The sequence below is a fragment of the Bradyrhizobium manausense genome (assembly GCF_001440035.1).
Lineage (GTDB): Bacteria > Pseudomonadota > Alphaproteobacteria > Rhizobiales > Xanthobacteraceae > Bradyrhizobium > Bradyrhizobium manausense.
The window spans coordinates 179,925-222,143 of the sequence record NZ_LJYG01000112.1; the positions used below are offsets into that span (position 1 = coordinate 179,925).

At 64.0% G+C, this 42,219-nt stretch carries 47 protein-coding genes and 5 pseudogenes; 21 read left to right on the plus strand and 31 right to left on the minus strand.

Features of this window, described 5'->3' with window-relative positions:
• The 7 genes and pseudogenes from AOQ71_RS49255 to AOQ71_RS37400 form a co-directional block, all read right to left on the minus strand.
• Positions 1–538, minus strand: a pseudogene (locus tag AOQ71_RS49255) (inorganic phosphate transporter); the annotation flags it as partial.
• 99 nt (positions 539–637) lie between these two features.
• Positions 638–1,282: a DUF47 domain-containing protein gene (locus AOQ71_RS37375; protein ID WP_057758037.1), complete on the minus strand. Its 645-nt coding sequence runs from the start codon at positions 1,280–1,282 to the stop codon at positions 638–640.
• Positions 1,283–1,439: 157 nt separating this feature from the next.
• The gene (locus AOQ71_RS37380; protein ID WP_057758039.1) at positions 1,440–2,408 is read right to left on the minus strand and encodes a branched-chain amino acid ABC transporter permease; all 969 of its coding nucleotides are present in this window, start codon (positions 2,406–2,408) and stop codon (positions 1,440–1,442) included.
• Position 2,409: 1 nt separating this feature from the next.
• Positions 2,410–3,273 (minus strand): branched-chain amino acid ABC transporter permease, encoded by an 864-nt coding sequence (locus AOQ71_RS37385; protein WP_057758041.1) that lies wholly within the window; start codon positions 3,271–3,273, stop codon positions 2,410–2,412.
• Between the two features lie 72 nt (positions 3,274–3,345).
• Positions 3,346–4,569 (minus strand): ABC transporter substrate-binding protein, encoded by a 1,224-nt coding sequence (locus AOQ71_RS37390; protein ID WP_057758043.1) that lies wholly within the window; start codon positions 4,567–4,569, stop codon positions 3,346–3,348.
• Positions 4,570–4,657: 88 nt separating this feature from the next.
• Entirely contained in the window at positions 4,658–5,404 is a 747-nt protein-coding gene (locus AOQ71_RS37395) for an ABC transporter ATP-binding protein (RefSeq protein ID WP_057758045.1), read from the minus strand.
• The gene (locus tag AOQ71_RS37400; protein WP_057758047.1) at positions 5,397–6,152 is read right to left on the minus strand and encodes an ABC transporter ATP-binding protein; all 756 of its coding nucleotides are present in this window, start codon (positions 6,150–6,152) and stop codon (positions 5,397–5,399) included. The genes AOQ71_RS37395 and AOQ71_RS37400 overlap by 8 nt, the downstream gene beginning before the upstream one ends.
• A gap of 308 nt (positions 6,153–6,460) precedes the next feature.
• Between AOQ71_RS37400 and AOQ71_RS37405 the strand changes: the two genes are divergently transcribed.
• Positions 6,461–7,141 (plus strand): hypothetical protein, encoded by a 681-nt coding sequence (locus tag AOQ71_RS37405; RefSeq protein ID WP_057758049.1) that lies wholly within the window; start codon positions 6,461–6,463, stop codon positions 7,139–7,141.
• Here the strand turns inward: AOQ71_RS37405 and AOQ71_RS37410 are convergent.
• Positions 7,138–7,503 carry an ArsC family reductase gene (locus AOQ71_RS37410; RefSeq protein WP_057758051.1) on the minus strand — a complete coding sequence of 122 codons (366 nt, stop codon included), beginning with the start codon at positions 7,501–7,503 and terminating at the stop codon, positions 7,138–7,140. The genes AOQ71_RS37405 and AOQ71_RS37410 overlap by 4 nt on opposite strands.
• A gap of 107 nt (positions 7,504–7,610) precedes the next feature.
• Between AOQ71_RS37410 and AOQ71_RS37415 the strand changes: the two genes are divergently transcribed.
• Positions 7,611–7,982 carry a tRNA-binding protein gene (locus AOQ71_RS37415; protein WP_057758053.1) on the plus strand — a complete coding sequence of 124 codons (372 nt, stop codon included), beginning with the start codon at positions 7,611–7,613 and terminating at the stop codon, positions 7,980–7,982.
• A gap of 91 nt (positions 7,983–8,073) precedes the next feature.
• Here the strand turns inward: AOQ71_RS37415 and AOQ71_RS37420 are convergent, their stop codons facing one another.
• From AOQ71_RS37420 to AOQ71_RS37425, 3 genes are all read right to left on the minus strand, one after another.
• Positions 8,074–8,778 (minus strand): glutathione S-transferase family protein, encoded by a 705-nt coding sequence (locus AOQ71_RS37420; RefSeq protein WP_057758055.1) that lies wholly within the window; start codon positions 8,776–8,778, stop codon positions 8,074–8,076.
• Positions 8,779–8,881: 103 nt separating this feature from the next.
• Positions 8,882–9,025 (minus strand): hypothetical protein, encoded by a 144-nt coding sequence (locus AOQ71_RS46515; RefSeq protein WP_164934179.1) that lies wholly within the window; start codon positions 9,023–9,025, stop codon positions 8,882–8,884.
• Between the two features lie 115 nt (positions 9,026–9,140).
• Positions 9,141–9,806: a DUF429 domain-containing protein gene (locus tag AOQ71_RS37425; RefSeq protein ID WP_057759026.1), complete on the minus strand. Its 666-nt coding sequence runs from the start codon at positions 9,804–9,806 to the stop codon at positions 9,141–9,143.
• 1,160 nt (positions 9,807–10,966) lie between these two features.
• Here AOQ71_RS37425 and AOQ71_RS37440 point away from each other — a divergent pair.
• Positions 10,967–12,286 (plus strand): TROVE domain-containing protein, encoded by a 1,320-nt coding sequence (locus tag AOQ71_RS37440; protein ID WP_057758062.1) that lies wholly within the window; start codon positions 10,967–10,969, stop codon positions 12,284–12,286.
• A 64-nt stretch (positions 12,287–12,350) separates the two neighbouring features.
• Here AOQ71_RS37440 and AOQ71_RS37445 read toward each other — a convergent pair whose 3' ends face one another.
• The 6 genes and pseudogenes from AOQ71_RS37445 to AOQ71_RS37470 all read right to left on the minus strand — a co-directional run.
• The gene (locus tag AOQ71_RS37445; RefSeq protein WP_083514774.1) at positions 12,351–13,535 is read right to left on the minus strand and encodes a serine hydrolase domain-containing protein; all 1,185 of its coding nucleotides are present in this window, start codon (positions 13,533–13,535) and stop codon (positions 12,351–12,353) included.
• A gap of 73 nt (positions 13,536–13,608) precedes the next feature.
• Positions 13,609–14,337 (minus strand): GNAT family N-acetyltransferase, encoded by a 729-nt coding sequence (locus AOQ71_RS37450; protein ID WP_083514775.1) that lies wholly within the window; start codon positions 14,335–14,337, stop codon positions 13,609–13,611.
• Positions 14,303–14,650 (minus strand): Lin0512 family protein, encoded by a 348-nt coding sequence (locus AOQ71_RS37455; RefSeq protein WP_018646107.1) that lies wholly within the window; start codon positions 14,648–14,650, stop codon positions 14,303–14,305. The genes AOQ71_RS37450 and AOQ71_RS37455 overlap by 35 nt, the downstream gene beginning before the upstream one ends.
• 205 nt (positions 14,651–14,855) lie before the next feature.
• Complete coding sequence (locus AOQ71_RS37460) at positions 14,856–16,523, minus strand: acetolactate synthase large subunit (protein WP_057758068.1); 1,668 nt, start codon at positions 16,521–16,523, stop codon at positions 14,856–14,858.
• Positions 16,524–16,943: 420 nt separating this feature from the next.
• On the minus strand, positions 16,944–17,570 hold the full coding sequence (locus tag AOQ71_RS37465) for a PadR family transcriptional regulator (protein WP_057758070.1): 627 nt from the start codon (positions 17,568–17,570) through the stop codon (positions 16,944–16,946).
• A gap of 167 nt (positions 17,571–17,737) precedes the next feature.
• Positions 17,738–18,079, minus strand: a pseudogene (locus tag AOQ71_RS37470) (LysR substrate-binding domain-containing protein); the annotation flags it as partial.
• Between the two features lie 53 nt (positions 18,080–18,132).
• Between AOQ71_RS37470 and AOQ71_RS37475 the strand changes: the two are divergent.
• Positions 18,133–19,011, plus strand: coding sequence for a bifunctional helix-turn-helix transcriptional regulator/GNAT family N-acetyltransferase (locus AOQ71_RS37475; protein WP_057758072.1), 879 nt, complete (start codon positions 18,133–18,135; stop codon positions 19,009–19,011).
• A gap of 6 nt (positions 19,012–19,017) precedes the next feature.
• Here the strand turns inward: AOQ71_RS37475 and AOQ71_RS37480 are convergent, their stop codons facing one another.
• On the minus strand, positions 19,018–20,244 hold the full coding sequence (locus AOQ71_RS37480; protein WP_057758075.1) for an MFS transporter: 1,227 nt from the start codon (positions 20,242–20,244) through the stop codon (positions 19,018–19,020).
• Positions 20,245–20,527: 283 nt separating this feature from the next.
• Between AOQ71_RS37480 and AOQ71_RS37485 the strand changes: the two genes are divergently transcribed.
• Positions 20,528–20,824 (plus strand): Lrp/AsnC family transcriptional regulator, encoded by a 297-nt coding sequence (locus tag AOQ71_RS37485; RefSeq protein ID WP_063958345.1) that lies wholly within the window; start codon positions 20,528–20,530, stop codon positions 20,822–20,824.
• A gap of 20 nt (positions 20,825–20,844) precedes the next feature.
• Here the strand turns inward: AOQ71_RS37485 and AOQ71_RS37490 are convergent, their stop codons facing one another.
• Positions 20,845–21,426: a hypothetical protein gene (locus tag AOQ71_RS37490; protein WP_057758079.1), complete on the minus strand. Its 582-nt coding sequence runs from the start codon at positions 21,424–21,426 to the stop codon at positions 20,845–20,847.
• 99 nt (positions 21,427–21,525) lie between these two features.
• Positions 21,526–22,110, minus strand: coding sequence for a TetR/AcrR family transcriptional regulator (locus tag AOQ71_RS37495; protein WP_057758080.1), 585 nt, complete (start codon positions 22,108–22,110; stop codon positions 21,526–21,528).
• A gap of 77 nt (positions 22,111–22,187) precedes the next feature.
• On the opposite strand from AOQ71_RS37495, the gene AOQ71_RS37500 reads away from it, so the two are divergent.
• Complete coding sequence (locus AOQ71_RS37500; RefSeq protein WP_057758083.1) at positions 22,188–22,688, plus strand: peptide deformylase; 501 nt, start codon at positions 22,188–22,190, stop codon at positions 22,686–22,688.
• A gap of 167 nt (positions 22,689–22,855) precedes the next feature.
• Here the strand turns inward: AOQ71_RS37500 and AOQ71_RS37505 are convergent, their stop codons facing one another.
• The 3 genes from AOQ71_RS37505 to AOQ71_RS37515 form a co-directional block, all read right to left on the minus strand.
• Positions 22,856–23,374 carry a hypothetical protein gene (locus AOQ71_RS37505; RefSeq protein ID WP_057758085.1) on the minus strand — a complete coding sequence of 173 codons (519 nt, stop codon included), beginning with the start codon at positions 23,372–23,374 and terminating at the stop codon, positions 22,856–22,858.
• A gap of 12 nt (positions 23,375–23,386) precedes the next feature.
• Positions 23,387–24,184, minus strand: coding sequence for an MFS transporter (locus tag AOQ71_RS37510; protein WP_245317358.1), 798 nt, complete (start codon positions 24,182–24,184; stop codon positions 23,387–23,389).
• Between the two features lie 75 nt (positions 24,185–24,259).
• A complete protein-coding gene (locus AOQ71_RS37515) occupies positions 24,260–24,715 on the minus strand; it encodes a hypothetical protein (protein WP_245317359.1) in 456 nt (151 codons plus the stop codon).
• Between the two features lie 121 nt (positions 24,716–24,836).
• On the opposite strand from AOQ71_RS37515, the gene AOQ71_RS37520 reads away from it, so the two are divergent.
• Positions 24,837–25,808, plus strand: a complete 972-nt coding sequence (locus AOQ71_RS37520) for a LysR family transcriptional regulator (protein ID WP_057758089.1) — start codon at positions 24,837–24,839, stop codon at positions 25,806–25,808.
• Here AOQ71_RS37520 and AOQ71_RS37525 read toward each other — a convergent pair.
• Positions 25,808–26,176: pseudogene (locus AOQ71_RS37525) on the minus strand (helix-turn-helix transcriptional regulator); the annotation flags it as partial. The gene AOQ71_RS37520 and the pseudogene AOQ71_RS37525 sit on opposite strands and share 1 nt — an antisense overlap.
• A gap of 251 nt (positions 26,177–26,427) precedes the next feature.
• Between AOQ71_RS37525 and AOQ71_RS37530 the strand changes: the two are divergent.
• The gene (locus AOQ71_RS37530; protein ID WP_057758091.1) at positions 26,428–26,820 is read left to right on the plus strand and encodes a VOC family protein; all 393 of its coding nucleotides are present in this window, start codon (positions 26,428–26,430) and stop codon (positions 26,818–26,820) included.
• A 47-nt stretch (positions 26,821–26,867) separates the two neighbouring features.
• On the opposite strand, the gene AOQ71_RS37535 is transcribed toward AOQ71_RS37530, so the two are convergent.
• The gene (locus AOQ71_RS37535; RefSeq protein ID WP_347336729.1) at positions 26,868–27,209 is read right to left on the minus strand and encodes a type II toxin-antitoxin system VapC family toxin; all 342 of its coding nucleotides are present in this window, start codon (positions 27,207–27,209) and stop codon (positions 26,868–26,870) included.
• Positions 27,210–27,240: 31 nt separating this feature from the next.
• Positions 27,241–28,839, minus strand: coding sequence for a glutamine-hydrolyzing GMP synthase (gene guaA / locus AOQ71_RS37540; protein WP_057759030.1), 1,599 nt, complete (start codon positions 28,837–28,839; stop codon positions 27,241–27,243).
• A 149-nt stretch (positions 28,840–28,988) separates the two neighbouring features.
• On the opposite strand from guaA, the gene AOQ71_RS37545 reads away from it, so the two are divergent.
• The 3 genes and pseudogenes from AOQ71_RS37545 (at position 28,989) to AOQ71_RS37550 (ending at position 30,015) form a co-directional block, all read left to right on the plus strand.
• Positions 28,989–29,360: a nuclear transport factor 2 family protein gene (locus AOQ71_RS37545; protein WP_057758095.1), complete on the plus strand. Its 372-nt coding sequence runs from the start codon at positions 28,989–28,991 to the stop codon at positions 29,358–29,360.
• Positions 29,361–29,463: 103 nt separating this feature from the next.
• Positions 29,464–29,547 (plus strand): annotated as a pseudogene (locus tag AOQ71_RS50495) (DHCW motif cupin fold protein); the annotation flags it as partial.
• A gap of 258 nt (positions 29,548–29,805) precedes the next feature.
• Positions 29,806–30,015, plus strand: coding sequence for a cold-shock protein (locus tag AOQ71_RS37550; RefSeq protein WP_027532363.1), 210 nt, complete (start codon positions 29,806–29,808; stop codon positions 30,013–30,015).
• Between the two features lie 210 nt (positions 30,016–30,225).
• On the opposite strand, the gene AOQ71_RS37555 is transcribed toward AOQ71_RS37550, so the two are convergent.
• The 3 genes and pseudogenes from AOQ71_RS37555 to AOQ71_RS37560 all read right to left on the minus strand — a co-directional run.
• Positions 30,226–31,166: RsmB/NOP family class I SAM-dependent RNA methyltransferase (locus tag AOQ71_RS37555; RefSeq protein WP_245317360.1), on the minus strand; the 941-nt coding region annotated here is incomplete at its 5' end.
• Between the two features lies 1 nt (position 31,167).
• Positions 31,168–31,527: pseudogene (locus AOQ71_RS49260) on the minus strand (MFS transporter); the annotation flags it as partial.
• A 34-nt stretch (positions 31,528–31,561) separates the two neighbouring features.
• A complete protein-coding gene (locus AOQ71_RS37560) occupies positions 31,562–31,984 on the minus strand; it encodes an MAPEG family protein (RefSeq protein ID WP_057758099.1) in 423 nt (140 codons plus the stop codon).
• Between the two features lie 158 nt (positions 31,985–32,142).
• Here AOQ71_RS37560 and AOQ71_RS37565 point away from each other — a divergent pair, with 158 nt between their 5' ends.
• The 10 genes from AOQ71_RS37565 to AOQ71_RS37610 all read left to right on the plus strand — a co-directional run bounded on the left by AOQ71_RS37565 (position 32,143) and on the right by AOQ71_RS37610 (position 40,590).
• Positions 32,143–32,760 (plus strand): hypothetical protein, encoded by a 618-nt coding sequence (locus AOQ71_RS37565; RefSeq protein ID WP_057758101.1) that lies wholly within the window; start codon positions 32,143–32,145, stop codon positions 32,758–32,760.
• Positions 32,761–32,828: 68 nt separating this feature from the next.
• The gene (locus tag AOQ71_RS37570) at positions 32,829–33,677 is read left to right on the plus strand and encodes a metallophosphoesterase family protein (RefSeq protein ID WP_057758103.1); all 849 of its coding nucleotides are present in this window, start codon (positions 32,829–32,831) and stop codon (positions 33,675–33,677) included.
• Positions 33,678–33,815: 138 nt separating this feature from the next.
• A complete protein-coding gene (locus tag AOQ71_RS37575; RefSeq protein WP_057758105.1) occupies positions 33,816–35,111 on the plus strand; it encodes an amino acid deaminase in 1,296 nt (431 codons plus the stop codon).
• Between the two features lie 10 nt (positions 35,112–35,121).
• Positions 35,122–35,781: an amino acid ABC transporter permease gene (locus AOQ71_RS37580; RefSeq protein ID WP_057758107.1), complete on the plus strand. Its 660-nt coding sequence runs from the start codon at positions 35,122–35,124 to the stop codon at positions 35,779–35,781.
• A 10-nt stretch (positions 35,782–35,791) separates the two neighbouring features.
• Positions 35,792–36,442, plus strand: a complete 651-nt coding sequence (locus AOQ71_RS37585) for an amino acid ABC transporter permease (RefSeq protein WP_057758109.1) — start codon at positions 35,792–35,794, stop codon at positions 36,440–36,442.
• On the plus strand, positions 36,429–37,157 hold the full coding sequence (locus AOQ71_RS37590; RefSeq protein WP_057758111.1) for an amino acid ABC transporter ATP-binding protein: 729 nt from the start codon (positions 36,429–36,431) through the stop codon (positions 37,155–37,157). Before AOQ71_RS37585 ends, AOQ71_RS37590 begins: the two co-directional genes overlap by 14 nt.
• 47 nt (positions 37,158–37,204) lie before the next feature.
• Positions 37,205–38,002: a transporter substrate-binding domain-containing protein gene (locus AOQ71_RS37595; protein WP_057758114.1), complete on the plus strand. Its 798-nt coding sequence runs from the start codon at positions 37,205–37,207 to the stop codon at positions 38,000–38,002.
• Between the two features lie 52 nt (positions 38,003–38,054).
• Positions 38,055–38,399, plus strand: a complete 345-nt coding sequence (locus AOQ71_RS37600; RefSeq protein WP_057758116.1) for a RidA family protein — start codon at positions 38,055–38,057, stop codon at positions 38,397–38,399.
• Positions 38,400–38,458: 59 nt separating this feature from the next.
• Positions 38,459–39,484, plus strand: a complete 1,026-nt coding sequence (locus tag AOQ71_RS37605; RefSeq protein ID WP_057758118.1) for a succinylglutamate desuccinylase/aspartoacylase family protein — start codon at positions 38,459–38,461, stop codon at positions 39,482–39,484.
• Between the two features lie 41 nt (positions 39,485–39,525).
• Positions 39,526–40,590, plus strand: coding sequence for a LacI family DNA-binding transcriptional regulator (locus AOQ71_RS37610; protein ID WP_057759032.1), 1,065 nt, complete (start codon positions 39,526–39,528; stop codon positions 40,588–40,590).
• Positions 40,591–40,599: 9 nt separating this feature from the next.
• Here AOQ71_RS37610 and AOQ71_RS37615 read toward each other — a convergent pair whose 3' ends face one another.
• Positions 40,600–40,899, minus strand: coding sequence for a hypothetical protein (locus tag AOQ71_RS37615; RefSeq protein WP_057758120.1), 300 nt, complete (start codon positions 40,897–40,899; stop codon positions 40,600–40,602).
• A 194-nt stretch (positions 40,900–41,093) separates the two neighbouring features.
• Positions 41,094–42,128 (minus strand): NADP-dependent oxidoreductase, encoded by a 1,035-nt coding sequence (locus AOQ71_RS37620; protein ID WP_057759034.1) that lies wholly within the window; start codon positions 42,126–42,128, stop codon positions 41,094–41,096.
• Positions 42,129–42,219 lie beyond the last annotated feature (91 nt).

The window sequence follows — 42,219 nt, forward strand, 5'->3', positions numbered from 1 at the left end:
GGAAGGCGCGGTCGACCGCGAACGGCGTCGAGCGTACCGAGAGCCATGACACGACCGCGACCAGCATCATTGCGAGCAGAAAGCCCACCAGCGGCGATAGTACGATCGCAAGCACGGCCTTGGACAGACCGCTCCACACCGCCGCCGAGATTCCCGCCTTGGCCATGCCGCCGCCGACAAGGCCGCCGATCAGCGCATGCGAGGACGAGGAGGGAATGCCGAGCCCCCAGGTCACGAGATTCCAGACGATGGCGCCGACCAGCGCCGCAAAGATCACCTGGGCATCGACGATGGCGGGATCGATGATGCCGGTACCGATGGTTTGGGCAACGTGCAGGCCGAACACCATGAAGGCGACGAAATTGAAAAACGCGGCCCAAAACACCGCGAATTGCGGCCGCAGCACCCGGGTCGAGACGATGGTCGCGATCGAATTGGCGGCGTCGTGCAGGCCGTTCAGGAAGTCGAACAGCAGCGCGACGGCGATCAGTCCGACCAGGACGGGAAGACCCAGGGGGCCCAAGACGGCAGCATCCACGGCGCGGCCCCTGCTCTAAGCTTTGCGGATGATCTCCGCGCAAACGCATTCCGCGTTTGTCGCGAAGGAAAACCGCTGCACACTTTTCCGGATCATGCGCTACACTTGCTCAATGACGATGCTGTTGATCTCGTTCGCGACATCGTCGAAGCGATCGGCCACTTTTTCAAGGTGATCATAAATCTCGACGCCGACGATGAAATCCATGGCGTTGCCGGTGCGATGCTTGAGGAACAGCTCCTTCAGGCCGATGTCATGAAGATCGTCGACGCGGCCCTCGAGCTTGGTCAGCTCCTCCGTGATCGCGGTCAGCATCGCCACGTTCTTGCCGATCTGCTGCATCAGTGGCAGCGCGCGGCCGACCAGATTGGCGCATTCGATCAGCAGCGCGCCGATCTCGCGCATCGGCGGCTCGAAGGTGCGGACCTCGAACAGCATCACGGCCTTGGCCGTCTGCTGCATCTGGTCGATGGCATCGTCCAGCGAGGTTATGAGGTTCTTGATGTCGCCCCGGTCGAACGGCGTAATGAAGGTGCGGCGCACCGCCGTCAGCACCTCGCGGGTGATGTTGTCGGCGTCGTTCTCGAACTGGCTGACGCGCTGGCAATAAACCGGCGTCTCCTCGCCGCCGTTCAGCACGCCCTGGAGCGCGATGGCGCCCTGGATAACGGTCTGGGCATGGCGGTCGAACAGGTCGAAGAACCGTTCTTCCTTGGGCAGGAAAGCGCGAAACCAACGCATCATGGGGATAGTCTACCTGGTGCAAATGACCCGGTCCGGGCGGACCGTCACGCAACCGTCATAGACCATTTTCGCCTCGTGCGCGTGTCATCTCACGCCCGCCAGGCGGGATCATCCACCGGATTCACTTCCCCATAAAAACTTATTTTATATCAGTCTCTTAGAAAGATCTCCGAAAGTAATGCGCGATTTCGCCGATGACGCCACGGCGGAAGGTGAGCACGCAGATCACGAAGATCGAGCCTTGGATCACCGTCACCCACTGGCCGAAGCCGGCCAGATATTGCTGCATGGCGATGATGACGAAGGCGCCGACCACGGGACCGAAAATGGTCCCGAGACCGCCGACAAGCGTCATCAGCACGACCTCGCCGGACATCGACCAGTGCACGTCGGTGAGCGAGGCGTTCTGCGCCACGAACACTTTCAGTGCACCGGCGAAACCCGCCAGCGTCCCCGACAGGACGAACGCCAGGAACTTGTACTGGTCGGTCCGATAGCCCAGTGAGATCGCACGCGGCTCGTTCTCGCGGATCGACTTCAGGACCTCGCCGAAGGGCGAGTTGATGATGCGGTAGATCAGCAGGAAGCCGGCGAGGAAGCCGACCAGCACGACATAGTAGAGCATGGTCGGCTTGGACAAATCGAGCACGCCGAACATGTGCCCCTGCGGGATGCCCTGGATGCCGTCCTCGCCATGGGTGAACGGCGCCTGGAGGTAGATGAAATACAGCAGTTGCGACAGCGCCAGCGTGATCATCGAGAAGTAGATGCCCTGGCGGCGGATCGAGATATAGCCCGTGACGAGCGAGAGCGCGAAGGCCGCGACAATGCCGACGAGGATGCCGAGTTCCGGCGGCAGTGCCCACACCTTCAGGGCGTGCGCGCTGCAATATCCGGCGGTGCCGAGGAACATCGCGTGTCCGAAGGACAGCAAGCCGCCGTAGCCGATCAACAGGTTGAAAGCGCAGGCGAGCAGCGCAAAGCACAGCGCCTGCATCACGAAGAACGGATACACGCCCGTGAACGGCACCGCAGCCAGCAGCAGCGCCATCACCGCGAACAAGACCATCTCGTCACGCATGGCGCGCGGCGTGACCCGCAGCGTATCGTCCGTCAAGGCTGTCATGTCAGGCTGCCCTTCCCGTCAATCCCGTTGGCTTCACCAGGAGCACAAGCACCATCAGCACGAACACGACGGTGTTGGAGGCCTCGGGGTAGAAATATTTGGTCAGGCCCTCGATTACGCCGAGGGCAAAACCGGTGATGATCGATCCCATGATCGATCCCATGCCGCCGATCACCACCACCGCAAACACCACGATGATGAGGTCGGCGCCCATCAGCGGCCGAACCTGGTTGATCGGCGCCGACAGCACGCCGGCGAGCGCGGCAAGGCCGACGCCGAGGCCGTAGGTGAGCGTGATCATGCGCGGCACGTTGATGCCGAAGGCGCGGACCAGCGTCGGATTTTCGGTTGCGGCGCGCAGGTAAGCGCCAAGCCGCGTCTTCTCGATCAGGAACCAGGTGGCCAGACACACCACCAGCGAGAAGATGACGACCCAGCCGCGATAAACGGGCAGGAACATGAAGCCGAGATTCATGCCGCCCTTGAGCTGGTCCGGAATGGCGTAAGGCAGGCCGGAGGAGCCGAAATAGTTCTGGAACACGCCCTGCACGATCAGCGCGATGCCGAAGGTCAGCAGCAGGCCGTAGAGGTGATCGAGCCCGGTTAACCACTGCAGCATGGTCCGTTCCAGGATCATGCCGAAGATGCCGACGATGACCGGCGCCAGCAGCAGCGCCCACCAGTAACTGATGCCGCCGATGTTCAGCAGGAAATAGGCGACGAAGGCGCCCATCATGTAGAGCGCGCCATGGGCGAAATTGATGATGTTGAGCATGCCGAAGATCACGGCGAGCCCGAGACTGAGCAGCGCGTAGAACGAGCCGTTGATCAGTCCCACCAGTAGCTGTGCGTAAAGAGCCTGCATCGATCTCGCACCCGGTCCCTTCGGCGTTCCCAAAGTAGCGCCCGCCGGCTTACGGCCGGCGGGCTGTTGGTCTTACTTCTTGAGCAGCGCGCATTTGCTCTCGGAGAGCGGCGTGAAAGCCTGATCGCCCGGCACCGTGCCGACGAGCTTGTAGAAGTCCCACGGTCCTTTGGACTCGGAGGGCTTCTTCACCTCGAACAGATAGGCGTTGTGGATGGTGCGGCCGTTGGGCTGGATCTCGCCCTTGCCAAACAGATCGTCCTCGGTCGGCATCGACTTCATCTTCTCGACGACCTTGACGCCGTCATGTGGATTGCCGCCAAGCGCTTCCAGCGCCTTGAGATAGTGGCGTACGCCGGCATAGACGCCTGCCTGCACCATGGTCGGTGGAGCGCTGTTCTTCATCTTAGCGGCAAAGCGCTTGGAGAAGGCGCGGGCCTTGTCGTCCATGTCCCAGTAGAACGTCTCGGTGAAGTTCAGGCCCTGCGCGGTCTCCAGACCAAGCGCCTTGACGTCGGTGAGGAACAGCAGCAGCGCTGCGAGCTTCTGGCCGCCCTTGCCGATACCGAACTCGGCAGCCTGCTTGATCGTGTTGGTCGTATCACCGCCGGCATTGGCAAGGCCGATGATCTTGGCCTTGGAGGCCTGCGCCTGGAGCAGGAACGAGGAGAAGTCCGGCGTGTTGAGCGGATGCTTGACCCCGCCGACCACCTTGCCGCCATTGGCGGTGACGACCGCAGTGGTATCGCGCTCCAGCGCCGCACCGAAGGCGTAGTCCGCGGTCAGGAAGAACCAGGTGTCGCCACCGGCCTTCACCAGCGCCTGGCCCGTGGTGTGGGCGAGCATGTAGGTGTCGTAGGTCCAGTGCACGGTGTTCGGCGAGCACTGCGCGTTGGTAAGGTCCGAGGTCGCCGCACCGGAATTGATGTAGACGCCGTTCTTTTCCTTGACGACGTTGTTGACGGCGAGCGCCACGCCCGAATTCGGCACGTCGACGATGACGTCGACCTTGTCGACGTCGAACCACTGCCGCGCGATCGCGGTGCCGATGTCCGGCTTGTTCTGGTGATCGCCCGAGATCACGTCGATCTTCCAGCCCTTTGCGGCGAGGCCGGAATCTTCAACTGCCATCTGCGCGGCGAGCGTCGAGCCGGGGCCGCCGAGGTCGGCGTACAGGCCGGACTGATCGGACAGCGCGCCGATCTTGACGGCCTTGTCCTGCGCGGACGCTTCGCCTGCTGCGGCGAAGGTGAGCGCGGTGGTCAGCAGCAATGACGCAATCGACCTGGTCTTCATGCAACTTTCCTTTTGAATTTTCTCGTTGGCAGTTCTTCGGCTTCAGCATGGTCTCTTCGGAGAACGCTACGCACTTCCTGATCATGCCCTAAACACCGAGATAGGCGTGGAGCTTGTCCATGTTGGCGGCAAGCTCCGAATTGGAAAATCCGTCAATGATCTTGCCGTGCTCGACCACATAATAACGGTCGGCGACGGTGGACGCGAAGCGGAAGTTCTGCTCGACCAGAAGGATCGTGAAGCCTTCCTTCTTGAGCCGCGCGATGGTGTGACCGATCTGCTGGATAATGACGGGTGCCAGGCCTTCGGTCGGCTCATCCAGCATCAGAAAGCTTGCGCCCGTGCGCAGGATGCGCGCGATCGCAAGCATCTGCTGCTCACCGCCGGACAGCTTGGTGCCCTGGCTGCTCAGCCGCTCCTTCAGGTTCGGAAACAGGTCAAAGATCTGCTCGAGCGGCAATCCGCCTGCGCGCACCACCGGCGGCAGCAACAGGTTCTCCTTCACGTCGAGGCTGGAGAAAATTCCCCGCTCCTCCGGGCAGAAGGCGATTCCCATGCGCGCGATCTTGTCGGAGGTCGCGCGGATGATCTCCTGATTGTTGAATTTGACCGAGCCGGTCCGCTTGCCGATGATACCCATGATCGACTTCAGCGTGGTGGTCTTGCCGGCGCCGTTGCGCCCGAGCAGCGTGACGACCTCGCCCGCATTCACGTCGAAATTGATCCCGTGCAGGATGTGGGACTCGCCGTACCAGGCCTCCAAGTTGCGAACCTGGAGGATATTGCCGCCGGTTGCACCCTTCATCGGGGCCTCAGCCATTGCAGTCTCAGGCATGACCGGCCCCCAGATAGGCTTCCTTGACGCGCTCGTCCTTGGTGAGCTCGGAATAATGCCCCTGCGCGAGCACCTGCCCGCGCGTCAGCACGGTGATGATGTCGGAGAGATTGGCGACGACGCTCAGATTATGCTCGACCATCAGGATGGTATATTTCGCCGAGATCCGCTTGATCAGCGCCGCGATCTTGTCGATGTCCTCGTGGCCCATGCCGGCCATCGGCTCATCCAGAAGCATCATTTCCGGATCGAGCGCGAGCGTGGTTGCGATCTCGAGCGCGCGCTTGCGCCCATAGGCCATCTCGACTGCAGGCGTATTGGCAAACTCGCTGAGGCCGACGTCGTTCAACAGCTCGCGCGCCCGCTCATTGAAGCGGTTGAGCACGGACTTGGAGCGCCAGAAATCGAAGGAGGAGCCATGCTGGCGCTGGAGCGCGACACGAACATTCTCCAGCGCGGTGAGATGCGGAAACACCGCCGAGATCTGGAACGAACGCACCAGCCCCAGGCGTGCCACGTCAGCGGGCGCCATCGCCGTGATGTCCTGTCCCTTGTACAGGATTTTTCCGGCAGACGGTTTGAGGAACTTGGTCAGAAGATTGAAGCACGTCGTCTTGCCCGCACCGTTCGGGCCGATCAACGCGTGGATACTGCCACGGCGAACCTTGAGCGCAACGTCGCGGACGGCGAAGAAGCCCGCGAACTCCTTGGTCAAGCCTTCCGTTTCGAGAATGAACTCATCGGCCAAACAGATTTCCCCCTGCCCGCACAATGCGCGTGGCTATCCTTGTTGCTTCGGCTTTCCGGAGGCCTTGGAGCCTGTCCCGGAACGCCGCCTCCGGGCGCGGAATATGCCGGAGTTGACGGGGGTTAGGCAAGGCGGAAAGCTGAGCAGATCAGGCCTTTGGCGGGGAGCCTTATGCTCCCTTAGTTGGAGGCTCGGTGTTATCGCCCTGCCGGCTTCCCGGCTCGCAAGACACCGGTCATCAAGTCGTCGTTAACGGTCTTTGCTTCCGCGCGCCAGCCTTCATCAAAAATTTTCCCGCGAGCGAGATCATGCGCCGGTTCACTCGCCGGACGATTGTTTTGGATTTCTTCAGCGCTGCTCCCTCCGTCGTCAAGTCAATCAAGCAACGTGACCTGCTCAACACGTGGCTGCGACTTTATGCGCGCCATCAGACTGCCCCTGCGATCTGGGAGTATCAGCCCGCGCGGCTCGAGCAAGAACTGTCCGATCTCATCTACTACACGGTGGACCATTCGACGTCCACGCCGCGCCTGACCATCCAGAGCGAAGGCACGCGGATCTCCTGCGCCTATGGCCATACCGGCAAGGGAGTTCTGCTCGACGACTATGTCGGGCCCCGTCTCGCGCCATTCGTGATGCCGATCTATCACGAATGCGTCGCGCGCGGACTTCCGGTCTACAGCATCGCCGATGTCGAGGATATCTACGGCCGCGTCGTGGCCTATGAGCGGCTGCTGCTGCCTTTCCTGGCCGACGACAAGGTCAGCCACGTCATCGCCTCGCTCAAGACCTTCTGCGAGGACGGCGGCTTCGAGATCAAGAATCTGGTGCGCGGAAATGACGCGCCACCGCGGCCGAAGCTGCGCACGGTGATCGACCACGACCTGTTTCACCGCGCCCCTGGCCGCATCGCGGCCGCCGACGTCGTGGAATTTGCCGATCAGCCCGGTGCGCCCGGAGTTACCGGCGAGATCATCGAGCTGAACTAGCTCTTGCGCGCCTTTGCGCCGACTTCCTTGTCGTAAATATCAGGCTTGAACCCGACCAGGAGCTTGCCGCCGATTTCGAGCACCGGCCGCTTGATCATCGATGGTTGCGCTAACATCAGCGCCAACGCCTTCTTTTCCGTCAGGCCCTCCTTATCGGCGTCCGGCAACTTCTTGAAGGTCGTGCCGGCGCGATTGAGCAGCGTCTGCCAGCCGAGCTTGTCGCTCCATTGCTTGAGCTTGTCCTTCTCGACGCCTGCGGCCTTGTAGTCGTGGAACTCGTAGGCGACGCCATGGCTGTCGAGCCAGCTTCGCGCTTTCTTCATGGTGTCGCAGTTCTTGATGCCGTAGATGATGTTGGGCAAGACGGTCCTCGCGCATGTGTCGTGACGTGCTGTGGCGTTGTACGCAACTCCTGATCGCGCGACAATGTTGCGAACGACGCTTTCGACCTCTTCCCAATGGATACACCATGCACGTCACGCACGATCCCACTGCTGCCGCCGCGCCGACCATCGACTTCAATACGTTCCTCGCAGTCGATATCCGCGTCGGCACCATCGTCGACGCCAAGCCGTTTCCTGAGGCGCGCAAGCCGGCCTGGCGGCTGTGGATCGACTTCGGCGCGGCCATTGGCGTGCGCAAGAGCTCAGCGCAGATCACCGAAAACCATCCGCTCGAAACGCTGGTCGGGCAGCAGGTCGCTGCCGTCATCAATTTCCCACCGCGCCAGATCGGACCTGTGGTGTCCGAGGTGCTGACGCTCGGCTTCCCCGATGCCGACGGCAAGGTCGTGCTGATGCAGCCGAGCAAGCCGGTGCCGAACGGCGGACGGCTGTTCTAGCCGAGACGCCTTCGCAAGCCGCCTATCGCTTCATCCTCCTCATCCACGGCCCAATGGCGCTCTACATGACCTACAAGGCGCTGAGCTAGCTTCAAGGGCGCTTTGGAATGTTCAAGCCACGCTGCACGGCCGGACGCGCCAGCCCGCGCTCGAGCCAGGCACCGACCGACTTGAACCGGCTGAATTCAACGAGGTCGCTGGCGCCGTAGAAACCGATGAGGTTACGTACCCAGCCGAGCATCGAAATGTCGGCGATGGTGTAGTCGTCATCCATGAACCATTGCCGGCCGGAAAGATGCGCCTCCATCACGCCGAGCAGGCGCTTGGACTCGCTGACGTATCGCTCCAGCGGCCGCTTGTCCTCAAAATCCTTGCCGGCGAATTTGTGGAAGAAGCCGACCTGGCCGAACATCGGCCCGATCCCGCCCATCTGGAAATGCACCCATTGGATGGTCTCGTAGCGCCGGGTGGCATCTTGCGGCAGCAGCTTGCCGGTCTTCTCCGCGAGATATTGCAGGATCGCACCGGACTCGAACAGCGGCAGCGGCTTGCCGCCGGGACCGTTGGGATCGAGGATCGCCGGGATCTTGCCGTTCGGATTGAGGGAGAGGAATTCCGGAGTCTTCTGGTCGTCCTTGCCGAAATCGACGAGATGGACCTCGTACGGCAACCCGATCTCCTCCAGCATGATCGAAACCTTCACGCCGTTGGGCGTCGGCAGCGAATAGAGCTGAAGCACTTCGGGATGCTTGGCAGGCCAACGCCTGGTGATCGGAAAGGCGGATAAATCAGACATCGTGGCCCCGGGCGCTTGCGAGAGATTCTGATTAATCTAGGCGGGCCGGGACATGGCGCAAGGCCGGATCGTCGTTACACCGATCTCTGTCGAGGAATCCCGATCACAATGGCCGCAGCAAATGGCTGGTGGCGTAGACCGCGTCGCGCTGGGCGCGCTGCTCGATGAAGAGCTGCCCGGTGACGAGCAATGCTCCGACAAAAACGAGCGCGAGCATGGCGGTCGCGAACTGACTGGCATCATTCATCGCACGAGCTTCTCTCAATTCGGTTCGCACGGGGAACGCAGACCGGCTGTCGCCAGTTCCTTTGTGGTTCAAATAATTTGCCTGTTTTTCCCGGATTCTTGAGCCGCCAGCCGCTTCAGTAGTTGATCTCCATCCGCAGACCACGCGGATCGATCTCGTCGCCGCCCAGACGCTCCGTGCTGTCGCGCGCCGCGACCGCGCAAGCGCAGGCATCGATGAGATCGTCGCGGCCTATGCCGGTGCCATGGCGTTGCGTCAGCCATTTCGGCAGGCGCGTGAAGCCGCGCTGCACCAGCAGTGCAATGCGCTGCTCGCGGCCTTCCGCCGACGTCTTCGTCGCAAGCCGGACTCCCCCGGCAAGATTCCGGAAGATCAATTCCGGATGCGCCTCGCCGATCGTCGCCTGCCGTGCCGGCGTCATGATCTCGTCGACGTCCCTGATCTTGTCCCTGATATTCCAGAGCTGCGCAGAGACGCCCCTGCCCTTGCCTTCGCGCTCCCAGTAATGCCTGTTCGCCGCCGCCATGTCGGGAAATGTCCAGAGATCGCGGCGGGCTCCTAGAAACACGGCGGGGCCGATCAGTTCGCGCGCATGCAAATCGCATGTCCGATAGCCGCTCGGCATCAGCCCAATCGGCATGTCGATCATCGCCCGCGCATGCGGCATCGCGAGCAGACGCGCCAGGCCAGGTGCATAATCAAATCCATGCTGGCCGCGGTCATCGATCCACGCAGCAACCCAGCCGAACCGAAATCCATCGAGACCGAGATAATTTGGCACGTCACGCGTCCACGTCTTGCAAATTTTCACATTCGCTTCGCTTGACATCTGCAAGTTGCGGGCGTATGTCCCGCGCCCTCGCGAACACTTCCGTTCGTGAAAGCATGAACCCAGTGATGAAGCACAGCTACGAAAGTTTGGCGCGACTGTCGAATGGCCTCCGGCCAATCGATTGCGCATGCCCGGCTCATGGGAGCGATCTTGCCTGACCGCAAGATCGACAGTCCGCTTCTCACGGACCCTCCCGAGCCTGCCGCTCCGGAGGGTTTTTTGTTGCCCACAGCGCGGCCCGTTCGAACATCCCGGCCTTGGCCGGAACGAGAGACCCGGATCTCGGGGCTCGCGCAAAGGATGCGCGTGCCCAAGCGCGCGGGGCCTGCCGGAGGGAACGAGGCGATGAGCCGGATACCGATGGCAGAGCGAACCCCGAGGGTTCGCAATTGGCGGCGCGTCGACAGCGCCGCGATAGAAATTTCTTGAACTCGGTTTGCCGCAACGCCTGCGGCTCAACCGACGCTGGTGGTGAAGATGTCGGATACTTCTCACTGGTAACGCGGGTTCGAATCCCGCCTTTGACACACGCACCGGGATGCGGCCTGGAGAAAGGCAGCACGCGGCCCGGCGCAGGGTCCCTCCGCAAGGAGAGCTCTGCGTTGTCGTCACTGAAGCCGATGTCGCCCGTTCCCCAGCGTACCCATCAACGGCCGACACGAGAGCATCGGCCTGGCGGTGGTGAAGATGACTGTTACTTCGTCTGTGAAACGACCGCCCTTCGGGGCAGCAACAGCATCGCCCGTTCCCCGCCACCCCCATCACGGTCCGTGGTGAAGATTCCTGTTACTTCGCCTGCAACGCGAGAGGTCGCGGGTTCGAATCCCGCCCGGTGTATTGTGCACCGGTAGCTCAGAGGATAGAGCGCTTTCCGGCGAGCTTCGGCTCGTCGGGTCACAGCAATCGCCTGTTCCCGGATCGTGTCTGTCTCGTCCCCACCGCCGGTGGTGAAGAGCGCTGTTACTTCGCTGTCGGAGGTTCGAGCCCTCCCGGACGTCAGTCCGTAGCTCAGTTGGTAGAGCACGTTCAGCCCGCAAAAGGGCGGTTCAGCACTCGCTTGTTCCCCGGCACCCGTTTCCATTCCATCATCAACCTCAGAGGAGGCCGTCATGGTCAGGCTCAACAAGATCGTTCGCGCCTTCACGCGTGAGGGCGCCGCCCGTTTCACGCCCGAGATGGAGCTGAAGCGGGCGCTGATGAACTGCCTCCTCTGGGAGGACCAGTTCTACGAGGACGGCGTCTCCATCGCCGACCGCATCAAGGCGCTGGTGCCGAAGGTCGCCCCTGCCCGCGTGGCGCAGCTGGCAATCGAGGCGCGCGAGGTGATGAAGCTGCGGCACGCCCCGCTGCTCGTCATCCGCGAGATGGCGCGCAGCGAAAAGCACCGCGCCCTCGTTGCGGACACGCTTGCCCAGGTGATCCAGCGCCCCGACGAGATGACGGAGCTGCTTGCGATCTACTGGGCGGATGCGCTTGGGCCGATGCAGCAGCGCAAGCGTCAGCCGGTCTCCGCGCAGGTCAAGAAGGGCCTTGCCCGCGCGTTGACCAAGTTCGACGCCTACCAGCTCGCCAAGTACGACCGCGACGGCGCGGTGCGGATCCGGGACGTGCTGTTCCTGGTTCACGCCAAGCCGAAGGACACCGCGCAGGAAAAGGTGTGGAAGCAGCTCGTCGACGGCGAGCTCGCCTCCCCCGATACCTGGGAGGTCTCGCTCTCGGCCGGCAAGAGCAAGCGCGAGACCTTCGAGCGGCTGATCGCCGAGCGCAAGCTCGGTGGCCTGGCGCTGCTGCGTAACCTGCGGCTGATGCAGAACGCAGAGGTTCCGCGCGAGACCATCGCAGGCGCGATCGAGGCGATGCGGACGGATCGTATCCTTCCCTATCGCTTCATCACGGCGGCGCGCTATGCGCCCGATTTCGAGCCCGAGCTCGAGACTGCGATGCTCAAGTCGGTCAAGGACCATGTGCGGCTTCCCGGCCGGACGCGGCTCCTGATCGACGTGTCGGGCTCGATGTTCACGCCTCTCTCCGCGCAGTCGGAAATGACGCGGGCGGAGGCGGCGTGCGGTCTTGCCATCCTCGCGCGCGAGATCTGCGACGATGTCGAGATCTTCACCTTCAGCAATGAGGTCGTGAAGGTCCCGCCCCGCCGCGGCTTCGCGCTTCGGGACGCGATCATCAACTCGCAGCCGCACGGGGCGACCTATCTCGGCAAGGCAGTGGCGGAGATCGACCGCAAGGGCGATCGCCTCATCGTCTTCACCGACGAGCAGAGCCACGATTCTGTGCCGGAGCCCAAGGCGCGCGGCACGATGGTGAACGTGGCCTCGTATCAGCACGGTGTCGGTCACGGCGCCTGGACCCGCGTCAACGGCTTCTCCGAGGCCGTGGTCGCGTGGATCGCAGCCTCGGAGACGGCATTGAACTGATGCCCAACGACAACGGCCCCGGACGCAATCATCGCGCCCGGGGCCGCTGAAATAACAGGAACGGTCAGCCTCCGACGGCCTGGTAGGCCAGGCGCTTGAACTCGAAGAAGAACGGATTCCAGAAGCCGAGATGACGCTGGGCCATCAGGACGCCAGCGGTGTTGGCCTGCGAGCAGATCCACCAATGGGTACCGGCGAGCCCGCCCCATTGGAATTCACCGGTGGAATTCGGCGGATCGAACGGCATCGGGGCGAAGGTGACGGCGCCGCCAAGGCCAAAGCCCTTGCCGGGAATCGGCCCGAGATTGGCGAAGCGGATGACCTGTCCATCAGGCAATTGGTTGGTCATCATCTGCCGCAGCGTCTCCGGCTTCAGCAGCGCATTGGGACCGGGAAGCAGCGCCTTCACCAGGGCCAGCATGTCAGGCAGAGTCGAGACCAGCCCGCCGCCGCCCGACAGCCGCGGAAACGGATGTCGATAGGCCTGCGGATAGGGCAGATCGTCGGCACGCGTGAGGCCGGGCTTCATCGGATCGAGCACGTCGGCACCGGTGTAATGCGCGACCAGCCTGCCCTGCTGCGCTTCAGGCACGTAGAAACCGGTATCGGTCATGCCAAGCGGATCGAAGATACGCGCCTTGAAGAAGGCATCGAGCGGCTTACCCGAGACGACCTCGACCACGCGGCCGAGCACGTCGGTCGCCACCGAATATTCCCAGTTGGTGCCGGGATGATAAGACAGCGGCAGATCGGCGAGCTTGTCGATCATGTCGGTCAGCGGCGTCAGCGGATTAAGCACACGCGCGTCGTTGTAGCCTTTGAACAGCACCGTGCCGGGATCGAAGATTCCGTAGCTGAGACCGGAGGTGTGGGTCAGCAGGTGGCGGATGGTGATCGAGCTTTTCGCCGGCTCGACATCGGCAAGGCTTGACGCGCCCTGCTTGAGCACTTTGCGATTGCCGAGCTGCGGCAGGTACTTCTCGATGGGATCGTCGAGCCCGATGCGGCCTTCCTCGACCAGCAGCATGATCGCTGAGGTGACGAAGATCTTGGTGTTGGAGAACGCGCGAAAAATATGGTCGGGCCGGAGCACCGTCTTGGCCTCGCGATCGGCAAAGCCGACGCATTGCTGATCGACCACTTCGCGCCCGCGCAGCACGGCCCAGGACACGCCAGGGATGATCTCCTGATCGACGTAGCGTTGCATCGCCGTCCGCACGGCGGAAAATTCTGGTGTCCTGGCGTCCATGCGTCTCCCCTATTTTGGTGGAGATGGATATAGCGTGCTTTCGCCGCAAATGAAGGGCCATCCCTCGGGATGTCTACTCCTTCATGAACGCCGTCACATGCAGGCGGCGACGGAGGCGCATGCCCTGCCGCTCGTACAACGCAATGGCGGATGTGTTGTTCGAGAACACGTGCAGGAACGGAATTTCGCCGCGCTCCTCGATCCGGCGCGCGACGGCTGCGAGCAGCGCCTGCGCATAGCCGCGCCCGCGATAATCGGGGTGAACGCAGACCGCGGTCATCTCTACGAACTTGCCCGGCTTCATCCGCTCGCCTGTCATCGCGACCAGCTCGCCGCCTGAGCGAATGCCGAGGAAGGTGCCGAGCTCGTGCGTGCGCGCGGCGAACGGCCCTGGCTTGGTCAGCGCCGTCAGCGCCATCATCGCGGGAACGTCGGCCTTGCCGAGCGTGACGATTTCGGCGTCGCGGAGCGGACTGTCGGCGGGCGAGCCGATCATCTGGTCACCGTTCTCGGCCAGCACCACCTTGAAGCCGGCGGGAACGTCGACCGCATCAGGCGTGAACAGCGCGACAACCTGCGAAGGCGACATGAGATCGCCAAGCGCTGCAAAACTCTCCGCCGACATGTCGATCATGTCGGCGAACGGGGTCATGTCCACGGGATAGCGCCGCGCCCGCGAGCCACCTTCGGCCAGATGCTTCTGGCTCGTCGTCAGCGCGCTCCAGATCGGGCGATCCAAAAGCGCTTCATCGTTGTCGGTCACGGGTCTAGTCCTTGTCGAAGCTGACGATGACGGCAGCATTGGCGATGAGGATGGGATCGTTGGCCACTTCCGTGGCCGAGGGAATCTCCAGCCCGCCCTTCACCGCGGTGACAGTCACTGTGCCGTAAGGCAGCTCCTTGGCGACCGCCTCCTTGTCGACGGCCTCGGGGTTTGGCACGCCGATGGTGACGTCGACGAACATGTCGTTAGCGGTCTTGCCGATCATCCGGAAGAAGCCGAGGCTCGAATGCCTGATGGCATCCGACACCGCGCGCTTCGCCGCCTTGGTGGCGTCCCGGCCGTGGACGTCGACGCCCATGCCCATCTCGGTCACACAACGAACGCGAGTCATTTCATAGTCCTGTGGTTGGAGGAGCGATTTGTTACGAAAGTCGGCGATCGGTGTCCGCAATACAAGTGCGGCGCGTATGTTGCCTGGACGTCCACGCCGTGACCTCCGTCATTGCGAGCGCAGCGAAGCAATCCAGTCTGCCTCTCCGAAAAGATTCTGGATTGCTTCGCTCCGCTCGCAACGATGTGGAGATAGCTTCGCCTTATCAATTCACGCCTTCGCCTTCTCGTGCGCGCAGCTCGTCGACCAGCACCCGTACGTTCTCCGAATAGTCGATCGGGATCGAGACGAGGTGCACACCGCCTTCCCTGAAGGCGGCGTCGAGCGTCGGACCGAACCTGTCGATGCTTTCGATCCGATGCCCCTTGGCGCCATAGGCCTTGGCGTAGAGGGCGAAGTCGGGATTGCCGAAGGTCATGCCGTAGTCGGCAAAATGATCGACCGCCTGCTTCCAGCGGATCATGCCGTAGGCGTTGTCCTCCAGCACCAGCACGACAAGATTGAGCTTGAGTCGGACGGCGGTCTCCATCTCCTGGCTGTTCATCATGAAGCCGCCGTCGCCGGCCACCGCCAGCACGCGGCGGTCGGGATAAAGCATCGCGGCCATCATCGCCGACGGCAGACCGGCGCCCATCGTCGCCAGTGCATTGTCGAGCAGCAGCGTGTTGGCGACACGGGTGCGATAGTTGCGTGCGAACCAGATCTTGTACATGCCGTTGTCGAGCGCGACGATGCCGTTCTCCGGCATGACCTGACGGATGACGTGCACGATCCGCTGCGGCGTCGGCGGCCAGCGCGTCTCGGTGGCGCGGTCGGCGATGTGATTGAGGATCCCTTCGCGCAGCGGCAACAGCGCGGCCGCCTGCGGCAGCTTGCCTTCGAGCCGGTCGGCCAGAAGCTCCAGGCTCGGGCCGACGTCGCCGACCACTTCGGCATCGGGAAAATAGACCAGTTCGACGCTGGCCGAGGTGTAGCTGACGTGAATGACCTTTGGCCCTGACGGACCCATGATGAATGGCGGCTTCTCGATCGGGTCGTGGCCGATCGCGATGATCAGGTCGGCGGCATCGATGGCATCGTGGACATAGTCGCGCTCGGACAGCGCCGCGGTGCCCATGTAGAGATTGGTGCCGCCGGGCACGGTGCCCTTGCCCATCTGGGTGGTGAAGAACGGAATGCCGGTCCTCCGCACGAAGCTCGCGATGCCGTGTGTCGAACGCGGCCGGCTGGTCGCGGCGCCCATCATCACCAGCGGACGCTTTGCGGCCAAGATCATCTCGGCGGCGCGATCGAGCGCGGCGCGATGCGCCACGGGGATTTCGATCGGATGGACCGGGATCACCGCAACAGCCTCGACCTCGTCGCCGGCGATGTCCTCGGGCAGTTCGAGATGCACCGGTCCCGGGCGCTCCTCCATCGCCACACGGAAGGCATCGCGCACCACGGTGGGGATGCTGGAGGCGCTGACGATCTGCCGCGATAGTTTTGTCAGCGGCTTCATGGTCGCGACCACGTCCACGATCTGGAAGCGCGCCTGCCGGCTGCTCATGATCGGTTTCTGCCCAGTGATGAGGATCATCGGCATCGCGCCGAGATTGGCATAGGCCGCACCGGTGGAGAGATTCAGCGCGCCGGGGCCCAGTGTGGAGAGGCAGACGCCAGGCTTGCCGGTCAACCGTCCATGGGTCGCGGCCATGAACGCGGCGGCCTGTTCGTGCCGGGTCAGGACCAGCTCGATCTTCGAGGTTCGCAGCGATTCGACGAGGTCGAGATTCTCCTCGCCGGGCACGCCGAAGATGCGGTCGACGCCTTCGTTCTCCAGCGCCGCGACGAACAGGTCCGATCCCTTTACTTTCCGCTGCGGCGCGCTCATGTCCCCTCCCGCTTGCTGCTGTCTCCCGGTGCTTCGGGAGTGAGGGCATGGTAGCGGTCTGGGGCGAACGCACAACTCACAATGAGTGGCGCAGCTGCATCAACAGCGTCATTGCGAGCGCAGGGAAGCAATCCAGAGTCTTTCCGCAGTTAAGAGTCTGGATTGCATCGCTACGCTCGCAATGACGGAGCAAGGTGCAGCGACGCCGCTTCTCCAGCGCGCATCGTCATCGCGGACGCACCTTCGTTTCCAACGCAAGGCGTCGTTCCCGGTAGCCCGGATGGAGCGAAGCGCAATCCGGGAACCTCTCCACGCGGACGCAGCAGCCCCGGATTGCGCTTCGCTCCATCCGGGCTACGGATCCGAACCAGTGGCCATCACTTCACCTGCAACTACGGCTCCGTGCCACTTTTGCGTCCCTCACTTGCCGAGGATTTCAGCCGCGGCCCGTTCCAGAATTCCGGCGATGCGGCGCGCCTCGACGGAATCGCTGCCGTGCTTGCTGCGTAGCGCGCGCTTGAGGTTGTGGCGGGCGCGGTGCAATTCCTCCGAGGCATCCGCATCGAGATCGCTGATCCCGGCAAAGGCCTCGCGCACCTCCTCCATGCGGCGTCCGATCCGCGACAGCGCTTGCAGAATTGCATCGGCGGTGCCGCGCTGCTCGGCGAGAAACGTCTCGCCTTGCGGCGTGATGCTGTAGAGCTTGCGGCCGCCATCCTGCGCCACACTCGCGTGACCGACCTCTTCGAGATAGGTCAGGGCCGGATAGATCACGCCGGGGCTCGGCGTATAAAATCCCTCCGACCGCTCCTCGATGATCTTGATCAGCTCGTAGCCATGCGCAGGCTTGTCGGCGAGCAGCGCCAGGATCACGAGTTGGAGGTCCTGCGAGGACAGCCGCCGCGCGCCCGGAAATTCGTCGCCGCCGCGGCCGAAGAAACCATGCCCGCCGCGGCCGAAGCGATGCCGTCCGCCGCGCCGGCCCATGGCGAAATGGGCGAAATGCCCGAAGTGGAAGTCCCTGTGGTCCCGATGCTTGCCGAACATATCGTACGTCTCCTTCTCAAAACATATCTTACGATATAGCTTGCGATAAGAATGAGGCAAATCACGGGTCCGTGATTATCCTCTGACTTGGAGCTGGACCTTCGTCGCGCGCCGAGATCAAGCTGATCCGGCCCGAAGGCTGGGAGTCTGAATCCGAGTAAATGAGTTCAGAGCTTCGCCTCGGCAAAAATGCCCGAGATCCAGTCGAGGAAGACGCGCAGGCGCAGCGCAAGCTGGCGGTTTTGCGGATAAAGCGCGGAGAGCGGCGTCGGCGACGGCGGGTGATCGGCGAGCACCTCGACCAGCGTGCCGCTGGCGAGGTCCTCCGCGAAGCGATAGCGCGGGGCCTGCGCGAGGCCGAAGCCGAGCCGGGCGAGGTCAGCCATGGTGTCGGAATTGTTCACCCGAACCCGGCTCGGCAGCACGATGTGGCGCAGCGTGCCCGCAACGGAAAATTCCAGCGGCAGCACATCGCCCGTCCGTGACGAGACGAACGCGACCATCTGATGGCTGCAAGCGAAGCCAGGTTGACCGCGACACGATATCTGACTAAAGTCAGATAATGCTCGATCCGGTTTCCCGCGTCCGCCGCTTCAACCGCGCCGTGACCTCCGCCGTTGGCGCGCTCGATACGTCCTTCCTCGGGCGCGGGCGGCCGCTCGGAGCGGCGCGTGTGCTCAACGCGATAGGACATGGGCGCTCCGAAATCGGCGAGATCCGCGATTATCTCGGCCTCGATTCCGGGCTGATGAGCCGGCTGTTGCGCAGCCTGGAAGACGAAGGCCTGATTGAGACGCACGCGCATGAGGATGATGCGCGGCGCCGCGTTGCGAGCCTGACGCGCGCGGGCAAGCGCGAGTTCGCAGCCTATGAAGACTTGTCGAACAGTCAGGCCGAAGGGTTTCTCGCCCGCAATTCGCAACGCGAGGCGCTGCTGGCGGCGATGGATCTGATCGCCTCCGCGCTGACACGCGACCGCATCGCGCTCACCGCAATGGACCCGCGCAGCGACGAGGCCCGCTATTGCCTGGCCGAGTATTACGCCGAGCTCGGCCGCCGCTTCAAACAGGGTTTTGACGTTTCGCTCTCGCGCGATCCTGACGCCAAGGACATGCGCCGGCCGCGCGGCAGCTTCATCGTCGCGGTGTCGGACACGCTGCCGATCGGCTGCGTCGGCCTGAAGGGCACCGATCACGGCTACGCCGAGATCAAGCGGCTCTGGGTCGCCCCTTCCGCGCGCGGCTTGGGGCTCGGCAAACGCCTGATGGATGCAACTGAAGATGCCGCGCGCACGCTCGGCATCAGTCTGTTGCGGCTCGACACCAACAGCGCACTGCCGGAAGCCGGCCGACTCTACCGCACCACCGGCTGGCGCGAGATTCCGCGCTTCAACGACGACCCGTATCCGGATCTGTTCTTCGAAAAACAGATCCGGTCGTAGAGTTCGTCACGCCGCGACCGGTGCCGGCTCAGGCGCGGCTTGCGGCTTCGGGAACGGGCGGAACGTCATCGCCATCAGGAACGCGCCGAGGCCCATCGCCCAGGAGCCGATATAGAGCCAGGCGTAGCTGGAGAACGCGTCGTAGATCATGCCGCCGGCGAGCGGTCCGGTTGCCATGCCGAGGCTGCCGGCCATCGCGGTGCCGCCGATCACGGTGCCCATCATGCGCAGCGGAAAGTTTTCGCGGACGATCACCGCATAGAGCGGCATGGTGCCGGCATAGATGAAGCCGAACACCATCGCGACCGCGTAGAAGGTCGTGAGCTGATGGGCGAAGACATAGGCGAGCGCGCCGAAGGCTTGCGCGAGCAGGCCCGAGACCAGCACGCGCTTGGCACCCAAACGATCGCCCATCAGGCCGAAGGCGACGCGGCCACCGAGGCCGGCGAGACCCTCGACGCTGTAGATCGTCACGGCCGAGATCAGCGGAATGCCGCAGCTCACGGCATAGCTGACGGTGTGGATGATCGGGCCGGAATGGGTGGCACAGCAGAAGAAATTGGTGGCGAGCAGGATCAGGAATTGCGGCGAGCGCAGCGCTTCGCTCCTGGTCATTTCGGCCTGCGCGCCGCCCCCGCCTGCTGCCGCCATCGGCGGATTTGCAAGCGCGGGCGGACGGCGTACCAGCAGCGCGACCGGAATCATGATGGCGCCGACCACCAGCGACACGATCTGCATCGCGGTGCGCCAGTCATGATGGGACACCAGCCAGGCCGCGAGCGGCGCCATCGTCATCGGCGCCACGCCCATGCCGGCCGACACCAGCGACACCGCAAGGCCGCGATGGGTGTCGAACCAGCCGGTGACGGTCGCCATCATCGGCGCGAAGATCGCGGCGCAGGAGGCGCCCACCAAGAGGCCGAACACGAACTGGAACGCGATCAGCGAGGTGGCGTGGCTCGCGGCGAACAGGCTCAGCGCCAGTACCGTCGATCCGGTCAGCACCACCGGCAGCGGCCCGAATTTGTCCGTCAGCGTGCCCCAGATCATGCTGCTGAATGCCATCGCCAGGAAGCCGATGGTCATCGCGCTGGAGATGCCGGTCACCGACCAGCCGGTGTCCTTGGCGATCGGCTGCAGGAACACCGGCAGCGAAAACATGCCGCCGATGGCGACGCATCCGAGCACGCCGCCGGCGGCGACGATCACCCAGCGATAGTTGGAAGCAGACATTTTTGTCTCCCGTCAGGTCTGTCTGGGTGGAAGACGATTGGGAACGGCGAAAGCAGACAGGGCAAGCCTAATTTATTTCCCGGGTTCTCGCGACCTGTGACCGCGTATAGTTCCGCAACAAGCACCTTGGCCCGCCCTGCCGCGCTGCATACGGGCTGGCGGCAGCTGTCAGGAAGGTCCCGCATGCCGAAAACAACCCCATGCACAGTAGACGGCCGCAGCGGGATCAGTGACTTACGACCCGGTCATCCGTTGGCACCGATGTTGACGAGCTCGCTGCCCCATCGCGCGGCCCTCGCCTGCACGTGGGACGGAATTGGGACGCAAGATCGGTCTGTCGCAGCCGGCCACCTCGGAGCGGCTGAAGCGGCTCGAGGAGCGCGGGATCATCAGGGCGTATCGCGCGGTTGTCGATCCCGCCTCGGTCGGCCTCAACATCCTCAAGGTGATCGTGCCTTCGCCCGCGGAGCTCGAGGGCATTGTCGATGCGATCGCCCGATACGGTTCTGTCACCACCGCCATCGTGCTGCGGAGCGAACCGCCGAAGCGGATCGGGCGCGAGCTGATCCAGAGAGGCTAGCGCTCGACACTTCCATCGCATCACCCCTGCTGCATCCGCCTGGCCCGCCAGTCGCTGACCGTGAGCCAAACCGCCGAGACCAGGAAGTAGAGCGCGCCGACCGCGGCATACCCAGCGACGTCAGCGATCGACGGAACTGCCGGCGTGGCGGCTTGAAAGATGAAGAAGCCACCCGCCAGCGCTGACTGGCCGCCACTCAGCACCATGGCCCATTGCGCGCCAAAACTTGTCCAGCGCCGGATCGCTGTTCCCAGCTGGAGCAGGCCGGCGAAGATCGCCCAGACACCGAAGACGCCGAGCACCCCATTCATGCTCATCTGCAAGGCGACGGTGACCGCAACAGTGGTCGCGAGGCTGACCAGGACGTTCAGCGCCTGCGTGCGGTTTTGCGAGAGGCCGCCGCTGCGCAAGGCGTCCACCAAATTCGCTGCGGCGTCCCAGGCAGGATAAAGCACGAGCAAGACGCCGGCGATTACCGGAGATGACGATGCAACGGCGAAGGCCGCAACGACCCAGGCGACGGAGAACGCCGCGCGGAGGAAATAGTATCGTTTGAGCCATTGCGCGCGATCGTCGCGAGCGAGTTGATTAGCCAGGGCCATTGCCTTCTCCTTTACCTACTAGTTGGTAGTCTTGTCGCACATCAAAGAGCGCTCACCCGGCATGCGTGCCGGGCGCCGTTGTCGCCTCGCCGATCTCTCTCAGCGCTTTGTGGACAGCCGCTCCAGCAGCGGCGCGGTGATCACACCGAACATTTTGGGATCGCCATAGGCGCGCGCCGACAGCATCGCGCCGTGGATGGTCGCCATGAATCCTTCAGCCTCGATCTTCGCTGCGCTGGCGAGATGCAGCTGCCCCTTCCGCCTGCCGCGCTCCATCACCGAGGCCAGCCACGACGCCAGCGCGCGGAAATGCGCGCGGACCTCCAGCGCAACCTCCTCCGGCAGGATCGGGAGTTCGCTGGCCAACAGCGCACAGACGCAGAAGGGTGCCGTTGCATCGCTGATGCACGCCGCCCAGTACCCGACATAGCTTTTGAGCTGGTCGCGAGGGTCCGTAACATTGCGCTCGAGCGCCGCCAGTCCCGCCTCGGCCTCCGCGCGATAGCGTGACACCAGGGTGCGGACCAGATCGACCTTGCTGGCAAAGTGATGGTGGATGCTCGGCTTGCGGATGCCGACGACTTCGGCGACATCGGCATAGCTGAAGCCGTTATAGCCGCCCGCGACGATCAGGGTGCGGGCGCAGGCCAGAATCTCGTCGGCGGTAGAGGAAGGGTTGGTCATGGGAGTTAGCTACCTTCTAGTTGGTAGACCGTCAAGAACGGGATGCTTCAACCATCCGTGAGTGGTAGGAGCCTTGAATGACCATTCGTCCCATCGTCCGCTACCCCGACCGCCGGCTCGCCATGCCCGCCCGCCCCGTCACCGCTTTCGACGACGGCTTGCGCGCGCTTGCAGCGGATTTGCTCGACACCATGCGCGCCGCGCCCGGGATCGGCATCACGGCGCCGCATATCGGCGTGCCTCTGCGCGTCGTGGTGCTTGAGCTCGACGCCAAGGCGGGGCCGCAGACCTACGTCAATCCCGAGATCGCCTGGGCCTCGCCCGAGATGATCATGCATCGCGAAGGCAGCGTCTCGATGCCCGGCGTCAATGACGAGGTGCAGCGCCACGCGCGCGTGCGGATCAATTATCGGGATCTCGACGGCATCCCGCAGACCGAGGAATCGGAGGCTTTGCGCGCCGTCTGCCACCAGCATGAGATCGATCAGCTCGACGGCGTGTTCTGGATCCAGCGGCTGTCGCGGCTGAAGCGGGAACGGCTGGTGAAGAAATATGAGAAGATGTCGCGGGGTTCGTAGGGTGGAAGCCCTGCAGATGCGCTAAGCGCATCTGCTCGGCGTAATCCACCGATCCACGCACGGCTTACGAATGGTGGATTACGCCATCAACTGCGCTTTGCGCAGCCGCCGGCTAATCCACCCTACGCATCTCTGTCCCGGTTGAAGCACGAGCGGCCGGCTTCGGCTCAAGCCGCGCCGGCCAGCGCCACCGCATCGGCGCCGGCCCGAGGGCGCGCCAGAAGATAGAATGCGGAGATATGCGTGATCATCAGCAGCGGAACATAGATGATCGGGATCGCATAGGTTGAGCCAAACCATTCCGCATGTGCGGCAAGGCCGGACTGGATGGCGTTGTAGTAATCGACGATGATGTCGACCGCTCCTGCGAGATTGAAGGCGACGACGAACAGCCAGAACAGCGGGCGTATCCTCACCGTGAGAAGCGCCAGCATGGCGAGCACCCCGGTCGCGAAGTCGCCCCAGGCGGCAAAGGTGGCAAAGCTGGCCGGCAGGTCCGGGCTGACGACGCCGGGAAGGATGAAGACGAGCCCGAAGAAGCGGAAGCTGTGCAGCGTTGCGATGGCGCGGTGCGCCTCGAGCCTGTCCATCACCTTGAGCCGGGGCCAGACATACACCCCGAAGCAAAGCAGCCAGGCGACATAACCAAGGATGAGATGGGTCCGGAACAGAGTTTCTGTCGTCATTTTCGTCTCCGATCAGATCGCGACATCGCGGGCCCGGCTGCGGCGACGCAGCTGGCGCAACGACAGGGCGTGCAGCAGGATCGAGCTCGGCACCACGAAAGCCGGGGTCAGCACAGTTGGATAATTGTCCAGTCCGACGTTCGGACCTTGGGGAATGATCAACTGGAACGGACCGGGCGTGATGAGCATCCCCAAGGTGATCGCGACGACGAAGTCCGCGATGCCGAAGATGTTCCAGAGGATCGCCGCTTTGCGCCCCTCGGCCGTCCCTGATGCCAAGGGCATTGCCGCCGTCACGGCGAACAGGCCGGTCATCACGTCGCCAGTTCCTGCCGGCAACGCCCACAGGCCGGGCAGCTGCCCAAGCAGCCAGTACGCGAGCCATTGGCTGCCGACGATTCGATAAAGCTGCAGGGCGACCAGCCAATTCGTCGGCATGGCATCGAGCAACTGCCCCACCCGCTTCGACAACAGCAACAGCGGAGCGCCTGTCATGACCGGCAGGAAGATCGCCGCCGGCAGCAGCGGCAATTGAGAGTAGCCCGTGCGGAAGACCCCGTTGATCGCCGCAGACCAGGCGACGGCGGCCCATAGCGTGAAGGGCACCATGATCGCGAGCCAGGTCGTGCGGCGCTGGCCGGGCGCGAGGTCGGTGCGTTCAAGGCCGAGCCACGCGCCGAGCCCGATCAGTCCATAGGCCGCCAGCCGGGCCGCCAGGGCTGGAAGGCCGCTCTGCAGAAGCACGGGTTGCGCGTAGAGCAACGAGGTCCACAGGGCCGCGAGCGGGACGGTCCAAAGCAGGCTGTTCAAGGGGCGAAGCGGCGGGACGATCGCAGCGGGAGCAGCTTCTGATGTCATCGGCCGTCCTCCATCCGGGTCTTCCCCTTATTGCCGACGCTCGGGATTGGTCATCAGCAGTCGAAGCGGCATGAGCGGACCGATGGCGATGTATTCGTGGTCCATCAGATCCTGCTTGGCCAATGGCAGGTCTTCCATGATCGCCTTCGCCGCGGCGACATCCCTGACATCGACGACGAAAACAACGCCGCGTCCGTCGCCGCGCGAATACCACTCGCGAATTTTCCCGCCGAGATAGAGCTGCACGGTCTCCTGGATTTCAGCCGGCATGACCGCCATGACCTGCTCGCGCGTGACGCCCGCTTTCGCGGTCAGGATGACCATCACTCCGGTGATTGTGGGCGAGAAGGCTTGCGGGGCGGATTGCGCCTGGGCAACGGATGGTTCGGTCATGGAAGTCGCTCCCATCAGGGTTAGGGTGAGCATGACGACAAGTTTACGCATCAACGTCATCGGTCTCGTCTCCGGGAGCACGATGGTCACCTCGGCTTCTCCGAGATGACGCTGACGTCGCAAATGACCGCCATCAGCGATGCTCCTGATCTGCGAGCCAGAGATACGATCGATTGTCGCCAGGGACTATTCGGGATAATCTTGACGGGCTATGAAGCAGAACTTCACAGTCAGGCAAGGCGCGCTCGACGGCGTGGAAGCATTCCTGAGCGTCGCCCAGCACCGCAATTTCCGCCGGGCAGCCGCAGAACTCGGCGTGACGCCCTCCGCCATCAGCCAGGCGGTCCGTACGCTCGAGGCGCGTGTCGGCGCAGCCTTGTTCATACGCACGACCCGCAGCGTCGGCCTGACCGAAGCAGGCGCGCAGTTCCTGTCGCGCGCAAAGCCCGCCTTCGAGGAGCTCCTTGCTGCGAGCAACGTTGCGCGCGATCTTGGACAGCGGCCGTCAGGATTGTTGCGGCTCACCGTGCCGCGCGCGGTGGTGCCGATCCTGCTGGAGCCGCTGATCGCATCCTTCTGCGCGGCGTATCCCGAGGTCGAGGTGGAGATCTCCGCGGGCGAGGAATTGGTCGACCTCGCGGCCAAAGGCTTTGATGCCGGCGTCCGGATGGGCCAGTTCGTCGCCGCCGACATGATCGCGGTCCGGCTGACGCGGCCTTTCCCGTTCGTGGTCGTCGGCAGTCCGGACTATCTGCGCCGGCACAAGCGGCCCGAACGGATCGACGATTTGCGCCAGCACGCCTGCCTGCGCATACGCCGCAGCAACGGATCGATCGCGCCCTGGTCCTTTGTCGATGGCAACAAGACCATTGAGGCGATCGTCTCGGGACCACTGATCGCGCACGATTTTCCCACCATGCTTGGCGCAGCCGTGCAAGGCATGGGCCTTGCGCAAGTCCCCGCGCCGATCGCCGCCAACCTGGTGAAGACGGGAAAGCTGGTGCAGGTCCTGAAATCGTTCGCGCCAACGACCCCCGGCGTGTTTCTCTATTATCCCAGCCGCCATCAGATGATGCCGAAGCTGCGCGCCTTCATCGATCACGTGAAGGGCCGCCAGGTCGCGGCCGCGAAAACGCGCGGCCGCGCGGATGACAGGCGAACGCGCGGAATGAAACCGCGCTGACCTAGGGAAGCAAGCCACGGCTCCCATTCGGGAGCGTTGCGGAACGACGACGGCGATTGCCCGAACCGTTGCCGAAAGGCGCGGGCGAAGGCGTCAGGTGCGTCGTAACCGGCATCCATCGCAATGTCGATGATGCTGTCAGCGTCACTATAGGCCAGCAGGTAGGACGCGCGCTTCATGCGGGCCAGCTGGACATAGCGATGCACGGACAATCCGAAGATCGCCGTGAACTGCCGATGGAAATGAAACCGCGAGAACGCGGCAACGCCGCTCAGTATTTCCAGGTCCAGATCAGCGTCGAGATGCCGGTCGATATAGTCCAGCACCCGCCGCATCCGGTCCCGATAGTTTCGCAGCGCCGCCGTCATCGTCGTTCCTTTCGTGGCGGCATGAGTTAGGCCGGAATGCCAGTGATGTGCTCGACCGATCTTGCGGTTTGGCGTTGTTCCGTAACCCGGATGGAGCGCAGCGCAATCCGGGATTCGTACCGGATAGACAGTAGCATGATGCGGTTATTGCGCCCCGGATTACGCTGCGCTCCATCCGGGCTACAGTCTTTTCCTCCAAATGCGTTATCATCTCTCGTCAACAGACCGACCAGTCAACCAAGGCCCCTCAAATGAACAGCTTGGACAATCTGGAGTGCGTGACCCTGTTCGTCGCCGACCTCGCCCGCACGAGGGCATTCTACGAGGCCGTGTTCGACGCGAGGCCGATCTATTCCGATGCCGTCTGCAGCGTGATCGGGCTCGGCGGTGTCATGGTCAATCTGCTGCAGGCGACGGAGGCCCCCCAGCTCGTGCAGCCGGTGGTGCCGGCCCCTTCAAGCACTGGGCCTCGCATGCTCATGACCATTCGCGTCGCCGATGTCGATGCGGCCTGCGCGAGACTCCGGCAAAGCGGCGTGGAACTGGTCAACGGCCCCATCGATCGCCCGTGGGGTCGTCGCACCGCCGCCTTTGCCGACCCATCCGGCCATATGTGGGAGATCGCGCAGGAGATTGGTTCGTAGAGGCCCGCGCGGCGCACATCCGACGCAAGTGCCCACTTGCGTACAGATCAGGGTAATGGAATTTTACTGAATGGATCGAGCACAGGAACGCCCAGCGGCTCGAAGTGCCTGACATTGCGCGACAGGATCGTCAGCGCGTGCTGGCGCGCCGTGGCGGCAATCATGATAACGGCAAATCCGGGCGCATGCCCCTGCCCGCGAGCCCGGTCAGATAACTCTCCCGCGAGCCGCGCGGCCGCCGTGTCGAACGGCAGAATTCGGTCGCCATAGAGATGCAACACGGCATCAAGCCATTGCGCCAAGTCCTTGCTCCTGCGCGTGGCCTTCTCGCGCCGCAGCTTGGCAATTCCGTCCTCGACTTCCGCAATCGTCACGGCAGACAAGAACAACGAGGCGGATTGCGCGTCCAGGCTAAGCCCTTCACTCCCACTCAATCGTGCCCGGCGGCTTGCTGGTCACGTCGTACACCACGCGGTTCACGCCCTTCACCTCGTTGATGATGCGCGTGGCGGTCTCGCCCAGGAATTTCATGTCGAAGGGGTAGAAGTCCGCGGTCATGCCGTCGGTTGAGGTGACGGCGCGCAGGCCCACGACATAATCGTAAGTGCGGCCGTCGCCCATGACGCCGACGGTCTTGACGGGGAGCAGCACGGCAAAGGCCTGCCAGATCTCGTCGTAGAGGCCGTGCTTGCGGATCTGGTCGATGTAGACCGCATCGGCCTTGCGCAGGATGTCGAGCTTGTCCTTCGTGATCTCGCCCGGGCAGCGGATGGCAAGGCCTGGCCCGGGGAACGGGTGGCGGCCGACGAAGATTTCGGGCAGCCCGAGCTCGCGCCCTAACTTGCGGACCTCATCCTTGAACAGCTCGCGCAGCGGCTCGACGAGCTTCATGTTCATGCGCTCGGGCAGACCGCCGACGTTGTGGTGCGACTTGATGGTGACCGAGGGGCCACCGGTGAAGGAGACGCTCTCGATCACGTCGGGATAGAGCGTACCTTGCGCGAGGAAGTCGGCGCCGCCGATTTTCTTGGCCTCCTGCTCGAACACCTCGATGAAGAGGCGGCCGATGGTCTTGCGCTTGGTTTCGGGATCGGTGACGCCTTCGAGCTCGCCCAAGAACTGCTTGGACGCGTCCACGTGCACGAGCGGGATATTGTAGTGGTGGCGGAACAGGTCGACCACCGTCTTGGCCTCGTCAAGACGCAGCAGGCCGTGATCGACGAACACGCAGGTGAGCTGGTCGCCGATGGCTTCGTGGATCAGCACGGCCGCAACGGCGGAATCGACGCCGCCGGAGAGGCCGCAGATCACCTTGCCCTTGCCGACCTGCTGGCGGATTTTTGCGATCTCCTCCTCGCGGAAGGCGCGCATGGTCCAGTCGCCGGTGAGGCCGGCGATCTTGCGGACGAAATTGCGGATCAGCTTGGCGCCGTCGGGCGTGTGCACCACTTCGGGGTGGAACATCAGGCCGTAATATTTGCGCGTCTCGTCCTGGATGATCGCGAAGGGCGCGTTCGGCGAGGTGCCGGCGACGGAGAAGCCCGGCGGCATCTTGGTGATGCGGTCGCCATGGCTCATCCAGACCTGGTTCTTGCTGCCTGAAGTCCAGACGTCCTCGAACAGCTTGCTGTCGGCCTTGACCTCGACATCGGCGCGGCCGAATTCGCGGTGATGGCCGCCCTCCACCTCGCCGCCGAGCTGGGCCGCCATGGTCATCTGGCCATAGCAGATGCCCATCACGGGCACGCCGGAGGCGAAGATCGCTTGCGGGGCGCGGGGCGAGCCGGCCTCATGCACCGACTCCGGCCCGCCGGAGAGGATCACCGCTTTCGGCTTCATCTCCTTGAAGGCGGCGTCCGCCTTGTTGAACGGGACGATCTCGCAATAGACGCCGTCCTCGCGCACGCGACGGGCGATCAGCTGCGTCACCTGGCTGCCGAAGTCGACGATGAGAATCTTGTCGTGCGCCGAGGCCACCGAAGGCGTCGACGCGGAGCGGTCGTTCTGTGCTGCTGTCATGGCAAGCCAATACGCGATGAGCCCCCGGCCCGCAACCGCGCGTCTGCGCGCGCCCACATGCTTCTTTGGGCATGGACAAACGGATATAGGTAAGTATTATTGACCTAATTTGCCCCACCACGAAGCGGGGGCCAATCGGGGAGAACGCCATGTCTAGATTTCATCAACCAGCAACGCTCGCCGCGCTCGGCCGCACCTGGGTCGAGGCCTGGAACGCGCGCGATCTCGAGCGCGTGCTCGCGCTCTATGACGATGCCACCGTGATGACCTCGGACCGCATCCCCATGATGGGATTCGATGCCAGCGGCACCGTGCGCGGCAAGGACGCGTTGCGCAGGTATTGGAGCAAGGCGCTGGGGCTGCTGCCGGAGCTCCACTTCTCGCTGATCGACTTGTTCGTCAGCCCGGACAGCGTGGTGGTGTTTTACCAGAACGAGCGGGGCAAGAAGATCTGCGAGTATTTACGGGTGAATGATGCGGGGCTGATCGTGCAGGGATCGGCGAACCATTTGCCGCATTAGCCCGTCATTGCGAGCGCAGCGAAGCAATCCAGAATCCCTCCGCCGCAGCAGTCAGGATTGCTTCGTCGCAAGAACTCCTCGCAATGACGGAGACCGTGGCAACATGGGCTACCAGGTCTCGGATTTCGGCGATGCCACGCACCGCACGTCGACATCAGTGGGCGCGACGCTCTTCATCGTGGATTGACGGAACCTCGCCGTGTGCAGCGCAAAATAGCAAAGCGTTGGCGGCTCGCTGTCCACGGGCACTGCCTTGCTCTGGCCCCATTATTTCGCTAGATTGTGAACCATCGATCCTTGGCCGAACGACTGGGCCGCGACGCCTCATTTCCAATGGGCGAGCACGTTTCAGGTATTTCTCCAAAAATCGACCAATCGGGACGAAGGGCGCGAAGATTCGCGCATCAGTCCCCCTGAGTGCATCGTCAATTGAAAGGAAATGACTATGGCAATGGGCACCGTGAAGTGGTTCAACAACCAAAAGGGCTTTGGCTTCATCCAGCCGGATGACGGCGCAAAGGACGTCTTCGTTCACATCAGCGCCGTCGAGCGCGCTGGCCTGTCGACCCTCAACGAGGGCCAGAAGGTTTCGTTCGACATCGTCGCGGACCGCCGCAGCGGCAAGTCCTCGGCCGACAACCTCCGCGCCGGCTAGTCGCCGCGCCGACGCTCTGACCACGGACGTACCGGCAGAGTGTTGAGACAAGAAACCCCGCGACCGGGATCCGGTTCGCGGGGTTTTTGTTCGGGGGTGGAGCGCGGCCTCACCCACGGTGCCGTAGGGTGGGCAAAGCGAAGCGTGCCCACGCATTTTTCGTCATCGGAGAAAGAAACGTGGGCACGGCGCGTTGCGCCTTTGCCCACCCTACGAGACCTTTTTAAGAACCGACACGAAGAACCCATCCGTCCCGGTGCGCCTTGGCGTCATCAGCCAGCCCTCAGGCGATTGCAGCGCGGCCTCTGCAAACGCCTCGGCCTTGTCCCAGAGCACGCTTGCGGTCTGCTCCGGCGGCACGACTGCAAACTCCGGATGGCCGGCGATGAAGGCCCTCACCTGCTCGCCGTTCTCTTCCGTCAGCACCGAGCAGGTGATGTAGGCGATGCGGCCACCCTGCTTCACCAGCGGAACTGCCCGCGCGAGCACCTCGGCCTGATCTTTCAGGCGGATCTCGAGCGCACCCGGCCGCATGCGCCATTTGGCATCGGGGTTGCGGCGCCAGGTTCCGGTTCCCGTGCAGGGCGCGTCGATGACGACGAGGTCGGCGGTGGCGCTGATGTCTTGAAGCGGATCGGCCTCGCCCTTGGGCGTGCGGACGTCGGCATTGTGAACGCCGGCGCGCGACAGGCGCTCGTGGATCGGCGCGAGCTGGCGCTTGTCGCGGTCCGTGGCGATGAGCCGGCCCTTGCCCTGCATCAGCGCGGCGAGCGCCAGCGTCTTGCCGCCGGCGCCGGCGCAGAGATCGATCACCTGCTCGCCCGGCTTTGCCGCGGCGAACAGCGCCGCAAGCTGCGATCCTTCATCCTGCACTTCAATGCCGCCCTTGATGAAGTCCTCTTCCGCCTGGATGCCGGGGTTGCGCGCATCGGCCGAAAGCTCGATGCGCAGGCCGTTTGGCGACCAGGGCGTCGGTTTCGCATGAAGATGAGCAAGCGCCTTCAGCACCTTGTCGCGATTGGATTTTAGCGTGTTGACGCGCAGGTCCAGCGGCGCCCGGCTCGCCATCGCCACCGCTTCCGCCGCGCGGTCCCCGCCGAACACTTTTGCCAGATGGGAATCGAGCCATTCGGGATAGTCGCCGACGATCGNGGCGGGCGCATCCTTGAGGGAGCGACGGCTGAGCGCCGCCTGCTCGGCGTCCGTCAGCGGCGCCGGCGCAAACCGGCTGCCGTCGAACATCGCGGCCATGGTGGCGGTGTCCATGTTGCGCTCCAGGCGAAGCATGCCGATCAGGCGGGCACGGGCGGTGTCGGAATCCATCAGGAACGCGCTCGACGCGTAGCGGCGCAGCACGTCCCAGACCAGGCCGGCAATGGCGGCGCGGTCGCCGGAGCCGGCGAAGCGGTGCGCGGTGCCCCACTCTTTTAAAGCCTTGGCCGCGGGCACGCGGTCCTTCTCGATGATGTCGATCACTTCGATGGCTGCGGACAGCCGGGCAGCGGGAGTCATTTGCATCTTTCAGGTGAGATCGGACCAGCAAGGGTCAGATCAGCAACAGGATTTTCAGTGCGAAGTAGATCCACATCGCCAGCAGCACGAGCACGCCGGCGAGCCAGACCGTGGAGCGGCGGCCGAGATCGTTCGAGGTGACGAATACGCCGGCATGGGCAAAGCGGCTCACCACGAACACCCAGGACATCAGCACGATGAAGAGATCGGCATGGCGCAGCGGCAGCGCCAATGCGATCAGGGCGTAGAACAGCACCGGCAGCTCGAACTGGTTGCGGTAGCAATTGGCGATCTGGGTGGCGCCCTTCGGCCAATTCGGCTCGCCCAGCGCGATGTCGCGGATCTTGGTCTCGCCCGAGACCAGCGCCTTCCGGCGCCCGAACACCATGCCGATCAGCAGCGCGAAAGTGAGCCCGATCTGCACGAAAACAGGCAGCAGGACCATTTGAACTGACATCGGAACTTTCCCGTCGATCGCGGCATGCCGCGGACCGTCATTAGCCGCGACTTCTCGCGCTGACAATGAGGGAGTTGAACCGGCGTTCCCGATTCCGCGACCAACCGCCGATTGTTAAAGCGATTTTGCCCCATTGCGGGCCCTCGAGGCGAGCCGCCATGAACATCCTGTCCAGCCTTTGGACCGACTCCGCCGACGCCCAGCTCGGCATCTGGATGTCGGCGCTCTCAGGCGTCGCGGCGGCGCTCGCCGTCGCGCTGGCGATGACGGTCTATTTCCGCCTCGCCTACCGCACCTGGCGCGATGTCGTCAGGCACGGACTGGCGATGCTCGCGGCAGCAGCCCTGCTCGCGTTCGTTGCCTTCGACATGCGTCACGCCGCGCTCGCTTTTCTCGGCCTCAACCCGTCCAAGCCGGCGGTGGAGTTCGAGATCCGGATGCCGCGCGAAATCCTGACGGCCGTATCCGGCGACACCCAGATCGAGCTGCACACCGACCGCAACCAGACTCTCGCGCTGGTCGACGGCGTCAACGACCTCACCGATGGACGCGCGGTGCTGCGCGGCGCGGTCGTCCTCACCCATCGCACCGCCGACCGCATGCTGGTGGTGAACCTGCCGGGCAAGGGCACGTTCGAGTTCCGCCTGCGCCTGCCCGCCGAGCCGCATCGCACCGAGCAGTTCGGGCCCTGGCATTTCGCCGACCGCATCGCCTCGACGCTCGCAAGCGGCATCGCGCAGCAGGATGCCTACTCGATCCGTTATCGCGTGCTTTAAACTTTGTTTCATCACGGATTTTGCGCTGATGTCACCGTTCCGACGTTTGGCCGCGCGATAGTTCTCCCATGTCCGAATTTCGCATCACGCAGATTTCCGACACGCATCTCGGCCGCCGCTTTCCCGGCCTGATCGCGAATTTCCAGGCGGTCAGCGAGCACATCGATGCAAGCCGGCCCGATCTCGTCATCAACACCGGCGATGTATCGTTCGACGGGCCGAGCAGCCGCGACGATGTCGAATTCGCGAAGAGCCTGCACGCCGCCCTGCCCGTCGACTGTCGCTACATCCCCGGCAATCACGATATCGGCGACAACCCGACCGCGCTCGGGCCGGCGCCGAAGCCGCCGGTCAGCGAGGCGCAGCGCCAGCAATTCCGCGACATCATCGGCGAGGACCATTGGTCGTTCGAAGCCGCCGGCTGGCGCTTCATTGGCCTCAACTCGCTGGTGATGAATTCAGGGCTCGCGTTCGAGGCCGAGCAGTTCGACTGGCTCGCTTCGGAGATCGCTGGTGTCAACGGCAGGCCGGCCGCGCTGTTCATCCACAAGCCGCTGTTTCTCAGCCTGCCCGAAGATCCTGAGCTTCCGGACACCTCGATCCGCTACGTGCCGCAGCCGGCGCGCGCGCAGCTGATCGACATGTTCGCGCGCGTCGATCTCCGCTTGATCGCCAGCGGTCATGTGCACCAGCGCCGCGACTTCACATTCCGCCATATCAGGCACGTCTGGGCGCCATCGGTCGGCTTCAAGATCAACGATTCACGCCAGGACCGGATCGCGATCAAGGAGACCGGCCTCGTCGAGTACCGCTTCGCGTCAGACGGTTTTGAAGTCCGCCACATCCGCGCGCCGGACCAGGTCGATATCGATATTGACGAGGTCCTCGCCCAGATGGGCGGCGAGGACCTCGCTTAGCCGGCAGGCACTTTTCCTTACCCCAATACCCTATCGCACCAAATTTGACCTCCGAATGCTCATTTTTGTCAGATGACAACGTTGTCATTCCCTCATATCGTCCTCTCGGCGGCCTTGAGCCGCGCGAGGGAGCGACCGATGCAGTTCTTGGCCCGGTGGGATAACGAGCGCCTGTCCGCGACGACGCGAGGCATTCCGCTTGTTGATGGCATTGCCACCGACGACATCGGCACCCGGGGCTGGCGACCTTCACGCGGAGATCTCGCGCTGCCCGCCCTCACCCTCGATGAGACCGCATTCGCCGCCAATCGCGACCTCTTCCTGCGTTGGTGCAGGAGCAGCGGCGTTGTCGTTGCCCCGCACGCCAAGACGCCGATGTCCCCAGAGCTTGCGCGCTCGCTGCGCGAGGCCGGCGCCTGGGGCACGACTGTTGCGAACATCCAGCAGGCCGCTGTGCTGCTCAGCCATGGCGAGCGGCGTATTCTGCTGGCCAACGAGATCGGCGGACTTGCGGCCGGCCGGCGGCTCGGCGCGCTGCTGAGCGCCTATCCCAATGTCGAGCTTCATGCCTTTGCGGATTCACCTGAGGCGGTCGCAACGCTGGCCGAGGCGGCGCGTGTTGCCGATAGGCGCGAGCTGTCCGTGCTGATCGAGCTCGGCGCAGGCCGCGCCGGCGCGCGCGATCGCGCCGCAATCGAGGCGACGATGGCCGCGGTGCTGGCCGCCGATCGCCTCACACTTGGCGGCGTTGCCGCTTACGAAGGTGCGGTCGCAACGGCCGACGCCGACGAGACCCTGCGCGCGATTGCAGCGCTGATGGGGTGCACCGTCGAGGCCTTCACCATGGTGCGCGCCGCTGCGCCTCGCCTGCCGCTGATCCTCAGTGCCGGAGGCTCCGCCTATTTCGATATCGTGGCCCGCGCGCTCGCACCTGGCGCGCAGGCCGATGGCAACGCCACCATCGTGCTGCGCTCCGGCGCGCTGTTCTTTGCCGATCACGGCATCTATGCCCGCGCCTTCACCGCGCTCGACCGGCGCGGTGGTCTCCTCATCGACGGTACGCATCACTCGGCGGCGCAAAGCTTTCGCCCGGCGCTGACGCTGTGGGCCGAAGTGCTGTCGCGCCCCGAAGCCGGACTGGCGATCGCAGGCTTCGGCATGCGCGATGCTTCCTTCGACCAGGGATTGCCGGTTCCCCTGCGCGTCTTTCGCGACGGTGTCGAACAGGATGGGCTCGCCGGGCGCCTGTCGGTCACGCGTCTCAACGACCAGCACGCCTTCCTGAACGTTGCGCCCGACACCCCGCTCGCAGTGGGCGATATCATCGCCTTCGGCATCTCGCATCCCTGCACCTGTCTCGACCGCTGGCGCGTGATCTTCGGCCTCGATGCCGACGGCGTCGTGAGGCGCGCCCTTCCCACCCAGTTCGGCTGAGAGCGCTACGATGAATTTCCTGCCGCTCTGGCGCTATCAGAACCAGCTCATCGACGGGGCCATCGTCACGCTCGAGCTGACGGTGATCTCGGCGTTGTGCGGGCTCCTGATCGGCGTTGCCGGCGCGGTCGCGCTGAAGGGGCGCCTTACGCCGCTGCGTTTGATGGTGCGAGGCTACATCGAATTGTTCCGCAACACGCCCTCGCTGATCCAGATCTTCATCATCTTTTTCGTGCTGCCGAGTTTCGGCCTGAAGCTGCCGGCGTTCGAATCCGCTGCGGTCGCGCTGTCGCTGTATTTCGGCGCCTATTCGGTCGAGATCATCCGCGCGGGGCTCGATTCCATTCCGCCCAGCCAGGTTGAGGCCGGGCAATGCTTGGGGTTGTCAGGCTGGCAGGTGTTCCGTCACATCGTGCTGCCGCCGGCGCTGCGCAATGCCTATCCGGCCGTGACCAGCCAGTTCGTGCTGCTGCTGCTCGGCACCTCGCTCGCCTCACAGGTCGCGGCCGACGAGCTGTTTCATGTCGCCGGCTTCATCGAGAGCCGCACCTATCGCAGTTTCGAGGTCTACGCGGTGATCTGCGTGGTCTATTTCGGGATGGCCATGGCATTCAAGGCGCTGTTCGCGATCATCGCGGCGGCCGCCTTCCGCTGGCCGCGACGGCGCTGAGGGACAGGCGATGCGATCCTTCACCCTCATCGACTTCGTCTCGCTGTTTTCGGCCCTGCGCTGGACCGTCGCGCTGGTCGTGCTCGCGCTCACCTTCGGCGCGCCGGTGGCGCTCGGCCTCGCAATGGGTCGCATCAGCCGCTTCAAGGGCCTGCGCTGGGCGATGGCGGCGCTGATCCAGACCATCCAGAGCGTGCCGCTGCTCGGGCTGTTGTTCTTCTTCTATTTCGGCATGCCCGTCTTCCTCGGCATCCAGGTGCCCGCGATCATCGCGGTCACCGTCGCCTACACGCTCTACACCGCCGCCTTCCTCGGCGAGATCTGGCGCGGCGGGCTCGAGGCCGTGAAGCAGGCGCAGTGGGAGGCCGGTGCCTGCCTCGGCCTCTCCGCCTGGCAGCAATTCCGCCACATCGTCGCGCCGCAGGCGCTGCGCCTGTCGCTGCCGCCGACCGTCGGCTTCCTGGTGCAGCTGATCAAAGGCACCTCGCTCGCCTCGATCCTCGGCTTCGTCGAGCTCGCCCGCGCCGGGCAAGTGGTGAGCGCGGCGACGTTCCAACCGCTGCTCACCTATGCGCTGGTCGCTGCGATCTATTTCGCGCTGTGCCTGCCGCTCACGCTCTGGTCCCGCTCCCTGGAGGCCCGCCTCGATGGCTCTCGTTGAAATTCGCGACGTGCGCAAGACATTCGGCAAGACCGAGGTGCTCAAGGGCGTCTCGCTCGACGTCGAGGAAGGCGAGATCGTCACCATTATCGGCCGCTCGGGCTCGGGCAAGTCGACACTGCTCCGCTGCATCAACGCGCTGGAGAGCGTCGATTCTGGCGAGATCCGCGTCGAGGGCCAACAGGTCCACGCCAAGATGCCGGACCTTAAGAAATTCCGTCAGCGCGTCGGCATCGCATTCCAGGCCTTCAATTTGTTTCCGCATCTGAAGGTCGAGCGCAACATTACGCTCGCCCCGCTGCTCACCGGCCGTATCGACAAGTCGAAGGCCCGCGCACTCGCCGAGGACGTGCTGACCCGCGTCGGCCTCGCCGACAAGATCGACGCCTGGCCGGAGCAGCTCTCTGGCGGCCAGCAGCAGCGCGTCGCGATTGCGCGGTGCCTGGCCATGGCCCCTCACCTCATGCTGTTCGACGAGGTGACCTCCGCGCTCGATCCCGAGCTCGTCGGCGAAGTGCTGAAGGTGATGGAGGCGATGGCCAAGCAAGGCATGACCATGATCCTCGTCACCCATGAGATGGGCTTTGCCCGCAACGTCGCCAACCGCATCGTCTTCATGCATCAGGGCCGCGTCTGGGAGCAGGGCCCGCCGGCCAAGCTGTTCGCCAACCCTGAAACACCGGAGCTCGCAAGCTTCATCGCTTCGGCGAAATGAACGTCGTCCCACCAATCCGGCCATCGTGCCGTCACCAGGAGAAAGTCATGAGAAAGCGGAAGTCCCTCCTCACGGTCGCTGCAGCGGCACTTGCCGTCCTCGCTGCGACAAGCCTTGCCAAGGCCGACAAGCTCCAGGACGTGCTCGGCGCGGGCAAGCTTCGCGTCGGTATCCTCACCGATGCCGCTCCCTGGGGCTTCAAGGACGACAAGGGCGAGATCGCAGGTCTCGATGCCGATCTCGCCAAGCTGATCGCGACCGACATGGGCGTGAAGCTGGAGCTCGTCCCGGTGACGGGCCCGGCGCGCATTCCGAGCCTGTTGTCCGACAAGATCGACATCCTCATCGCGGGCCTCGGCGCCACGCCGGAGCGCGCCCAGCAGGTGATGTTCTCGCAGCCCTACGCGGTGGTGAATCTCGGCGTCTACGGTGCGAAATCGATTCCCGCTGCCACCGGAAAGAAACCCGACAATCTGGAGGGGCGCACCGTCGCGGTCGCCAAGGGCACGACGCTCGACGTCTGGCTGACCGACAATGCGCCGAAGGTGAAGCTGGTGCGCTTCGAGGATACGCCGGCCGCACTCGCCGCGTTCCTGGCGGGACAGGCCGACACCTTCGCCGAGAACAGCGCCATCGCGATCAAGGCGCAGGAGCAGAACCCGACCAAGGAGATCGAGCTCAAATTCCTGATCCGCCAGTCGCCCGCCCATGTCGGCGTGCGCCAGGGCGAGCAAAATCTGCTCAACTGGATCAACACGGATATCTTCACCAACAAGCTCAATGGCAAGCTCGGCGCGCTGCAATTGAAATGGTTCAAGGAAGAGCAGACGCTGCCGACGCTGTAAGTTCAGATCGGCTCCCGCGATTCTGCGGGAGCCGCCCGTAGGAGAATTCGAGATGATCAAACGTTATGTCGTCGGCTCGCGCATGAGTCAGGCCGTCGCGGCGGGCGGCATGGTGCACATCGCAGGCCAAGTCGCCGATGACCGCAAGGCGGGCATCGTGTCGCAGACGCAGCAGGTGCTCGCCAAGATCGACGCGTTGCTGAAGGAAGCCGGCTCCAACCGCTCCAGGCTGATCGCGGTCAACGTGTTCCTGCCTCACATCACCGACTTCGAGACCATGAACTCGGTCTACGACGCCTGGATCGATCCGGCCAATCCGCCGGCGCGTGCCTGCGTCGAAGCCCGCCTGGCCGATCCCGATCTGCGCGTCGAGATGACTGCGGTCGCGTTGCTGTAACGGCTGCCCCTTTCCACCCTTCGGCCGGCGTCGGCGACAACGCGGCCATGAGGCCTCCCATGCATACCGGACTTTTCCACGAGATCGATTTCGAGAAGGACCAGAAATGGTCGGGCCATCTCGGCATTCCCTTCTCGATCGATCGCTCGCCCTACTTCCAGCTCAAGATTCCGATCTTCCGGATCAAGAACGGTGCCGGCCCAAAGCTGCTGCTGATGGCCGGCAATCATGGTGACGAATATGAGGGCGAGATCACGCTGACGCGGCTGTATCGCCGGCTCGATGTTACGGCCGTCAAGGGCGAGATCACCATTCTTCCGTTCGCCAATCTGCCGGCGGTGATGGCGGCGCGCCGCCGCTCGCCGCTCGACGAGGGCAATCTCAATCGCGCCTTCCCCGGCGATGCCGGGGGCACCCCCACGTTTCGCCTCGCGCATTTCCTCGAGCACGAGCTGTTTCCGCGCCATGATGTCGTCTTCGACATCCATTCCGGCGGCACGTCGATGGCGCATGTGCCCTGCGCACTGATCGAGCGGCAGGGGCCGCCCGAGATGTTCGGCCATGCGCTGCGCCTGATGGAAGGGCTTGGCATGCCCTTCGCCTTCGTCGCTGAGAACGGCGCCGCTGCACCGACCTCGATGGCCGCTGCGGCGCGTGCCGGCGCGATCGGCCTGTCGGGTGAATTCGGCGGCGGCGGCACCGTCACGCCGCAGACGATGGCGCTGACCGCGCGCGCCGTCGACCGCCTCCTGCTCGCGCTTGGCCTGGTTCAGGCACCTGTGCTCGGACCGCACGCGCCGGTCGAGCGCGACACCGAATTGCTGGCGCTGCAAAGCCATGCCCAGGCGGTGTTCGCGACACGCCGCGGCTGGTTCGAGCCGGCCGTCACCGTCGGCGCGCGGGTCAAGGCCGGCGACATCGCCGGCTGGTACCATGATTTCGAGCGGCCGGAGCTGGCGGAAGAGGTGCTGCGCTTCCCTGCCGACGGGATCGTCATCTCGCAGCGCCTGCACACCGACAGCCAGAGCGGCGACTGCCTGGTCCAGGTCGGCCGCGCACTCTCTCGCGATGAGGTGACGCGCTGAGCTTTGGAGAGACCACCGACTTCGACTAACCTTTGGAACCGATGACCGATCCGGCCAAGCCGAGCTATGACGACGTGGTGCGCATTCCGGCGCCGCCCGGCCGCAGCAATGCGACCGGGCGGCCGCCGCGCATCGAGGAGGTCGCGGAGCGCGCAGGCGTGTCGCCGATCACGGTGTCGCGCGTGCTGCGCCACCCCGAAAAGGTCAATCGCGAGACGCGCGAGCGCATCCTCGAAGTGATCGAAGCGACCGGCTATGCCTCCAACCCGCATGCGCGCGCGCTGCGCTCGGGCCGCTCCAACGTGGTCGTCGCCTTTGTCTCCAACATCCTCAGCCAGCAGTTCGGCCTTGCCGTGCGCAGCTTCGCCGCAACGCTCGAGCCCGAGGGTTTTGAAGTGCTGGTCGGCCAGACCTCCTACTCCTATGCCAAGGAGGTTGCGATGATCCAGTCGCTGCGCGGCATCAGGCCCGCGGCGGTGATGTTCACGGGCGTGATCGAGCTCGAGGAGAATCGTGCCGCACTTGCCGAACTCGGCATTCCCGTGATCGAGACCTGGGCCCATCCGCGCGATCCAATCGACATGCTGGTCGGCCTGCCCAATGCCGATGCCGGCGCGATGGCGGCGCGCAGGCTGGCGACCGCCGGGCACCGCCGCGTCGCCTTCATCGGCCGCAGCAGCGGCCGTGGCGCGCTGCGCCGCGACGGATTTCGCGCAGCGGCGGCGCAGCTGGGGCTCACTGTTGTGCACGAGATCAGCGTCGGTGAAATCACCGGGCTCGTCGACGGCCGCGCCGCGTTCACCGCCCTGCTCGAGCGCGGCGACCGCATCGATGCCGTGTTCTGCGCCAACGATCTGCTCGCAACCGGCGCGCTGATCGAGGCCCGCGCCCGCGGGCTGTCGGTGCCGCGCGATCTCGCCGTGCTCGGCTTCGGCGACAACGACGTTGCCGATCAGATTACGCCGGGACTCACCACCATCTCGTTCGATGCCGGGGCAGTGGGTCGTATCGCGGGCGAACTGCTACTGGCACGGCTATCAGGCACGCCGCGCGGCGCGCAGCAGCTGGCCGTCGATCTGTTCCTGATTGAACGCGGCAGCGTCTGAGCGGGCAGCTCAGGCGACGCTCTTGAGATCCTGCTGGATCGCAGCCAGCAACGACTGCAGCGCATCGCTGCTCACTGGCTTGGCCGTCGGATCATTGGCCTGCACGATTTTGGTTGGCTGGGCTGCCTTGACTGGCGGGCCGGCAAAGCGCGGCGGAGGTGTCGGCATGACGGGAGCGGCGAAGTCGCCCTCGTCCTCGCTGTGCACGAACTTGCCGTGGATGACGTCGTCATGGCGGCCCATGACATACATGGCCGCCCAATACCCGGCAGCCAGCAGGATTACGCAGAAAATACCGATCTCTAACATCGCAACACCCTAAATATGCGCGATGATTCAATGGGCTTCACCCCGGCGTCAATGAACCCTCGGTCACCGCTTGCGACTTTTACGGGCAGGTGTGGCCGATCGGTAACTATTCGTTAACCATCAATGTCTGGCGTGTGGCGGCAGCGCAACTCCAGGACACTCCAAGCCTCCTGGAGACGCCAAAAGCCCAGGCTTTAGGCCTTGTCCGGCCCGACCCGGACCAGCTGCTTGCCGAAATTGGCACCCTTCAGGAGCCCGATGAAGGCGCCGGGAGCGCTCTCCAGGCCCTCGGTGACGAATTCCTTGTACTTCACCTTGCCATCACGGACCCACCCGGACATGTCGCGCAGGAAGTCGCCATGGCGCGAGGCGAAATCGGAGACGATGAAGCCACGGAAGGTCAGCCGCTTGGTCAGCGTCGCGCGCATCAGCGATGCGGCCCATTTCGGCGGCTTGGCTTCGGTGTCGTTGTAATGCGCGATCAGGCCGCAGACCGGCACCCGCGCGAACGGATTGAGCAGCGGGAACACCGCCTCGAACACGGCGCCGCCGACATTCTCGAAATAGACGTCGATGCCATCAGGGCACGCGTCCTTCAGCTTCGCCGCCAGATCGGGATCGCGGTGATCGATGCAGGCATCGAAGCCGAGTTCCTTCACCACGTAGTCGCACTTGTCCTTGCCGCCGGCGATGCCGACCGCACGCGCGCCCTTGATCTTCGCGATCTGGCCGACGGCGGAGCCGACTGCGCCTGACGCTCCGGCGACGACGACGGTCTCGCCGGCTTGCGGCTTGCCGATGTCGAGCAGGCCGGTGTATGCGGTCATGCCGGGCATGCCGAGCACACCGATCGAGGTCGAGATCGGGCCGAGCCTGGGATCGACCTTGATGAGGCCCTTGCCGTTCGAGATCGCATGCGACTGCCAGCCGGTGCGTGCGCGCACGATATCGCCTACCGCAAAATCAGGATTGTTGGAGGCTGCGACTTCGCTCACCGCCTCGCCTTCCATCACGCCGCCGACCGGCACCGGCGCGGCGTAGGACGGACCATCGCTCATGCGCCCGCGCATATAGGGATCGAGCGACAGCCAGATCGTGCGCAGCAGAACCTCGCCAGCGCCGGGCGTTGGCACTGCGAATTCCTCGATGCGGAAATCGGACGGCTTTGGTTCACCGACGGGACGCGCGGCGAGAACGATGCGTTTGGCGCTATCTTGACCTTGGGACATGGCTTCCTCCAATTTTCTGTCATTGCGAGCGAAGCGAAGCAATCCAGCCGCGTCAACACAAAAGCGCCGCGTAGCCCGGATGGAGCGAAGC

Excerpts from the sequence above, each read along its gene's own strand:
- AOQ71_RS37505 (WP_057758085.1), bottom strand. The coding sequence starts at position 23,374 with ATGACGACAGAAACTCTGTTCCGGACCCATCTCATCCTTGGTTATGTC.
- AOQ71_RS37385 (WP_057758041.1), bottom strand. The coding sequence starts at position 3,273 with ATGCAGGCTCTTTACGCACAGCTACTGGTGGGACTGATCAACGGCTCG.
- AOQ71_RS37550 (WP_027532363.1), top strand. The coding sequence starts at position 29,806 with ATGGCAATGGGCACCGTGAAGTGGTTCAACAACCAAAAGGGCTTTGGC.
- AOQ71_RS37610 (WP_057759032.1), top strand. The coding sequence starts at position 39,526 with ATGACCGATCCGGCCAAGCCGAGCTATGACGACGTGGTGCGCATTCCG.
- AOQ71_RS37490 (WP_057758079.1), bottom strand. The coding sequence starts at position 21,426 with ATGGCCCTGGCTAATCAACTCGCTCGCGACGATCGCGCGCAATGGCTC.
- AOQ71_RS37605 (WP_057758118.1), top strand. The coding sequence starts at position 38,459 with ATGCATACCGGACTTTTCCACGAGATCGATTTCGAGAAGGACCAGAAA.
- AOQ71_RS37595 (WP_057758114.1), top strand. The coding sequence starts at position 37,205 with ATGAGAAAGCGGAAGTCCCTCCTCACGGTCGCTGCAGCGGCACTTGCC.
- AOQ71_RS37440 (WP_057758062.1), top strand. The coding sequence starts at position 10,967 with ATGGTCAGGCTCAACAAGATCGTTCGCGCCTTCACGCGTGAGGGCGCC.
- AOQ71_RS37600 (WP_057758116.1), top strand. The coding sequence starts at position 38,055 with ATGATCAAACGTTATGTCGTCGGCTCGCGCATGAGTCAGGCCGTCGCG.
- AOQ71_RS37545 (WP_057758095.1), top strand. The coding sequence starts at position 28,989 with ATGTCTAGATTTCATCAACCAGCAACGCTCGCCGCGCTCGGCCGCACC.
- AOQ71_RS37475 (WP_057758072.1), top strand. The coding sequence starts at position 18,133 with ATGCTCGATCCGGTTTCCCGCGTCCGCCGCTTCAACCGCGCCGTGACC.
- AOQ71_RS37565 (WP_057758101.1), top strand. The coding sequence starts at position 32,143 with ATGAACATCCTGTCCAGCCTTTGGACCGACTCCGCCGACGCCCAGCTC.
- AOQ71_RS37450 (WP_083514775.1), bottom strand. The coding sequence starts at position 14,337 with ATGCTGCCGTCATCGTCAGCTTCGACAAGGACTAGACCCGTGACCGAC.
- AOQ71_RS37560 (WP_057758099.1), bottom strand. The coding sequence starts at position 31,984 with ATGTCAGTTCAAATGGTCCTGCTGCCTGTTTTCGTGCAGATCGGGCTC.
- AOQ71_RS37590 (WP_057758111.1), top strand. The coding sequence starts at position 36,429 with ATGGCTCTCGTTGAAATTCGCGACGTGCGCAAGACATTCGGCAAGACC.
- AOQ71_RS37445 (WP_083514774.1), bottom strand. The coding sequence starts at position 13,535 with ATGGACGCCAGGACACCAGAATTTTCCGCCGTGCGGACGGCGATGCAA.
- AOQ71_RS37530 (WP_057758091.1), top strand. The coding sequence starts at position 26,428 with ATGAACAGCTTGGACAATCTGGAGTGCGTGACCCTGTTCGTCGCCGAC.
- AOQ71_RS46515 (WP_164934179.1), bottom strand. The coding sequence starts at position 9,025 with ATGAATGATGCCAGTCAGTTCGCGACCGCCATGCTCGCGCTCGTTTTT.
- AOQ71_RS37520 (WP_057758089.1), top strand. The coding sequence starts at position 24,837 with ATGAAGCAGAACTTCACAGTCAGGCAAGGCGCGCTCGACGGCGTGGAA.
- AOQ71_RS37500 (WP_057758083.1), top strand. The coding sequence starts at position 22,188 with ATGACCATTCGTCCCATCGTCCGCTACCCCGACCGCCGGCTCGCCATG.
- AOQ71_RS37390 (WP_057758043.1), bottom strand. The coding sequence starts at position 4,569 with ATGAAGACCAGGTCGATTGCGTCATTGCTGCTGACCACCGCGCTCACC.
- AOQ71_RS37460 (WP_057758068.1), bottom strand. The coding sequence starts at position 16,523 with ATGAGCGCGCCGCAGCGGAAAGTAAAGGGATCGGACCTGTTCGTCGCG.
- guaA (WP_057759030.1), bottom strand. The coding sequence starts at position 28,839 with ATGACAGCAGCACAGAACGACCGCTCCGCGTCGACGCCTTCGGTGGCC.
- AOQ71_RS37420 (WP_057758055.1), bottom strand. The coding sequence starts at position 8,778 with ATGTCTGATTTATCCGCCTTTCCGATCACCAGGCGTTGGCCTGCCAAG.
- AOQ71_RS37375 (WP_057758037.1), bottom strand. The coding sequence starts at position 1,282 with ATGATGCGTTGGTTTCGCGCTTTCCTGCCCAAGGAAGAACGGTTCTTC.
- AOQ71_RS37395 (WP_057758045.1), bottom strand. The coding sequence starts at position 5,404 with ATGCCTGAGACTGCAATGGCTGAGGCCCCGATGAAGGGTGCAACCGGC.
- AOQ71_RS37585 (WP_057758109.1), top strand. The coding sequence starts at position 35,792 with ATGCGATCCTTCACCCTCATCGACTTCGTCTCGCTGTTTTCGGCCCTG.
- AOQ71_RS37480 (WP_057758075.1), bottom strand. The coding sequence starts at position 20,244 with ATGTCTGCTTCCAACTATCGCTGGGTGATCGTCGCCGCCGGCGGCGTG.
- AOQ71_RS37380 (WP_057758039.1), bottom strand. The coding sequence starts at position 2,408 with ATGACAGCCTTGACGGACGATACGCTGCGGGTCACGCCGCGCGCCATG.
- AOQ71_RS37495 (WP_057758080.1), bottom strand. The coding sequence starts at position 22,110 with ATGACCAACCCTTCCTCTACCGCCGACGAGATTCTGGCCTGCGCCCGC.
- AOQ71_RS37415 (WP_057758053.1), top strand. The coding sequence starts at position 7,611 with ATGCACGTCACGCACGATCCCACTGCTGCCGCCGCGCCGACCATCGAC.
- AOQ71_RS37570 (WP_057758103.1), top strand. The coding sequence starts at position 32,829 with ATGTCCGAATTTCGCATCACGCAGATTTCCGACACGCATCTCGGCCGC.
- AOQ71_RS37580 (WP_057758107.1), top strand. The coding sequence starts at position 35,122 with ATGAATTTCCTGCCGCTCTGGCGCTATCAGAACCAGCTCATCGACGGG.
- AOQ71_RS37620 (WP_057759034.1), bottom strand. The coding sequence starts at position 42,128 with ATGTCCCAAGGTCAAGATAGCGCCAAACGCATCGTTCTCGCCGCGCGT.
- AOQ71_RS37405 (WP_057758049.1), top strand. The coding sequence starts at position 6,461 with ATGCGCCGGTTCACTCGCCGGACGATTGTTTTGGATTTCTTCAGCGCT.
- AOQ71_RS37465 (WP_057758070.1), bottom strand. The coding sequence starts at position 17,570 with ATGTTCGGCAAGCATCGGGACCACAGGGACTTCCACTTCGGGCATTTC.
- AOQ71_RS37575 (WP_057758105.1), top strand. The coding sequence starts at position 33,816 with ATGCAGTTCTTGGCCCGGTGGGATAACGAGCGCCTGTCCGCGACGACG.
- AOQ71_RS37615 (WP_057758120.1), bottom strand. The coding sequence starts at position 40,899 with ATGTTAGAGATCGGTATTTTCTGCGTAATCCTGCTGGCTGCCGGGTAT.
- AOQ71_RS37455 (WP_018646107.1), bottom strand. The coding sequence starts at position 14,650 with ATGACTCGCGTTCGTTGTGTGACCGAGATGGGCATGGGCGTCGACGTC.